The organism is Granulicella aggregans (assembly GCF_014203275.1).
Classification (GTDB): domain Bacteria; phylum Acidobacteriota; class Terriglobia; order Terriglobales; family Acidobacteriaceae; genus Edaphobacter.
In genome coordinates this window covers 1-57,523 of the sequence record NZ_JACHIP010000015.1, presented here as the reverse complement: position 1 = coordinate 57,523, position 57,523 = coordinate 1, and the positions used below count along the sequence as shown (strand labels likewise).

At 55.4% G+C, this 57,523-nt stretch carries 53 protein-coding genes and 2 pseudogenes; 34 read left to right on the top strand and 21 right to left on the bottom strand.

The window, feature by feature from the left end:
- Positions 1-1,642: 1,642 nt before the first annotated feature.
- A complete protein-coding gene (locus HDF16_RS25495; protein ID WP_184222949.1) occupies positions 1,643-1,903 on the bottom strand; it encodes a GlsB/YeaQ/YmgE family stress response membrane protein in 261 nt (86 codons plus the stop codon).
- A gap of 364 nt (positions 1,904-2,267) precedes the next feature.
- Between HDF16_RS25495 and HDF16_RS25490 the strand changes: the two genes are divergently transcribed.
- On the top strand, positions 2,268-2,963 hold the full coding sequence (locus tag HDF16_RS25490; protein ID WP_184222947.1) for a Crp/Fnr family transcriptional regulator: 696 nt from the start codon (positions 2,268-2,270) through the stop codon (positions 2,961-2,963).
- Positions 2,964-3,029: 66 nt separating this feature from the next.
- Here HDF16_RS25490 and HDF16_RS25485 read toward each other — a convergent pair.
- Positions 3,030-4,140, bottom strand: a pseudogene (locus tag HDF16_RS25485) (IS3 family transposase).
- Between the two features lie 569 nt (positions 4,141-4,709).
- Between HDF16_RS25485 and HDF16_RS30990 the strand changes: the two are divergent.
- The 4 genes from HDF16_RS30990 (at position 4,710) to HDF16_RS25465 (ending at position 6,883) form a co-directional block, all read left to right on the top strand.
- The gene (locus HDF16_RS30990) at positions 4,710-4,904 is read left to right on the top strand and encodes a recombinase family protein (RefSeq protein ID WP_348641432.1); all 195 of its coding nucleotides are present in this window, start codon (positions 4,710-4,712) and stop codon (positions 4,902-4,904) included.
- A 142-nt stretch (positions 4,905-5,046) separates the two neighbouring features.
- Positions 5,047-6,000 carry a proline iminopeptidase-family hydrolase gene (locus HDF16_RS25475; RefSeq protein ID WP_221313174.1) on the top strand — a complete coding sequence of 318 codons (954 nt, stop codon included), beginning with the start codon at positions 5,047-5,049 and terminating at the stop codon, positions 5,998-6,000.
- An 80-nt stretch (positions 6,001-6,080) separates the two neighbouring features.
- A complete protein-coding gene (locus HDF16_RS25470) occupies positions 6,081-6,656 on the top strand; it encodes an alpha/beta fold hydrolase (RefSeq protein ID WP_246410100.1) in 576 nt (191 codons plus the stop codon).
- Positions 6,653-6,883, top strand: coding sequence for a PDDEXK nuclease domain-containing protein (locus HDF16_RS25465; RefSeq protein WP_221313172.1), 231 nt, complete (start codon positions 6,653-6,655; stop codon positions 6,881-6,883). Before HDF16_RS25470 ends, HDF16_RS25465 begins: the two co-directional genes overlap by 4 nt.
- A 280-nt stretch (positions 6,884-7,163) precedes the next feature.
- Here the strand turns inward: HDF16_RS25465 and HDF16_RS25460 are convergent, their stop codons facing one another.
- The 3 genes from HDF16_RS25460 to HDF16_RS31405 form a co-directional block, all read right to left on the bottom strand.
- Positions 7,164-10,373, bottom strand: coding sequence for an FG-GAP-like repeat-containing protein (locus HDF16_RS25460; protein ID WP_184222943.1), 3,210 nt, complete (start codon positions 10,371-10,373; stop codon positions 7,164-7,166).
- A 218-nt stretch (positions 10,374-10,591) separates the two neighbouring features.
- A complete protein-coding gene (locus HDF16_RS30365; RefSeq protein WP_246410097.1) occupies positions 10,592-11,107 on the bottom strand; it encodes a LysR substrate-binding domain-containing protein in 516 nt (171 codons plus the stop codon).
- A gap of 47 nt (positions 11,108-11,154) precedes the next feature.
- The gene (locus tag HDF16_RS31405; protein ID WP_221313169.1) at positions 11,155-11,478 is read right to left on the bottom strand and encodes a LysR family transcriptional regulator; all 324 of its coding nucleotides are present in this window, start codon (positions 11,476-11,478) and stop codon (positions 11,155-11,157) included.
- 127 nt (positions 11,479-11,605) lie between these two features.
- Here HDF16_RS31405 and HDF16_RS25450 point away from each other — a divergent pair, with 127 nt between their 5' ends.
- Positions 11,606-12,364 (top strand): SDR family NAD(P)-dependent oxidoreductase, encoded by a 759-nt coding sequence (locus HDF16_RS25450; protein ID WP_184222941.1) that lies wholly within the window; start codon positions 11,606-11,608, stop codon positions 12,362-12,364.
- Between the two features lie 11 nt (positions 12,365-12,375).
- Positions 12,376-12,771: a (R)-mandelonitrile lyase gene (locus HDF16_RS25445; protein ID WP_184222939.1), complete on the top strand. Its 396-nt coding sequence runs from the start codon at positions 12,376-12,378 to the stop codon at positions 12,769-12,771.
- Between the two features lie 208 nt (positions 12,772-12,979).
- On the opposite strand, the gene HDF16_RS25440 is transcribed toward HDF16_RS25445, so the two are convergent.
- The 4 genes from HDF16_RS25440 to HDF16_RS25425 form a co-directional block, all read right to left on the bottom strand.
- On the bottom strand, positions 12,980-13,351 hold the full coding sequence (locus HDF16_RS25440) for a single-stranded DNA-binding protein (protein ID WP_184222937.1): 372 nt from the start codon (positions 13,349-13,351) through the stop codon (positions 12,980-12,982).
- Positions 13,352-13,797: 446 nt separating this feature from the next.
- Positions 13,798-14,904, bottom strand: a complete 1,107-nt coding sequence (locus tag HDF16_RS25435; protein WP_246410094.1) for an IS110 family transposase — start codon at positions 14,902-14,904, stop codon at positions 13,798-13,800.
- A gap of 393 nt (positions 14,905-15,297) precedes the next feature.
- Positions 15,298-16,350 carry a RepB family DNA primase gene (locus HDF16_RS25430; protein WP_246410091.1) on the bottom strand — a complete coding sequence of 351 codons (1,053 nt, stop codon included), beginning with the start codon at positions 16,348-16,350 and terminating at the stop codon, positions 15,298-15,300.
- An 894-nt stretch (positions 16,351-17,244) separates the two neighbouring features.
- Positions 17,245-17,505: a hypothetical protein gene (locus HDF16_RS25425; protein WP_184222935.1), complete on the bottom strand. Its 261-nt coding sequence runs from the start codon at positions 17,503-17,505 to the stop codon at positions 17,245-17,247.
- Between the two features lie 69 nt (positions 17,506-17,574).
- Between HDF16_RS25425 and HDF16_RS25420 the strand changes: the two genes are divergently transcribed.
- The 3 genes from HDF16_RS25420 to HDF16_RS25410 all read left to right on the top strand — a co-directional run bounded on the left by HDF16_RS25420 (position 17,575) and on the right by HDF16_RS25410 (position 19,503).
- Positions 17,575-17,844, top strand: coding sequence for a hypothetical protein (locus HDF16_RS25420; protein WP_184222933.1), 270 nt, complete (start codon positions 17,575-17,577; stop codon positions 17,842-17,844).
- A gap of 18 nt (positions 17,845-17,862) precedes the next feature.
- Positions 17,863-18,150 carry a hypothetical protein gene (locus HDF16_RS25415; RefSeq protein WP_184222931.1) on the top strand — a complete coding sequence of 96 codons (288 nt, stop codon included), beginning with the start codon at positions 17,863-17,865 and terminating at the stop codon, positions 18,148-18,150.
- 555 nt (positions 18,151-18,705) lie between these two features.
- A complete protein-coding gene (locus tag HDF16_RS25410) occupies positions 18,706-19,503 on the top strand; it encodes a DUF72 domain-containing protein (protein WP_184222930.1) in 798 nt (265 codons plus the stop codon).
- Between the two features lie 86 nt (positions 19,504-19,589).
- On the opposite strand, the gene HDF16_RS25405 is transcribed toward HDF16_RS25410, so the two are convergent.
- Positions 19,590-19,748, bottom strand: coding sequence for a catalase (locus HDF16_RS25405; protein ID WP_348641434.1), 159 nt, complete (start codon positions 19,746-19,748; stop codon positions 19,590-19,592).
- 216 nt (positions 19,749-19,964) lie between these two features.
- On the opposite strand from HDF16_RS25405, the gene HDF16_RS25400 reads away from it, so the two are divergent.
- Positions 19,965-21,320, top strand: a complete 1,356-nt coding sequence (locus tag HDF16_RS25400) for a DNA polymerase domain-containing protein (protein WP_184222928.1) — start codon at positions 19,965-19,967, stop codon at positions 21,318-21,320.
- A 27-nt stretch (positions 21,321-21,347) separates the two neighbouring features.
- Here HDF16_RS25400 and HDF16_RS25395 read toward each other — a convergent pair whose 3' ends face one another.
- Positions 21,348-22,418, bottom strand: a complete 1,071-nt coding sequence (locus HDF16_RS25395) for an ATP-dependent DNA ligase (RefSeq protein WP_246410088.1) — start codon at positions 22,416-22,418, stop codon at positions 21,348-21,350.
- A gap of 29 nt (positions 22,419-22,447) precedes the next feature.
- Between HDF16_RS25395 and HDF16_RS30355 the strand changes: the two genes are divergently transcribed.
- The 5 genes from HDF16_RS30355 (at position 22,448) to HDF16_RS32170 (ending at position 29,652) form a co-directional block, all read left to right on the top strand.
- On the top strand, positions 22,448-22,618 hold the full coding sequence (locus tag HDF16_RS30355) for a hypothetical protein (protein WP_221313167.1): 171 nt from the start codon (positions 22,448-22,450) through the stop codon (positions 22,616-22,618).
- Positions 22,619-23,859: 1,241 nt separating this feature from the next.
- Positions 23,860-25,581, top strand: a complete 1,722-nt coding sequence (locus tag HDF16_RS31685; protein ID WP_221313166.1) for a diguanylate cyclase domain-containing protein — start codon at positions 23,860-23,862, stop codon at positions 25,579-25,581.
- Positions 25,582-26,610: 1,029 nt separating this feature from the next.
- A complete protein-coding gene (locus tag HDF16_RS25380; protein WP_221313165.1) occupies positions 26,611-28,050 on the top strand; it encodes an ATP-dependent DNA helicase in 1,440 nt (479 codons plus the stop codon).
- A 92-nt stretch (positions 28,051-28,142) separates the two neighbouring features.
- Entirely contained in the window at positions 28,143-29,081 is a 939-nt protein-coding gene (locus HDF16_RS25375) for a TIGR01777 family oxidoreductase (protein ID WP_184222919.1), read from the top strand.
- 229 nt (positions 29,082-29,310) lie between these two features.
- Positions 29,311-29,652 carry a response regulator gene (locus tag HDF16_RS32170; protein ID WP_184222917.1) on the top strand — a complete coding sequence of 114 codons (342 nt, stop codon included), beginning with the start codon at positions 29,311-29,313 and terminating at the stop codon, positions 29,650-29,652.
- A gap of 124 nt (positions 29,653-29,776) precedes the next feature.
- Here the strand turns inward: HDF16_RS32170 and HDF16_RS32165 are convergent, their stop codons facing one another.
- The 5 genes from HDF16_RS32165 to HDF16_RS25345 form a co-directional block, all read right to left on the bottom strand.
- Entirely contained in the window at positions 29,777-30,037 is a 261-nt protein-coding gene (locus HDF16_RS32165) for a DUF1810 family protein (protein ID WP_432432286.1), read from the bottom strand.
- Positions 30,038-30,223: 186 nt separating this feature from the next.
- Entirely contained in the window at positions 30,224-30,430 is a 207-nt protein-coding gene (locus HDF16_RS25360) for a hypothetical protein (RefSeq protein WP_184222914.1), read from the bottom strand.
- A gap of 104 nt (positions 30,431-30,534) precedes the next feature.
- Positions 30,535-30,816 (bottom strand): hypothetical protein, encoded by a 282-nt coding sequence (locus HDF16_RS25355; RefSeq protein ID WP_184222912.1) that lies wholly within the window; start codon positions 30,814-30,816, stop codon positions 30,535-30,537.
- Positions 30,817-31,338: 522 nt separating this feature from the next.
- Positions 31,339-33,075 (bottom strand): ubiquinone-dependent pyruvate dehydrogenase, encoded by a 1,737-nt coding sequence (gene poxB, locus HDF16_RS25350; protein WP_184222910.1) that lies wholly within the window; start codon positions 33,073-33,075, stop codon positions 31,339-31,341.
- A gap of 330 nt (positions 33,076-33,405) precedes the next feature.
- On the bottom strand, positions 33,406-34,038 hold the full coding sequence (locus HDF16_RS25345; protein ID WP_184222908.1) for an HAD family hydrolase: 633 nt from the start codon (positions 34,036-34,038) through the stop codon (positions 33,406-33,408).
- Between the two features lie 163 nt (positions 34,039-34,201).
- On the opposite strand from HDF16_RS25345, the gene HDF16_RS25340 reads away from it, so the two are divergent.
- From HDF16_RS25340 to HDF16_RS25310, 6 genes are all read left to right on the top strand, one after another.
- A complete protein-coding gene (locus HDF16_RS25340) occupies positions 34,202-35,155 on the top strand; it encodes an SDR family NAD(P)-dependent oxidoreductase (RefSeq protein WP_184222906.1) in 954 nt (317 codons plus the stop codon).
- A gap of 424 nt (positions 35,156-35,579) precedes the next feature.
- Complete coding sequence (locus HDF16_RS25335; RefSeq protein ID WP_184222904.1) at positions 35,580-35,954, top strand: Gfo/Idh/MocA family protein; 375 nt, start codon at positions 35,580-35,582, stop codon at positions 35,952-35,954.
- 33 nt (positions 35,955-35,987) lie between these two features.
- Positions 35,988-36,341 carry a Gfo/Idh/MocA family protein gene (locus tag HDF16_RS25330; RefSeq protein ID WP_432432285.1) on the top strand — a complete coding sequence of 118 codons (354 nt, stop codon included), beginning with the start codon at positions 35,988-35,990 and terminating at the stop codon, positions 36,339-36,341.
- 757 nt (positions 36,342-37,098) lie between these two features.
- A complete protein-coding gene (locus HDF16_RS25325) occupies positions 37,099-37,260 on the top strand; it encodes a hypothetical protein (RefSeq protein WP_184222900.1) in 162 nt (53 codons plus the stop codon).
- A gap of 1,114 nt (positions 37,261-38,374) precedes the next feature.
- Positions 38,375-38,698 carry a hypothetical protein gene (locus tag HDF16_RS25320; protein ID WP_184222898.1) on the top strand — a complete coding sequence of 108 codons (324 nt, stop codon included), beginning with the start codon at positions 38,375-38,377 and terminating at the stop codon, positions 38,696-38,698.
- A gap of 881 nt (positions 38,699-39,579) precedes the next feature.
- Positions 39,580-40,479 (top strand): NmrA family NAD(P)-binding protein, encoded by a 900-nt coding sequence (locus tag HDF16_RS25310; RefSeq protein WP_184222896.1) that lies wholly within the window; start codon positions 39,580-39,582, stop codon positions 40,477-40,479.
- Between the two features lie 31 nt (positions 40,480-40,510).
- Here HDF16_RS25310 and HDF16_RS32160 read toward each other — a convergent pair.
- Positions 40,511-40,768: pseudogene (locus HDF16_RS32160) on the bottom strand (Mu transposase domain-containing protein); the annotation flags it as partial.
- A 543-nt stretch (positions 40,769-41,311) separates the two neighbouring features.
- Between HDF16_RS32160 and HDF16_RS25300 the strand changes: the two are divergent.
- From HDF16_RS25300 to HDF16_RS25290, 3 genes are all read left to right on the top strand, one after another.
- Positions 41,312-42,487 (top strand): Gfo/Idh/MocA family protein, encoded by a 1,176-nt coding sequence (locus HDF16_RS25300; RefSeq protein WP_348641431.1) that lies wholly within the window; start codon positions 41,312-41,314, stop codon positions 42,485-42,487.
- A gap of 121 nt (positions 42,488-42,608) precedes the next feature.
- Positions 42,609-44,402 carry a glycoside hydrolase family 15 protein gene (locus HDF16_RS25295; RefSeq protein WP_184222894.1) on the top strand — a complete coding sequence of 598 codons (1,794 nt, stop codon included), beginning with the start codon at positions 42,609-42,611 and terminating at the stop codon, positions 44,400-44,402.
- Between the two features lie 113 nt (positions 44,403-44,515).
- On the top strand, positions 44,516-45,502 hold the full coding sequence (locus tag HDF16_RS25290; protein WP_432432284.1) for an acyl-CoA desaturase: 987 nt from the start codon (positions 44,516-44,518) through the stop codon (positions 45,500-45,502).
- A gap of 515 nt (positions 45,503-46,017) precedes the next feature.
- On the opposite strand, the gene xth is transcribed toward HDF16_RS25290, so the two are convergent.
- The 3 genes from xth to HDF16_RS25270 form a co-directional block, all read right to left on the bottom strand.
- Positions 46,018-46,773 carry an exodeoxyribonuclease III gene (gene xth, locus HDF16_RS25285; RefSeq protein WP_348641433.1) on the bottom strand — a complete coding sequence of 252 codons (756 nt, stop codon included), beginning with the start codon at positions 46,771-46,773 and terminating at the stop codon, positions 46,018-46,020.
- Between the two features lie 241 nt (positions 46,774-47,014).
- Positions 47,015-47,770, bottom strand: coding sequence for a hypothetical protein (locus HDF16_RS25275; RefSeq protein WP_221313163.1), 756 nt, complete (start codon positions 47,768-47,770; stop codon positions 47,015-47,017).
- Positions 47,771-47,946: 176 nt separating this feature from the next.
- Positions 47,947-50,040, bottom strand: coding sequence for a catalase (locus HDF16_RS25270; protein ID WP_184222890.1), 2,094 nt, complete (start codon positions 50,038-50,040; stop codon positions 47,947-47,949).
- Between the two features lie 267 nt (positions 50,041-50,307).
- On the opposite strand from HDF16_RS25270, the gene HDF16_RS25265 reads away from it, so the two are divergent.
- From HDF16_RS25265 to HDF16_RS25245, 5 genes are all read left to right on the top strand, one after another.
- Positions 50,308-51,000, top strand: a complete 693-nt coding sequence (locus tag HDF16_RS25265; RefSeq protein ID WP_184222888.1) for a PIG-L deacetylase family protein — start codon at positions 50,308-50,310, stop codon at positions 50,998-51,000.
- Positions 51,001-51,178: 178 nt separating this feature from the next.
- Positions 51,179-51,580 carry a class I SAM-dependent methyltransferase gene (locus tag HDF16_RS32155; protein ID WP_184222886.1) on the top strand — a complete coding sequence of 134 codons (402 nt, stop codon included), beginning with the start codon at positions 51,179-51,181 and terminating at the stop codon, positions 51,578-51,580.
- Positions 51,577-52,287, top strand: coding sequence for a glycosyltransferase (locus HDF16_RS25255; RefSeq protein WP_184222884.1), 711 nt, complete (start codon positions 51,577-51,579; stop codon positions 52,285-52,287). The genes HDF16_RS32155 and HDF16_RS25255 overlap by 4 nt, the downstream gene beginning before the upstream one ends.
- Positions 52,288-53,315: 1,028 nt before the next feature.
- Positions 53,316-53,786 carry a ferritin-like domain-containing protein gene (locus HDF16_RS25250; RefSeq protein WP_184222882.1) on the top strand — a complete coding sequence of 157 codons (471 nt, stop codon included), beginning with the start codon at positions 53,316-53,318 and terminating at the stop codon, positions 53,784-53,786.
- A 247-nt stretch (positions 53,787-54,033) separates the two neighbouring features.
- The gene (locus HDF16_RS25245; RefSeq protein WP_184222983.1) at positions 54,034-54,258 is read left to right on the top strand and encodes a hypothetical protein; all 225 of its coding nucleotides are present in this window, start codon (positions 54,034-54,036) and stop codon (positions 54,256-54,258) included.
- Between the two features lie 26 nt (positions 54,259-54,284).
- Here HDF16_RS25245 and HDF16_RS25240 read toward each other — a convergent pair whose 3' ends face one another.
- Positions 54,285-55,016 (bottom strand): sensor histidine kinase, encoded by a 732-nt coding sequence (locus HDF16_RS25240; RefSeq protein WP_184222880.1) that lies wholly within the window; start codon positions 55,014-55,016, stop codon positions 54,285-54,287.
- Positions 55,017-55,187: 171 nt separating this feature from the next.
- Between HDF16_RS25240 and HDF16_RS25235 the strand changes: the two genes are divergently transcribed.
- The 4 genes from HDF16_RS25235 to HDF16_RS25220 all read left to right on the top strand — a co-directional run bounded on the left by HDF16_RS25235 (position 55,188) and on the right by HDF16_RS25220 (position 57,469).
- Positions 55,188-55,616 carry a low affinity iron permease family protein gene (locus HDF16_RS25235; RefSeq protein WP_184222878.1) on the top strand — a complete coding sequence of 143 codons (429 nt, stop codon included), beginning with the start codon at positions 55,188-55,190 and terminating at the stop codon, positions 55,614-55,616.
- A 38-nt stretch (positions 55,617-55,654) separates the two neighbouring features.
- Positions 55,655-56,032 (top strand): response regulator, encoded by a 378-nt coding sequence (locus HDF16_RS25230; protein WP_184222877.1) that lies wholly within the window; start codon positions 55,655-55,657, stop codon positions 56,030-56,032.
- A gap of 106 nt (positions 56,033-56,138) precedes the next feature.
- Complete coding sequence (locus HDF16_RS25225; protein WP_184222875.1) at positions 56,139-56,936, top strand: GAF domain-containing protein; 798 nt, start codon at positions 56,139-56,141, stop codon at positions 56,934-56,936.
- A 95-nt stretch (positions 56,937-57,031) separates the two neighbouring features.
- A complete protein-coding gene (locus tag HDF16_RS25220; protein WP_246410040.1) occupies positions 57,032-57,469 on the top strand; it encodes a ferritin-like domain-containing protein in 438 nt (145 codons plus the stop codon).
- Positions 57,470-57,523 lie beyond the last annotated feature (54 nt).

Genomic DNA, 57,523 nt, shown 5'->3' with positions numbered 1-57,523 from the left:
CACGATTTGGAAGGAATCGTCAGTAGGCAACATTTCAAAACGTCATGACGTCATTATTGGTATCTGCGAATCGGCTGGGAGCGAACATGGTCGCTATTTACGGGGTTTCCTGCAAAGTCTGCGACGAGTTCATTAGTCTCGGCCAGTCGGAGAAACGACTTCATCTCTCGACCTTTCAACTGGCTCCAACTGAACCCATACTCTGTCTCCACTGCGGCTCTTTCTACGTCTATAAGGAGTGGGAGCTGATCGACGCCCGCAGGTCACCTCTCTCGGACCGCTCAAATGCGGATTTTTATCCTGCTTCGTCCCAATTACTACGCTGAACTTCGTTCCGAGCTTTTGGTCAACCACGACGCCGTCCTAACTAAGCGTGCAGTAATGGCGCCTAACATCTTTAACGTCGATCTCGATCAAGCGCCAGTTTCCGAAAATCCCGTGTTTGTACAGCTCATCATCTTGGCACTAAGGTTGCGAGTCACTCCATCCTTGCGGAATGCGTAATTTTGATTGCCCTCCGGAGCAGCCAACCACCAACGACCGCGAAGATCGGTCCGCCTATGAGACCACTAGGTCCATCCCCGAGGGGTTTAGCTAGCGCTGCGAGCATGAGGCAGTCATGACTGAAGGAGACAAGGCCAACGAGAGTCAGTGAAGACGCAGCGACTATGCAAATCCATCTGAGCAGCTCACCCATGTGCACATCGTAAATTCGAGATCATGCCAACAGGTAACCAAAGTCGTTATTTTTTGGAAGTCTCGCCTCGGGGGCCGACGAGGAGGCGAAGTTGCCGACAACCCTGTTTTCCGCGCACTGGTGGATTACCAGTCTAAGTTTGCCTGACCACATTCACTACGAGAAGCTGATGTTATGTAATTCACCGAGAATTGAGAGCCTTATGCGGACTCGAGGACTTTCTTCAATATCAGCCGTTTTCTTAACTCTGGCTTTGGGCATGCGCGGAAATGGCCAGGAGATTTACCGTCTGCGAGACGCGCCGTTCACAGCCACACAGGTGTGGGCCTCTAAGGATCGTCAAAACATAAATAAGGTCGCGAGAGCCAGCGACGGCAGTATCTACATCGCTTCGTTTGACGCGCAAGGGTCGCCGCAGTGGGTCACAATCGAAGACGCCCCTCACCGGCGCGTAATTGTATTGCAAGCGAAGGCTAGAGTTTATACGGTCACGGTCCGAAGCCCAGCCGATCCCGAAACCTATTCCTTGGAGCAGTGGACGGAGGTAGGAACGCGTCTCGCAATCAGGGTACCGGTCACACTGACCTAGGAACGAGAACAGAATTAGGCATGACCTATTACGGTAATAGACTAGAGTTCGCGGGCGACGTAATCGAGCGTTGGGAATCCTTGGAGCTTGGGGCTACTTGTAGGAGCAGGACGACGGATTCTCAAGGCGTAAAGGTCGAGTTCACCCTGTCCAACATTCAGCGATTGGAGCCTGACCCGGCACTCTTTGAAATTCCGCCCGGCTATACGCCAGCGAAAGTGGTCAACCGCAGAAAAAATGCTCCGCGTCAGTGGCAGTTTAATCAGGGACAACTAAACCGGGTCCAATAAGATGGGTGGAGAGCGAACTCTCCACCCATTCGAAGCGTATCAATGCACGGGAAATCCAGGGTCATGCTACAGGTTACGCGCCCGGTTGCCGGTCACGAGCCGCAGAAGAAGGGTAAGCAGTACAGCGCCGATGACGGCAACGAAGACCGTGTAGACCAGGCCGCCTGAGCCGGCGTAGCCCAGATGCTGCATGATAAAGCCTCCGACCACGGCGCCAATGATGCCGACGACGATATCCCCAACGGCTCCAAAGCCAGAACCTTTCATGAGCTTGCCGGTAAGAAACCCTGCAATCAGACCTACGACTATCCACCAGATAATAAACATGTGAGCACCTCCAGTGCTTTAATGCGGTTAGAAAAACAAAGGTAACCAATGGCTGAGTGAGCATGGTTCAGCTACAGATGGTCACCGTGTCGACGCTGGCGGCGGAATGATGACAGCTCAGCGTCGGGTCGATACCTGCAGCGCATGCGCACTTATTCAGTTGCCGGACCTTTCATTGCCGTTGCTTCGTTATGTCAAATATTTGACATAACGGACCTGCATCATACTTAACATAGGGAGACTGGCAGGCTCAGGCCGCTAAGCGATCCTGCTGCGACATTCGTCCGTTTGGAACATCTAAAGCATCAGCGGGTGTATACGTGTCCCGCCCTTACAGCAATCAACCTGGCTTAAACAAGGATCTATGGCTAAGTCCCATCCAAATCGCTTTCTTGCCGCCATCTCCCACAAGAGCAGGAAACATCTGCTGTCGACTTCGTCCGAGGTCGAGTTGGGAACCAAAACTGTGCTTCACGAGTCGCAAACTCGGCCGTCGCACGCTTTCTTTCTTACCTCGGGCCTGGCTTCCGTTCTCGCAGTGACCACCGTCGGGTTTGCGGCTGAAGTTGGCGTTGTCGGTCGCGAGGGTTTTACGGGAAGTCTGCACCTCATAGGGCCGGTGGATACTCCGACGCACTGCCGCATGCAGCTGGCCGGCGCAGCCATCCAGATCCCCTTCGAGCATCTCCAGAAGGCGTTTTATCAGGACGACGATCTCCATCGCCACATCCTCGAATTTGTCCAGGTGCATACGCACATCCTGAGCCAGGTAGCCGGATGCCACTCCATCCATGGAGCTTCACAGCGCCTTACGCGCTGGCTCCTCACCGCGCAGGATCTAACGGAGTCGTCGACCATTGATATTACCCAGGAGGTACTGAGCGAGATCCTCGGCACCAACCGTGTGACGGTCGCAGCGGCGGCGGGCAGCCTGCAACGAGACAGATTGATTGAGTACCGGCGCGGACACATCCACATCCTGAACCGCAAAGGACTGGAAGCGGCGGCTTGCGACTGCTACTCCACCGTCAAGGAGCTCCATGAGGGCTTATACCTGTGACTAAAGGCCAGTGAAGTGAAGGGCCCAGCATTTCTATACCAAGGTCAGAGTTAGTCTTCGACCGGTTTAGGTTCCAGCCAGTACGCGGCTAGCCGCGTACTGGCTGGCGAACTCGCTTGCCGTCCTGTCCGCGAGAGATGCGTGAGGACGACTGTCATTATATTCGCGCCTCCAGGCTTCGATTAGATGCTTTGCCTCCTTCAGGCTCATGAACCAGTGGGTGTTCAGGCACTCGGCCCGGAAGGTCACATTGAAGCTTTCTACGAAGGCGTTGTCAGTCGGCTTGCCATGCCTTGAGAAGTCGATCTTTGCCCCGTTCTGATAAGCCCACAGGTCAATCGCATGACTGGTGAACTAGCTCCCGTTGTCAGAGAACAAGACCTTAGGCACACCACGTTCGAGCTTCAGCTTATTCAGTGTGCGCACCACATCGTCTCCCTTTAAGCTCTGGCCAACTTCGATCGCCACCGCTTCTCGTGTGTAGACATCGACGATAGTTAAGGACCGGAAGCGTGTGCCATCCTGTAACTGATCGACACGAAGTCGATGCTCCAAGCCTCATCTGGTGCGGTTGGCTTGACCTTCTCTTCGCGCAGACGAGCAGCCTTGCGCTTGCCCGCCGGCCTCATCCTCTTCAGCATGAGCCCTTCTTCCTTGCACAACCCGTACACCAGATACTTGCCTACATCCCAGCCTTCGCGATTCAACAGCACGCTGATCTTGCGGTACCCGCGGCGCACTCGTGCTTGAGCGATCTCACGGATACGCATCCGCAGTTCAGTTCGTGGATCGAGGCAGCTCCGGTAGCGATACGTTCCGCGCGTCACACAAAGGACCCTACACGCATGCCGCTCACTCGCCCCATAGCTGCTCATCAGCCGATCGACCATCGGTCCACGCCGCGAAGGCTTCACCATTTTTTTGAGAGCACATCCTGCAACATCGTCTTATCCAGCACCAACTCGGCCACAAGCTTCTTCAGACGAGGGTTCTCTTCCTGCAGTTGCGCCATCTGCCGGACCTGATCCACTTCCAGGCCCGCATACTTCGCCTTCCAGCGGTAAAACGTCTGTTCGCTGATCCCCGCCTTGCGGATCACCTCCGCCACAGGAACTCCCACCTCAGCCTGCTTCAACACGCCGACCATCTGCTCAATAGAAAAACGCTTCTTCTTCATCCAAAGCCTCCACCCTTTCAGGTCAGGTTTTGGTCGAAGACTAACATTTCACCTGGTACAAAAATGCCGAGGCCGATCACGGATCGTGACCAATGCGGCACTGTATTTCCTCATCATGAAGCTTGTTCAAACTCTCAAGAAACCGACTTAAGGCTGTCAACCACCCAATTTCCCAAAGCATCGACTTTGCGAGGATGTCATTCGAAGCTCTCGCCTTCTCAATTAGCGCATTGGCGATTTGGTACTCATTTACAGGTCGGGAGAGGCAGACCTGCCTATCTAAGACAAGCGAATACATCAAAAAGCGTGCCAGCCAAAACCCGCTATGTAACGCTCACGTATGAAACTGACCATCGTTCGGCGGGTCATGAAACTGCTTTTACAATTCGCTCTTTCTGCAATACTCTTCATTGCCCTCCAGAGCCGGGCTCAAAGCGCCGCCCCAAAAGCGTTTGCCGTCCCCTCTATACCCGCTGTCAGCGGGTCACGGTAGGGAGCTAGCGGTCTAGGACTCGAAGCCCATCGCGCCGCCGTCGCCGGATTCCAGAAAGGGGGAAGACTGAACCCTGGTGCAGGAGGGCCTGGAGGTGGAGAGCGGCAAGCGCCATGACCGCCCTGCCCTCGCTATAGCCCCTAAGCTCTGCCGTAAGCATCGCGCTATTCTGGTGATTGCCAGGTCGAACCGTTTGGCCCGCAACGTCGCCTTCATCTCGAACCTCACGGAGTCTGGGGTTGAGTTCCTGGCTGTCGATACGCCCAGGTGAATCGGGTCGTGGTCCACATCCTGGCCGCAGTTGCTCGATTCACAATCCATTGCATTCAGAATGACATCTCCGTGACATAAATCGCCCGTCCGCAACATATCCTGCATAGATGAAACGGCGTAATTTTCTCTCACTGAGTACGATGGCTGTTGCCACCGTTGTCACAAGCCCAATGATCGCAGCACCCACAGACCCCAAACTCAAAATGCCTTCTCCAGGCACCGTCCATATAGGCGGTTCCAAGCGAATACAGATTGGGCAAGGCCACTGGGTATGGACAAAAAAGGTAGGTAGCGGCGAGATCAAGGTTCTGCTGGTCCATGGCGGGCCCGGCGCCGACCATCGTTACTTCGAATGCTTCGAGGATTTTCTTCCCCTCAACGGCATTGAATTTTACTATTACGACCAGCTCGATTCCACAAACTCAGACAAGCCCAACGATCCCAAACTCTGGACGATCGAACGCTACACCGAAGAGGTCGAGGCAGTCCGTCAAGGTCTTGGGCTGGAACAGTTCTATATGCTAGGACATTCGTGGGGAGGTGTGCTTGCTATCGAGTACGCTCTCAAGTACCAGCAACATCTCAAAGGTCTCGTCATCTCAAACATGGCCGCCAGCAGCGACTCTTTCCTCTACCATGTTTCGAAAATCAGAGCTCAGTTTCCCGAGTCCGATAGGGCCGAGCTTGAACGGTATGAAAACGCCAACGAGACGGAGGATCCTGCATATCAGAAATTGCTGCTCAATAAGCTCTACAAGGTCTTTATCTGCAGGCTTGATCCTTGGCCAGATCCCGTCTCGCGCAGCCTGGACGGGTGGAATCAACACGTCTACAACGCCATCCAGGGGAGAAATGAGTTTGAAGTCACCGGCACGATGAAAGGCTGGGATCGCTTGGCTGACCTACACAAAATCAAGGTCCATAGCCTGACCATCGGCGCCCGTTATGACGAAATGGACCCCGAAGATATGCGTAAGATGGCAACCCTAATGCCAAGAGGTCAATCGTGGATTTCAGAAACAGGCAGCCATTTCGCGATGTATGACGATCAGCAGAACTACTTCAACGCCGTGCTTAAGTTCCTGAAAGCATAGTCAGGAGGAGATTCTGGGCACAGTCATACAATCTCGCCGATCCCTTTCCTGCATCTGAGCAAGGAAGGGTGTTACGGGTCATGTATTTTGAACAGACGGAACTGTTGAAGATCGCATTTGAGGCGGATGGGATATCGTCTAGAGCGCCGGTGTTCCTGCTTCACGGGTGGCCAGACGCGCCTACAAGCTGGATGCCCGTCGCGTCTACACTGCAAGATCGTGGATTTAGAACGATCGCGCCCTATTTGCGAGGATCATATCCAACAGAGTTTCTGTCGCCAGCCACGCCCAGATTTGCCGGAGCTGTAGCCATGGCGCAGGATGTGGTCGATCTGGCAGACAAGTTGGGAATTGGGGAGTTCGCTGTTGTCGGGCATGACTGGGGCGCCCGGATCGCCTATACGCTGGCGGCGCTCTTTCCCGAACGCGTTCGCGCGATCGCCACACTTGCATTGGCCTACCAACCACGCGGCGAGTTCCATTTAGGGAGCTTCCAACAGTCCAGACAGTTTTGGTACCAGTTCTTTCAATGCACCGATGCGGGAGCAGAGGCCGTTCGCCAAGATTCCATTGGGTTTGCCCGAATGCAATGGAATACCTGGAGCCCCCAAGGTTGGTTTACGGAGGAAGACTTTGAGCTTGCGATGTCCGCATGATGGATGATCTGAAGCTCTGTCCGGACGACAATCCAACGGTCGGCATCATCTTGTGCGCACAGAAAGACGCCTCCGTGGTGCGGTACTCGGTGCTCTATGAGAACGAACATATCTTTGCGAGCCGCTACAAACTGGTTCTGCCTTCAGAAGAGGAATTGAGGATCGAGTTGAATAGGGAGAGAGCTCAGCTTGCAAGCGGGAGCGAGTCGAGGAAGAGCTCTGGTTGAAGAGCCCGGTGGTTCGGGAAACTCGCAGACTTCCATCACTCGGCAAATTCCCCGAGATGCCCAGCATCTTACGTACCAGGTGTTCGATGAGTGCCTTGGGCTGATATCGCCAATGCACTCACTAAACGCTCGACGACGGCTTGCCGGGGTTCCCGCAAAGCCGTCTATAGGGACACTCTAAGGCCCAGTGTTCGGGCGATCGACAGTCGCCCATAACCCCCTTTGCGGGTCCCCGACTATCTGGGTTCTCCGGCCCATCTGAGGGTCGGACCGGACACACTCAGTAGTATCCAAAGGTCCAGTTGAGGATCTTGATGGTGTTGGCAGTCGCACCCGTACCCGCGGTAAAGCCGGGATAGGCATGGAAGATACTGTTGTCGTCATTGCGTGAATAGAGTGAGTTGTCGAAGACAGCGTAGTCGTCAAGGTCGGTGATGGACATTTTGATCGTTGCGTCTTTCGCAGAGAGGATGCGGGCATGAAAGCGATGTCCGCTGCGAAGGTTGATGCGGCTGGACGTGAGGTCGATCGCCGGAACCGACGGATAGGCTCCATCGAAGTAGAGGCCGGTTGAGTTGATTCCTTCGCCGCCGTTATTGTGGACGTCGAACTTGATGGCAAGGCTATCGCCGATTCCATAGCCGGACTCCCCCGGAAAGTAGGGGCCATACCCGAGAGCTCCACCGGAGGTGCCAACGGCCCCTGGACCGTTGCCTTGAACCAGAAAGGTGAAGCCATCACCGCCGGTCCCCTGAATTGTGAAGTCGAAGTCACTGATCCAGAAGAATTGGTCATTGGGCGTTTTGAAGAAGGCGCTCGTAGCTTCGAATGGGGTGTCATTGGTCAGCTGGAGTTCGGACCCTACGATCGCGGCACCCTTGTTGAGTTGAATGGTGGAGGCAGCGTTAGTGAACCCGTCGGGAAAGGACGGAAGGACTGCCGTGGCAGGAGTGACGCAGCAGATCTGACCGGCGTAGTTCCAGTTCAGGATGTTGATAATGGACGCAGTTGCGCCGGTTGCCGAGGTAAAGCCGACGTAGCCGATGGTGTCACCAATAGCAGATACGATGTCCAGGGTGATGAGGTTCTGGCTGAAAACCTTACGGGTGTCTAGATCAGTGAGGGAGAGATTCAACTCCACCCCGTTGTAGCCGGCGATGACGACCCGGAAGTGGTGGCCGCTACGGAGGTCGATACCGCTTGAGGTGAGGTCGATGAGATCGCCCAGGTTAGTCACCCCTCCGGTTTCGACGCGGATGGAATTGTTGCCTTCGCCCTGGTTGTTGTGGGTGTCAAAAATGATGGCGACACTGTTGCGGATGGAGGGGCCGCTGGTTGCGCCGGGCGTTTGACCGTAGCCAAGGCCACCACCGTTGGAGCCAATGGCATTGGGCCCATTGGATTGGATGACGAAGGCGAGGCCATCGGAGTTCGGGCTGGCTATCTGGAAGTCGAAGGTGGTGCTGAAGCTATAGACCGGCACGCGCTTTTGATAGAAAGCGCTTCTTGCTTCGAAGGTCTTGCCGTCGGTGAGTTGGAGGATCCCGCCCTGGAGGGTTGCTCCGCCGTTGAGCGCCAGCCCGGCAGAGCTGGTGAAGCCTGAGCCGTCGTTGATCTGCGCCGGAGCAGACAGAGTAACCGGAGCTGAGACGCTGGCCGCATGGGAGTTATCTCCCGGGTAGCTGGCCACGACGTTATGCACGCCTGGAGTGGTGAGAGTGACGGTGTTCGACTGAGTTGTGTGTGCAACCGAGTTGAAGTCAGCGATGAAGTTGACGGGCGTCGTGGCTACGGTGCTGGGAACAAAATACACGACACTGGGAAGCCCGTTGTTGCCGAAGGCACCCACAACAAGATTCGTGAGATTGGGTGGGGTCGGCACGTCGAAAGGAACGTTCATCGAGATGGGTGGCGTCGACACCTGCTGTGGGAAATCCGCAGAGGAAGTTGTGCTGAAGTGCAGAAACGCAGTGAAGTAACTGGGCGTTGTCCCCTCCCCACGATCCATTTGGACGCCGCCTACATCAAGAACACCGTCGCCGTCGAAGTCGCCGACGATGAGCGAATTGAGGGACGAGGAAAAGAAATCGACGGGAGATACATTGCTAAGTTGGACAAACGTGCCATCGCCTATGCCCTGCCAGTACGCGAGCAAGCTGAACGAACCGTCGTAGGTGACCAGGTCAAGGATTCCATCGGCGTTGAAGTCGCCCGCTACCATGTAAAGAGTGCTGAAGCTAGGCGACAATTTAACAGCTCCGAAGGTTCCGTCGCCATTTCCATGAAGAACGGCAAACTGGGCGGGGTAGACGCTGCCCGCAGCCCCCGTGGTCGTGACGACAAGGTCCTGCATTCCGTCACTGTCGAAGTCCGCGACGATGGCCGGGCCGGTCGCGCCGGTGGAATAGGCAGCTGAAGTGGCGGTGAATGTGCCGTCACCTTTGCCTAGCAGCGGCTGAAACTCATAGGCTTGTGAACCCGCAACCTGCACGTCCGCTATAAGGTCGGGGATGCCGTCGTTGTTGAAATCGCCGAGGTACAGCTGGCCGGGAGTGTTGGCCAGCAGAGAGGACTTGGCATCGGCGAAGGTACCGTCGCCGTTGCCAAAGCTGACACGTATGCTCTTCCCGTTGGGATCGCTAAACGCAATATCGAGCTTGCCATCGCTGTTGAAGTCCGCAACCAGCATGCTGCAGACAACGGCTGGGAGGTTGTTCGCTCCCTTGGGAGCCGCAGTGAACCGTCCAGTGCCGCTGCCAAGAAGGACCTGAAGACCCGCCTGGTCCAGCACAAGGATGTCTTGAAAACCATCGTTGTTGAAGTCTCCGGAGACCGGCTTCGAGGCGCTGGCAAGGATGGTGCCTGGAATCTGAGAGAAGTCGAGTCCGCCTGTGTTGTAGATGAATTGAGGCGCGGTACCGGCCCCGAGCGGCGCGGTCGCCAGCACTGCGTTACCGTAACTCGTGTCCCGGTATGAGATCGAGCCGGTCGGCGCGGATGGGCCAAGGCTGTTAGCGACACCCGAGAGGCTGTACTCGCCGGGGGGAAGCGCAGTGTTGCTGCTCCCTATGTACGTCTGGGTCGCGATACTGGTCGACGCGGCAACCGTCAAGTCGTGGGTAGCGGAAGAGCTCGCGTTGTAGGTGGATGTGCCGTGGAAGACGGCATGAAGATGATGGATCCCGGACGGGAGCACAGACTTGATCGTGGCAGTGCCATTAACGAGCAGTTGAGCCCGGCCAACGGGGATACCGTTCTCGCAAGAGGCTGCGGTACCATCACAAAAGTAGACCAGCCCGGGATGCACCGCGGACGGGTCGGCGACGACCGTCGCGGTGAGCGTCGTCACGCATCCCTGGCTAAGACAGACCGGAGTGACCTGCAGGGTGGTGGCTGTGGCTGTTCCCGCATACGCAAGAGAGGGGATGCAAAGTGCCGTGAGGACAAGGACGCATAGAACAAGAAGCGGTAAACGGCGGGGAGCGGGCATTGAGTCTCCTCGGGGTTGGAAGGGCTTGCCGCGTGCGTGCCAAGTCTATACGCAGTCTGTGAATTGTGACAACGGAATTGAATGATGTTAGTGGACCGAAGCAGGAGATAGATATGCCGTCGATACGTCTGCTCGACGAGCGCAGAATCGCCAGTGCACTCACCCAGTGAGGCGATCACTTCCGACAGGCCGTCGTATTAAGACCTGTGACGAGTCAATCACTCTGCGAATCGGAGCGTCTCGATGAGGGCGGATAGGGCGGCCGGCTGATTGCGGCGACTCGGATAGTAGAGAAAATATCCCGGAAACATTGGACACCAATCTTTCAACACCTGTACGAGGCGCCCGCTTAAAATCTGGCGGACGAGAGGTTCCTCGATAGATGAACCGATCCCCAAGCCCGCTTCAACCGCTTGAATCACCAACTCGGGATCGTCGAACGATGCGTGACCTTGCGGGCTGACCGTGACCGCCTTGCTGCCCTTCTCGAACTCCCATCGGTATAGCCCGTTGCTGAATCGAAAACCGATGCAGGAGTGGTCTTTCAGATCCCGCGGGTGCCGCGGGATGGCATTTGATTCGAAATACGCGGCAGACCCAACGATGGCGAGGCGCATCTCTTTCGTTACACGCACAGCGATCATGTCCTTCTGAATGAACTCACCAAGCTGGATGCCGGCGTCGTATTCATCGGCTACCAGGTCTACGGCGTCGTTCGAGGTCGTGATCTCCAATATGATTTCCGGATAGGTACGCGCGAAAGCGGCCAGCTTAGGCACAATCACCATTGCGCCACGAGACGCGGAACGATGAGGCGGATTCTTCCGGCGGGTCTTTCTCGCTGGTTGCGAGTCTCGGCCACCGAGTGCGCGATCCGCTCCAGTGCGGGCGCGAGCTCCTGCAGAAGCGTTGCGCCAGCGGCGGTGGGCGAGACGCTGCGTGTCGTTCGAGCCAGAAGCTGTACGCCAAGCCGCTTCTCAAGACCACGCATCGAATGGCTCAGGGCAGATTGTGACATTCCCAGTCGAGCCGCCGCGCGTGTGAAACTGCGCTCCTGGGCAACAGTGGCAAAGGCGGAAAGCTCAGACAACTCATTCCGAATCATTTATGCATGATACGCATAAAGCCTTGCTTTTGAATAAGCGTCCCTGCATGAACGGGAGCATCTATTCTCTGTATGACCGGTGCGTATGTTCGAGGCACCGCAGGATCGAAGATTCTCCGGAGACGCAATGAATCCCAAATATGACTTTTCAGGACAGGTAGCACTTATCACCGGTGCAGCTTCTGGCCTTGGCCGCGCGACAGCGCAAGCTTTCGCTGAATCCGGCGCGGCATTGCTGTTGGTCGATCGTGACGAGGAAAAGCTCAACAGCGTTCTCAGTGAAATTGCAGGGGAAGGTGGCAGAGCCATCGCGCTGGCCGGCGATGTATCGGACGAGCAACTCGCTCAAACCGCGGTTGAACGCGCTGTCGGTGAATTTGGCAGCCTGGACATGGCCTACAACAATGCCGGTATTCTTGGCCCGATGTGTCCCATGATGGAAGAGACCGGGAAAGGCTATGACGAGGTGAACGCTGTCAATCTCCGGGGTATCTGGACATTCATGAAGCATGAACTCCACCAGATGAACAAACAGGGCTCCGGCTCCATCGTCAACTGTTCCTCCCTCGGCGGGCTGGTTGGTTTGCCCGGCCGCGCTGCGTATCACGCGACCAAACACGGTGTCATCGGCCTAACCAAGAGCGCAGCCCTCGACGTAGCTGCGCAGGGCATCCGCGTCAACGCCATCTGCCCTGGCTGCAACGAGACGCCTATGGGCGATGGCATCGATCCGGCGGCTATGAAGGAATTTCTAAAACAGCAGCCGATAGGGCGGATGGGCAGGCCGGAAGAAATTGCGGCTGCCGTTCTATGGTTGTGCAGCCCGGCATCCTCTTTCGTTCTGGGCGTAGCGCTGCCCGTCGATGGCGGTTTTGTCGCTCACTAAGGAGAAGAACAATGGAAATCAAGATCAATGGTTCGCAATCATCGGTAAAGGGCCCAGAAGACTGGTTCACCGGAACCGTTCGAATTGATCCGCTTTTCGATCGGTCCGACCCGGCCCGCGTAAGTGGTGCCAGCGTCACATTCGAGCCGGGTGCACGTACCGCCTGGCACACGCACCCGCTGGGGCAAACTCTCATTGTCACTTCTGGTCTCGGCTGGGCGCAGAAAGATGGAGAACCTGTGCAGGAAATCCGGCCTGGTGATGTGGTCTGGTTCGCCCCCGGGGAAAAGCACTGGCACGGTGCCAGCCCGAGGACCGCATTGAGCCACATCGCCATTCAGGAAAAGCTCGATGGAAAGGTAGTCGATTGGATGGAGAAGGTCACCGCCCAGCAATACGGTGAATGAACCTCGCTTCGACAAACACTCGCGATAGATACCGAGCCTCAGCCACCTATCTGATCGATAAGTCCAGCAGAGTAGCCGTAGCCTATGTGGGCGTTGTCGTCGATAAGGCTAAAGTTGAAACCAACATCAAAGGACTTCTATCGGAACGACGATCTGTCCCGACAAGAATGGTGGATGAGCCGCAGGGCTCATCCACCCAGGCAGACGACTACTCGTCGTCGGCCCCATCCGAAGGATCATCAGCGGCTTCAACTTTTGAAAGCCGCTTCACGCTGATGGCGTGGATCTCGGCGATCCGGTGCTTGAACTTCGCTCCCTCGACATCTTCTACAACCTCGCGGTACCGGAGGATGCCTTCGGGAGTAATGAGCTGCCCCTTCTGGAGAGTCTTGGCAAACTTCGAGAGATTTCTCCAGGCATAGACGCGATGCCATTCGGTGCGGTTCTCGTAGTCGCCCTTGTCGTTCTTCCAGCTTTCCTGGGTTGCGATGTTGAGGATGACGTACTCGTTCTTGTTCTGAGCGGTTTTGGCTTCAGCGTTCTGTCCGAGGCGGCCGATGAGGATGACTTTGTTGAACATGGTGTTTGGCTCCGTTTCTTTTGGTTTGTCCGCTTCCATGAGAAGGCCCCGCCACGTCAACCTCTTTCTTGCCCCACCGGGGTTAGTTTTTCGTTCTTAGAGCGCACGAAGGGACCGAGAGGCCGATTGACTCTCCTGAGTGTCTGTGCTGAGCTTTGTCGCAACACTTCCGGCAGCCTTATCTCCAGTCGCAGGGTGTTCACATTCTGATTTCGCCACGCTTCCATCCGCACTCGTTGGGCTCCGTCTTTGGATCCCGGTGCACATTGGGGTTCTCATAATCAGATCGGCGCTGCAATCTGTCTGTCGGCGTCGAACGCCCGCGGACAAAACGCAGTCACCAGGAACACGATTGCGATCAGTAGGGTAGACCGCTTCCTAAAACCTCGTTGATCCTTCCATTCGTCTGAGCTAGCCTGCAGTTGCTAAGGATGAGGAGCAGGGAATCAAGCGCAAGAGCTCATCGTCGCGTTGTGCAAGGGTTCATACACATCGCCCGTTACCCAGAGATGGTGTAGGAGTACCGCCAATTTCCTAGCAACAGCTGTAATAGCGCGTTTCTTGCCGTTCTTTCCGCCTCTGGAAGCAAGCTTCAGACCCCATCGTTTTAGATTGCTGTGTGGAGAGAATCTTCCCAGAAGATATTGCGCACACTGGACCAGCAGACTTCGAAGATGCTTGTTGCCCGCCTTACTGATCTTTAGCTGCTGGTCGGTGTTGCCCGACTGATCACGTCGAGGAGTGAGTCCAAGGTATGGTCCAACATCGCGAGAACTCACAAAGCGCTTGGGATTGCCGATCGTGAGCACGAACTCCAGAGCGGTCACTGGACCTACTCCGCTGATCTGGCGGAGTTGAGCCGTCTCGGGGTACTGCTGCCGGCCGAGTCGCGAGATCTCCTTGTCGAAAGAGCAGATCTGTTGACTAAGGTGCTCGATGGTGCCGAGCAGCGGAGCGAGGCTTGGCTTCAGTTCCTCTGAAATGAACGGGGCGGCTTTCTCGGAAAATGATGGACTGCTACAAGCAGGTATTCGCAAGCCAGTGGCTTTTGAAATGCCTCGAACCGCATTGATAAGCCGTGTTCGCGCTCTCACCAAGAGGTCTCGAGCGCGAAGCTGAGCGACGGCCGGATAGTGCTCCCTGTCGCGGTGACTGACTGGTGAAAGAAGCTGTGGATCTACTCGAGCGAGACGTGCCAGGAGTTGCGCGTCGACCCTGTCCGATTTACGGATGTTGCTCGTGATCATAGGCAGGTTTCGAGGATTCGCTACGATGACTTCGTGACCCCAGGTCTGAAGCATCTGACTAACCCAGCGAGAGTGCCCTCCAACCTCGATGGCAAATCGAGACGGAGGTAAGTTCCTGAAGTGTGACGCCAGAGCCTCGGGAGTGGAGCGAACACGTCCTTCGGCAAATATGACACCGTCAGCTCCGAGCAAGCAACAGTCGCTGTACTTGTCTCCCAGATCTATGCCAATCGTCACTTGGTCTGCAGCTGCGTGGAAACTTGGTTGAAGCTCATCACATTTCGCCAACGTACCCTTCTTTGCCATGGAATTCCTCCTTGTGTGCTTTGTATCAAACCAGCCAGGCCTTCTCATCCCATCTGTCTGCGGTACATGCTTGCCCAACGGGTGTGCCGTCGCGACCCACTCCCTCGGCGACTGGAAGGGTTCTGCGGAAGGGGACCACAGCTTGCCTGGGGGATAGGAGTCCGCAGCTCGAAGAGGCGCGCAGCGGAATCTTGGAAGGAGAGCGTGCGTCCGAAGGGCGTGGGTGTCTTGAGCGCGGCACGCTGAACGCAGACAGAAAGGCAAACCGGAAGGGAGCTATCCTGTTCAACTATCCTGCTTCATGGCGCGAGTAGCAGTAGCCTGCTCAGAACTACAACAGTCAACTCAAATGCTCTCGGGAACGGAAGGCAAAGGGATACGAAGAAGCGATGGCTAACGTAAAGCCCAGTCTCTCGCTTTCGTCATGGTTCTTCGGATGTAGGACGCTCGTTTGGAAGGGCTGGGATCGCGTGAGAGGTAGTCGTCCTCAAGGGCACGCTCAATCCGGGCCTGATCCATACCATTTACGTAAGCGGCGACACAGAACGCGATGTCTGCGGCAGCGGGGCGGTCGTGGTATTTGCTGGAGGTTCGGAACCGTTCGAGAGACAGAGTCGACAACCTCGGTCCCCTTCGGGGAGAAAGAGAGGCCTGTAGGCGTCTTGCCTCACGTTGCTGCTCGCGCTCTTCGTTGAGTTCTGCAATTTCCTGCGCGAAAGCGTCGGCCATCGGATACTGCTCGCCACTGCAACTCTTGAGACGAACGAAGGGAAAGAGGCCATCGGGTCTGCGGTACTTGGGCTTGCAGTTCGTAAAACCGGGTAGTCTTCCGAATCGTCTCCAGCCAGCCGCGCTCGGATCGGCGTCGTAGCGTGCTGCTAAGGTCTGCGCTGCGAGGGAACCGAGAAGCTTCGGAAGGACTGCCGGGTGTTTGAGCCATGCCTGGAAGTTGCCGGCACTTGTCTCGACAACGGCGCACGGAGTGAAGCCGTCAGCCATGAGCTTCGCGAGCGAGATCTCGGAGAGATCGTCGAGAACAGTGTAGCGATGCTCGCCGGATGGGCGGATGTAGATGTGAGAGCCGCGGGCATTGCGGTACTTGAGTAGAGAGAGCCGTCCAATTACAGCATCTCGCGGAATCCCGTCGAGGCATGGGAGCATTCCTCGATCACTCAGATCGCCTACGTCGTAGAGCGGTGCCTTGCGGCCAAGCTGATTCCACGCATAAAGTCCAGCAACGCGGGTTGCGTCTGGCTTCTGACGTGCGATCTCCAGAATGTTGCTGAAAGAATAGTTATGAAAGCGGCCCATTGCTGTGAGATAAGCGGTCAACCCTTCGCTGTGTCCTGCTTCCAACTGCTCGATGAGTAGCTGAACGTTCGCGGCAATCACCTCTTTAGAGGTCTGGGGCTTGGTCGTGGGTGTCATCGTGGCGATGTTGCTCATGGTCTTTGTTTCCTCGCTTGGATTGTGTTGTCGTGGCTGTTCTCACAGTCACGCCTTGGCCCAGGCCCACGCCTGCAGGGGCGGCAAGTGCAGGCTGTGGGAAACATGGCCTGAAAGGCCAGCCGAAGGCCGGAGGAAGCGAATACCTGGAGCTGCACGGAGTGTTTTCCATCGGCTTGCACGCGCCAGGGACGGAGTCCATCAGCAGGTCTGGTTACCTCGCTTGCGCGCCAGCGCGGGGATTGTTTCTGCTTTTGCTGTTGCTTGTTCTCGGGGCGTTGCGGGGTGTCCCCGCAGAGGAGGGTGATGGAAGACGGCAACGCCGGCTGAAATCAGGGAGGAGGCTTGCGCCCTCGCTTCGCTTCTCTCAGTTCCCTGAAGTGTGAGAATCAGTTACTGAAGTGATCGTTCTCTAAGATAAGAGCAATGAAGCGTGCTGCCCTAGTTGTGATCCTAATGGTGTTTGTTGTCCTTGGAATCGGTTTTCTGTCGTTGATTCGGAAGGATATGCGGAACGCCGATATCCACCAATCGACACAGCCGCATGTCGAGCAGCATCGGCGGCGCGATGAGAGAGGGACATCGGGAACCGGCCAGACTTCCAAGAATGGAAGAGAGAGGAGTGAGGCTTGCTCGAGTCTCGGTGTGACCTGTGCTTCGCAATACCTTGCTGCGTGGACATGGCCTGCGGACGGCAGCTGCCAAGCGAGACTTCGGGGCGGATACCTGGAACCGGATCCACGATGCACGCCGGGCGGTGTTGTTCCCGGCATCACCGCTGATACTTTAAGCGATCCATCCTGGCGGACGCGGTGTATCCGCAACTGCCAAAGCAGCGAAGTTCAAAAACGTGAGACCTATGCCTGGTACGCTCTACCTCGCCCTGACGACAACTCAGGGAAGAATCAGACCTGTGAGCTGGATCACCTCGTGCCGTTGGAACTCGGCGGCGCGGATGGCATGGGCAACATCTGGCCGGAGTGTGGTCCAGCCGATGTCGCGCTCCGCGAGCGCTACTTCAAACAGAAGGATCTCGTTGAGAATTACCTCGCCGCGAAAGTCCGATCGGGAGAGATGCCGATCGGGGAAGCGCAGCGTGGAATTGCTTCCGATTGGGTTCAGTATTTGACGGTCGCTCGAGCCCACTGCGGGCAAGCGCGGTGTGATGCCACAGATTGAGGCAAGGCAAACTCCTGGCTGGCAGCTATGATGTGAATCGGAAAGATGAAGCGGCGAATTTGCTCGTACGACATGGTCGAAGTCCCGGACGAATCGTATGTCGTCACCGACGACATCGGCGAGATCTATCTGTGCGACTCGCGCTGCCTTTGCATCTGGGCTGTATTGCTGGCAACCAAGCCGAACCTGAATGAGAAAATTAAGACTCAAGCGGTCACACTGAGACTTCCAGACCGGGAAGAGATGACTTTTGACACGATCTCCGGTCTGGCTTTATGGGCTACATCGAACGCATTACACCGCGCTGAAAGTTGAGGCGGGAAAGAGACAAACATGCTATTCAAGCTGGCTTTCAACAAGACGATGCAAGGCACCCTGCGCGTTTCCGCCACGACGGTTCGCGGATCGGACCATGTCCTAGCGATCTATGACAATGACGAGGCGTTCACACGCCTGCTTGAACATTCGGAGCTCGATGCGGAAACAATAGGTTCTCTGAAGGGGTCGGCGGAACTCGCGTATGGGTCGCAGAACACTCCAACCTGCTGCGAAGAGGTTGAGTTGACGGAAGCGCAGCTCAACTTGCTCAGACTCGGCGAAGCCAAACGGCTCTACGCCTAAGTTGTACTTCCTCGGTACGTGAGAACTGCCACTTCATTCGTTCAAGAGATGCCAAGGGTGAAGAGGTAGCTGCTGTTTCGGCATCCAATGGATTGACTATGGCCGCGAAGAAGACTCTACCCGCAAAGCATGAGACCGACTCCCTCGTCCCCGACCAACTCACCGCTTACGGTCGGCTCCACGCCCTACTTCATACGGTGCGCTGTATCGCGCAGTATGAAGACGTTCTCTGTGAAATCACTCATGAGATGAAGCAGTCTAGTAAACTTTCGCCTCGCCTGAGTCGAGAACTGGATGAGATCTTGGACAAGATACCCTCACACGCATATGTGTCGGATCTCAACGCGGTCCGAGAAATACTTTCGGATACGCCGATTTCAGCAAAATCTGGTCCCAAGGACTCGGTCAAGGCGAGAAGATCCGGCAAGAACGCCGAAACTAAAAGGTCCGGCAGGCCACCGTCTAAATAGAAGCTTGGCGCTGATGACATCATTTTTTGCTGAACCTGTGATCTTCGCCACTGGCACAGCAGTTTCAGTAGCGTAGGTGAACTACATGACTATCTCGGTGGGTACCGCGGGTTGGGGCGTGCCGAAGCAACACGGAGGGCTCTTCGCGACGACAGCCGAGGATGTGAGGCTCACCCACCTTGAACGGTATGCAACTCGACTGCGTTGTGTGGAGATCAATTCAAGCTTCCATCGGCCCCATCGCTACTCGACCTGGGAACGATGGGCAGCGACAACGCCCCCTGACTTCCGTTTCGCGGTGAAAGCACCTAAAGCGGTAACTCATACGGCAAAACTGCATAAAACGGGCGGGGCTCTTTTGGAGTTCTTCGAAGCGATACGAGGTCTCGGCGACAAGCTCGGCCCGATCCTCATTCAACTTCCTCCTAAGCTAGCCTTTGACGCAGGCCTTGCGGACGAATTTTTCACGACCGTCCGGGAGTTGCATGCCGGCGCGGTCGCATTGGAACCTCGCCATCCTAGTTGGTTCGAAGGCCATGTTGATCGGCTCCTCCGCAGCTTCGAAATTGCTCGTGTTGCGGCCGATCCACCAAAGGGGTCGGAACAAGCGGACCGCCCTGGAGGTTGGTCAGGTCTGAACTATTGGCGTCTTCACGGGACTCCGCGCACCTACTACTCAGACTACGCAGAGCACTGGTTAGAGACACTGGCTGATAAGCTTCACCTGATTGAGGCACAAGCGGTATCGGGAGAGACCTGGGTGATCTTTGACAATACTGCGCTGGGTCATGCGACAGCGAACGCGCTTTGGCTCGATAACGCGTTGAAGTATAGAACGCGTATCGAAGCACTAACTAGACCTCGGACGATTCTTGCCAGATGAAGCAGTACAGTTAGAGGTGGCGAGGAGACCTCTAGTCAGAGAATTCCGCTATCGCAGCGTTGCGAAGGGACGGGACGCGTTCCGGTTTAAGTGACCGTCGCCGGCTTCAAATTTTGCGTGGAGAAACGGGTGAAGACCCCGGTTGTCCCCCCCACTTGATTGAAGATCTTCGCGCGGGTGACGCCCACGAGGGAGTCAGTCAGCTCGAAGTAACCTTGAGCTCCAAAACCGCGGGCACAAACGATTCGCTCCGGAATGCGTTCGTGGTCAAGTGCTGCATTTTCTCAACGAATTGCAGGTCTTCGATAAGCGAGGGACCGCGTGGTCGCGCGTGGAGTGAATTTCATCGTCGGCAAGGTGTAAAGCGGTGATCCTTCTCCGTCAGCTGCGCTGTTGGCTTATCTTCGCTGTCATAGCGTCTTATGACGCATCTAAATTCTCGTGGCAGGCAGGGGATTGCGATGGCAAAAGCAGACGACGCGGAGTTGCTCGAGATTGATGGACGTATGGTGCGAATTAGCAGTCCGATGAAGCCGTACTTTGCACGGGATGTGCAGCTCACAAAACTGGATATCGTCCGCTATTTTCTGGCTGTAGCACCGGGAGCCTTGCGTGGCATCGTGGACCGTCCCGTCGTTCTTAAGCGCTTCGTAAATGGCTCGGAAGCAGAGCCGTTCTACCAGAAGCGCGCACCCAGCGATCTGCCGGAGTGGATGCGGACGGTCACCTTGTCCTTTCCTTCGGGGCGTACAGCTGAGGAGGTTGTTGTCGATCATGCCGCTGGTCTCGCGTGGATAGTGAACCTGGGTTGCATGGAGCTGCACCCGCACCCGGTCCGCAGCGGAGATCTCGATCATCCGGATGAGTTGAGAGTCGACCTCGATCCGCAACCCGGTGTCGAGTGGGCCGACGTGCGCGCTGTCACCATGGAGGTGAAGTCCCTGCTGGATGATCTGGGCATAATCGCGTGGCCCAAGACAAGCGGGTCGCGTGGAATACATATCAATGTGAGGATCGAGCCGCGTTGGACCTTCACCGAAGTGCGCAGGGCGGCGCTGGCGCTGGCGCGTGCGGTCGAGAAACGCTGCTCGCTGGCAAGCAGTAAGTGGTGGAAAGAAGAGAGGCATGGCGTGTTTCTGGACTACAACCAGAATGCGAAAGACCGGACGACATGCTCAGCTTATTCTGTAAGGCCCCTGCCTGATGCACGTGTGAGTACACCGTTGCGCTGGGATGAGGTGATGACATGCGATCCCGCCGACTTCACTGTGCTCACCGTGCCTGAGCGCTTCGCGAAGATTGGTGATCCTCACGCCGAGATGGATCGACACGCGGGCGTGCTGGATGCATTGCTGGAGATGGCGGCGCGCGATGAAGCAGAAGGTCTCGGCGACGCACCTTGGCCTCCCCACTTCCGCAAGATGGAGGGCGAACCGGCGCGCGTGCAGCCTTCGAAGTCGCGTGGCTCTGCGACGAAGAAGACGGTAAAGACTGAGGGCCAAGAAGATGATCCAAATTCGGCTCCGATTACGAAGAAGGGGCGCAGACAACCGACCATGCCGCTGATCGTGATCGCGCAGTCATCGGATAAGGCTGCGGCGGAGGCGGGGCTGGAGCGTTGGAGAGTGCAACATCCCGAGGTCGCAGCCTTGCTGGCGCCGGATGACGTTCTGGTGGACCGTATGCGCGGCTCGTCTTACGTTTGGTACCGCATTCGCGTCAATCTGCGACACGTGCCGGAGGCTGCTCGACCTGCACAAGGCGTACCTGATCCTAATGATGACCCAACACGGGCACGTGATGAATCGAAAGCCTGATGTCTCGTAAGCGTAACTACAGGCGTGTCATGTTCGTTCAGGGAAGATGCTCATCAACTCCTGCGGTGGTACGACTTCCAACTGCGCGTAAGTACAGTCCTTGACTGGCTTGTCAGGACGCCAGCGTCGAAAGTGTGCGAGATGACGGAAACGATCTCCCTGCATGTGTTCGTAGGCCACCTCAACAACGAGTTCAGTACGCAGCGGCTGCCAGCTTAAGTCTTTTCCTGCGTTCCATCGCGACTTGCCGCCCGGCATGCGGCCACCGGCCTGTGCGGTTTCGTCAGCCCAATCAGCCCAGGGATGTTTATCCAAGGCCTGTTCGCGATAGGGAGCGAGAAAGTCTGCTAACTCGCCACGTTTGGCCGCCGTAAAGCTGGCACAGACTCCAGCGTGCTGCAGCTTGCCCGCATCGTTGTAGAGGCCGAGGAGTAACGATCCTACTGCTGTGCCTTCACTTTCCTTATGCCACCGGAAGCCCGCCACGACACAGTCGCAGTCGCGTTCATGCTTTATCTTCAGCATGGTGCGTTTCTCTGGTGTGTAGAGTCCAGCGAGTGGCTTGGCGATGACACCATCTAGACCCGCTCCTTCGAAGCGCGTGAACCAGTCCTTCGCAATCTCTCGGTCTCGAGTAGCAGGCGTGAGATGCAAGGGTGCTTGAACATTAGAGAGGATTCGTTCGAGTCCAGCACGCCTGACGGAGAAGGGTTCGTTGCACAGATCATGGCCCTCCACCTGAAGGAGATCGAAGAAGATTACCGAGGCCGGTGATTGCGCGGCAAGGGTCTTCACACGCGATGCAGCAGGATGGATGCGCAGGGTCAGCGCATCAAAGTCGAGGCCACTCTTCGTTGCGATGATGATTTCGCCATCCAGAATGCACTGTTGGGGCAACTGTTCCAGCAGGGGTTCGCGGAGCTCAGGGAAGTAACGGTCGAGTGGTTTGCCGTCACGACTCTGAATGAGAAGTTCATTTTCGTTGCGGAAGATCACTGCGCGAAATCCATCCCACTTCGGTTCAAAGCTCCAGGGATTCGCATCCAGAGGAATTTCCTCTACCCGTTTCGCGAGCATGGGGAGGATCGGCGATCGCAAAGGCGCGGACATCCTGGATTAGATGCAGCATGGCTCGGACGTGTGCAGGCCGCGATCCTGTATCTACGAGTAACCCGAAGCAGGATGGAGCAAAGACAGAGAAGGCCGGAGTGCCGCAACACATCGACATAGCCGTCGACCTGAATCTGCCCGTCTGGGGGCCAATCCGTGATGGAAGAAGCGCGGAGCGGAGGCCTTGATGCGATACTGCCATCTAACTAGCGCGCAATGAAGGGATCCCTTGCCCGCATCAGGAGTAGCTACGGCGTCTGTGATAGCACTTGCCTCCAGCGTCATCTGGAGACCCTGCGTAACGGTGCGTTGAACGACTCGACTCTCAGCGACCAGCTGCCAGCTTCCTCTCGGATCAATGCCAAAGCATTACCTCTCCAGAGCCGTCTGCCCAAAATATGCTCAATGACATGAAAGCGTGACCTTATCACCGGTGTGATGGGCACCTCTTCCCTTGACCGCAACCCCGTACTCGTTAGAGCCGATCGCTTCAGTGAGTGCAAGCCTTGCCCCGGTCTCTGTAAGGCTGCTTAGGGCGCCATCTTCCGACAGCAAGAGCGCTTCGACCGTTTGCAATGAATCTCTTCCGCTACGGTTCGACATGACGCAATGTGAATTGTGATACATGTCACGTGTCCGAACGGAAGTTGCAAGTGCTAAGTGGCATTCGGTACAGAGTTTCATGGCCTCTTGCCTGTACCGTTGCTGCTGAAGGAATTGCGGTACGGCTCCGTCTTTCGCTCATCACTGACTGCAAACTACGACTGTTTCCCCTGATTAGCTTTGTTCGAAAGGCTGACGTAGACCTTCGCAGACACGAGGTCAAGGACTGGATATCCATTCATACGCGGTCCTCAGCGATCTGAGTGTGGATTTGACTTCGGGACCCGAAATGGTTGGATCGGCGGCCACGCGTACGGAGTTTCCAGGGAGGTCACGGAACAGAATGCGCTTTGCGTGTCGTCGAAGATGTAGACCTGGGGAGTCGATCCCGGGATGGGATCTTGTAGCTGCCCCAGACCAAACTCGGAGCTTGCAGCTGCAAGACAACGCCACTGGGCATGAAGCTTCAGCATTCTTGCGTGTTGTCGTAGTGGCGAGCCTATTCCTCTGGTTTGGATGTTTGCCCTGCATGATCGGCGTTGCGGAGTCTTATCCCATGCCTCGCGGAATTCTGAGTTCCAGCGCCGTCGCGCGTGCTAGCAAGGAGACGCATGCTTCTCTCTTGGAGTCAGGCGCAAAGATGAGGAGCACCAAGCCTCGCCTCGATAAAGTTAAGCAGCTCCGGCACCTCAGCTCTGCTGAAGCCGAGCGACTCATTCCTGTCAAACTGACCGGCATCGTGACGGATCTCTCTGGTTACAAGAACTCGTTCTTCTTTCAAGACCCTACAGGCGGCATCTCTGTTGATCGCACCGACTCCGCTGATGTGCATGCGGGCGATATGGTCGAGATAGTTGGAACCAGTGGACCAGGTTTATTTGCGCCAGTCGTTCTCGCTTCGAAAGTGACAGTCACGGGCCACAGTCCTCCGCCACCTACACACAGATTCACGTACGGGGACCTGTTCGGCGGCGCCCAAGACAGCCAGTGGGTCGAAATCGAAGGAATCGTTCACACCGCCAAAGTTGAGGAGGTGGACGAGCACACACTTCTCGACCTGCGTCTGGATATCGGTGGCGGGTCTGTCAATGTGCTGCTGCAAGACTTTGCCGGTGTGGACATTGCACATCTAGTTGACGCAAGGATACGTCTTCGCGGTGTTTGTGCCACGGATTTCAATCAAAAAAAGCAGTTTGTCGGTCTTGACCTCTATGTCCCATCGCCAAAGTTTATGAAAGTGCTAGAGGCTGCACGAACAGACACATTCGCAGGGCCGGCGATGCCAATCGGCAACGCGCTTCAGTTTGGACAGGCCCAGCATCGCGTCAAGGTTAGTGGAGTCTCTACCTATCAGAGCTCTGATCGCGGGATCTACCTGCAGAACGGGAACGACGGGATTAGAATTCATGCCATCGCTGCGCAGTTCATCGGAGCAGACCGTCAAGTGGATGCGGTCGGTTTTCCAGTCGTAGGTGAGTACGGTCCGTTTCTTGAAGATGCACTTATACGGGAACGCGGACCGGCGATCCCCGTCGTTCCATTGCGGATTGAAGCCAGAAACGTGATTACGCAAAACGGAGACTTCTATCAAGTTCCCTACGATCAGCAGCTTGTGCAGATACAAGGCTTGGTCGAGGAGAGCCACATTGCAGGAAGCAAGCGAGTTCTGATCCTTCGCGACGGCAACGAAGTCTTCGAGGCATCACTACCACTGTCGGGCAGGGACTCGGCATCTGTTACAGCTATCGGGAGCTTGCTTCTGCTCACAGGTATCTGCGTCGTACATGCAGATCTGGACCGTAGTCCGGTCTCCTTCGAAATCTTGATGAAATCCGCGCGGGACATCGTCATTCTGAGCAGAGCATCGTGGTGGACAGCAGCGCATACTTTGGCGATGCTCGCTGCGCTCATGGGACTAACCATCGCAATCATCCTTTGGGTCGTGATTCTGAGGAATCGGGTCAAGCACCAGACCAATGTCATTCGTCAAAGTGAAGATCGCTTTCGTCATCTAGCACAGCACGACTATCTGACAGGTTTGCCGAATCGGCTAATGTTGGAAGAGCACATCACGCATTGTTTGCAAGTCTGTGCCGCAGAGCACACACTTGCCGCGGTCTTTACGATTGATATCGACTACTTCAAGAAGATCAACGATACGCACGGCCACATTGTTGGCGACGAGTGCCTCAAGATTGTTGCGAGCCGTCTTCGCGGGACTGTCCGAAAGTTGGATGTGATCGCCCGCATCGGCGGCGAAGAGTTCATTCTCATCGTCGGCAGTCTTCGCGCTCCCCAGACTGCGTCCGAAATTGCCTGTGAACTCTTGCTTCTATTCCAGGAGACTGTTTCCATCCAAGGAACTCAGATTCCTTTGACGATCAGTATCGGAGGTGCCCTTTACCCTGCTGATGGAACCGACTCAGCCTCTTTGCGCAGAATGTCAGATCAAGCTCTGTACCAAGCTAAGCAATCGGGCAGGAACCGGGCGGTCTTCATTAACCCAAGCATCTTTCACATCAATTCCGAGTTGCTCTGCCAGACGTGACTGGCGATCAACTTATCGCCAACGTGATCTCTTTCAAGAGGCCCGGCAACCGAGGCAGACCTCATGGTGATGGTGCCTAGGGCTGATACGTGCCGAGGAGCAGTTAAGGCCGAGCAGTTGGCAGTGAAACATCCTGGCGACTTGCCTTTGATCATGCCCTAGATTCAGCCAGTCCGCTAAGGATTCGACATTGATAATGCAGTGATCGATCACTGAAGCTTTGCGCTTGTGCGGGGCCTTTCATACGCTCTCATACTTCCTCCAATTGCAGGCACCTGATCATCGCGGTCCTAAACAGGACACACGATGCAGATCTCGCGGACATGCCGTGTTCCACAGGCCGATGTTGCAGTTTCGCTTTTTATTCTCCTATACTTTGATCATGGGGACAATGCCAAGGAGAGAGGCGCGGGAAGAGCAGGCGCGAATCAATGCGAAGTTTGTCTCCACTGTCGTCATCGCCGCGGCCATCATTGTCGCGGTTCGGCTAGCGAGGGAAGACATCGCCCAACCGACGCCACGGCTTCTCTCTTCCGTCGGTCAGAGTGTAAGCCTGGCAAGAACCATTCTCAATGAAGTGTTGCGCAGATTTCCCGGTGCTTAGGAGACGTATGACTCTCGATTTGAACTTTCAAGATCTCAAGAAGATAGCCTTGCACGGTCGCGTGGTGAAGAATGGCATAACCTTGATCGTTGGCCGGCCCTTGATTCCGGATGTGAAGACGGATGAGACCGGAAATGTGGGAGAGGTTCGGTTTACGGTTGACGAAACAGAGTGCCGTCCGCGAGGTCCTTGGCTGATGAAGCCTTCTCAGGTTCAAGATGCACGGAAGCCGTCGCTAGGGACACAGTCGTGAATGTGACTGCCAGGACAACAAGAGCCTTCACACTCGAGTGTTCAGGCGCTTTGGCAGATCAATACCGCTTTGCAGCTGCCTTAGCACGCATTCGGCCGAAGGCATTTACAGTCAACAGAGGGTGATCGATCCGGACTCAAAGGGAAAGAGTGCAGCGCGGCGCTGGCGCAGGATGTCGGCTGCTGCGAAGCAGGAGCTGGAGTCACAGGGAACGTTCTTCAGTCCACCTCAAGCGAGGAAGGAATCCGAATGTCCTGCACCCGCAGGAGAGGACGCGTCTTCTTTTTGTCCGGTCATTGAGAGCCCGATAGATCCCAACCTTACGGTGGATCAGGCCGAGGCACTGAGAAACATAGAAGCGGCATGCAAGCCTGGCGAGTCCTACCTGCTGACCGGCCACGCCGGCTCCGGCAAGACATACCTCATGCAGCGGCTGACGATAAACATGAAGGCGAAGAGCCGCCGTGTGATTCTTACCGCGCCTACGCATAAAGCAGTAGCCGTCCTCGCGCGTAAGCTGGCGGAAGCTGAGATTACTGGTGTGCCTTGCCGCACCATTCACAGCGTCCTCAGTTTGACCCCAAAGCCGAACACGGAGCGCATGGAGTTCGCAAGAGACCGCGATGCGGAGCCGGTCCTTGCCGACGTGGTGGTTATCGATGAGTGCAGCATGGTCTCTGCGGATCTCTACCGCCATATCAAGCGGCACCTGCCCAATGCCTTCGTGCTATTCGTAGGTGATCCCGCTCAGCTGCCGCCGGTCGGCGAAGTCGCAAGCGAGACATTTGCGATCGAGAGCCGCTCACACCTAACCACGATCGTGCGGCAAGCAGCAGGGAATCCAATTCTGGCTGCGGCCGGTATCATCCGTGCCAGCCAGGGCGGCCAAGCGGATCTGTCATGGTGCGTGTCGTCCTCCAATGAGGACAAGCAAGGTATCTTTCTGCCGGCTGAAGCCGCACAGCGTTGGATGAAGAAGGCGTTCACCTCGGAAGAGTTCGAAGCGGACCCCGACAGCTTCCGCTACCTCGCATGGACGAATGCACGCGTGCGTGAAGTGAACGAGAGGATCCGTCGTTGGCGTTATGGCGACGACATCCCCACTCCGTTCATGCCTGGTGAGAGTGCGTTGTTCCGTGCCCCCGTCATCGTCGACGAAGCTCTCGTCTTCGCTAACAATCAGGAAGCGAAGGTGTTGGAAATTGAGAGGAGCACTGTTAGCCACGAATTTGAGGAGGCGAAGGACGTGGCGAAGTGGACCGCCACGATACCCACATGGCTGATTCGGCTCCGGGATACGGACGGAGAGGAGAAAACCGTTCACATAGCTGCGGATGACGGTGAATTCCAGAAGGTTATTTCTCGAATCAGGGACGAGGCCGCCGAGTCACGAGTCCGCTGGATGCATCTTCAAGAGTTTCAGCAAAGCGTGGCGAAGCTGCAGTCAATCTACTCGCTCACGGTACACACAGCTCAAGGTGGGACGTTCGGTTCAGTCTTCCTCGACCTGCAAGACATCCGCAGGCGCGAACGGACTAATCTTCTCGAAGCCCAGCAGATGATGTATGTCGCTGTGACTCGGCCTTCGCAACGTCTGATTGTGGTGGAGTAGCTATTATTCTGGGAATTGCAGGTCGATGACCGTCGCCAAGAACGGCATAAGCGATTATCCAAGTGGGCGGCATCTGAGCCAGAGTAAGCAACATGACACTGAACTCTCCGCTGAGCAAGCACAAGCAGCAAAGTGCGCGTCGCATCCTCATCAGTGGAACCTCTGGGTTGATCGGGCGTGCAGTGGTCGCAAGCCGGCAACGCGCGGGAGACGTGGTCGTATCGCTTGTCCGTGGAAAAGGGACAGCGGATGCTTTGCTCTGGAGCCCTGGGTCAGGAAAGCTCGATCCAGCTCTCGTTAGCGGATTCGATACCGTGATCCATCTGGCCGGAGAACCAGTCGTGGGGCTTTGGAGCTCTGCAAAGAAGCGTCGCATCATGGAGAGCCGCGTCCTTGGGACTGCCGAACTGGCGGCTGCGCTCGCATCAGCAGCTCTGCCGCCTCGGCTGTTCCTATCCGCGTCGGGGATCAACTTCTACGGGAACAGAGGGGATACCGTACTCGATGAAACATCATTTTCGGGGCAGGGGTTCCTTGCCGAGGTATGCAGGGCGTGGGAGGCTGCTTCGCAACCTCTGATAAAAAGATCACGCATCGTGCACCTCCGGATCGGCGTCGTCCTCGCGTCGGAAGGCGGAATGCTTCCCCGGCTGTTGCCAGCCTTCCGCATGGGCTTAGGAGCGATTGTTGGCGATGGCGAAGGTTATGTGAGCTGGATTGCCTTGGAAGACCTGGTCCGCGTGATCGATTACCTGGTTGACGCCAGTGATATCGACGGCCCAGTAAATGTCGTTGCTCCTCAACCAGTAACTAGCGAGGCTCTCAACCGAGCGATCGGAAGGGCCGTTGATTCGAAAGTGCGCCTCCGCCTACCAGCGTGGCCATTTCGGTTGCTGCTGGGACAATTAGCGGAGGAGACGATCTTTGGAAGCGTGAGGGCAATCCCCGCCAGGCTGATCAGGGATGGTTTTCTCTTTCATCGCGAATCGCTTGACGAAGCTTTGACCGGGATGCACTTGCGCGAGCCTTGAACCCGAAAGCTTGGGCAATACTGGCATGGGATTCCGTTGATGGCCTCATGCTTCGCTCCAACAAGAAACGGGGAGGCTCCGAGTAGCATCGAAGCGAAAGAAGCCAGAGCTATGCGGCTTTCAGGTGGGGTTGACCCGCGTACTAGAAACACTTATGCGATTTTCACCGAAGACAGCAGAGACCGAATGAACCAGATGTCCGATCCCTTTCTTATCTTCATCGTGGACGATGAATCTTCAATTGCAGAAACAACCGCACATATCCTTCACCGGGAAGGGTTTCACTGCGTTCCTTTTAGCGATCCATTGTGCCGCTACACCACCCAATCTTGTCATCTCGGACATCATCATGCCCCATATGAGCGGTTTCGACCTAGCAAACCGACTACGCAACACTCATCCGCAATGCAAGATCCTTCTGTCTACCGGCCAGGCAGGAGTGGATGATCTCCGGGAATATGCCCTGGAACTCGGTCACGATATCGAAGTGCTTTCGAAGCCTCTACATCCGCTCAAACTAATCGAAAGAGTAAAAATCATCTCCGGAGACCAAATCTCAAGCGGGCAGTAGATGCTATCCGGAACGGAGTCGGCTGAGCGTGTTCTCGTCCAATCGGCCCATGAGTATTTCGCAAAAGCCTGCGCGAATACCGGGATCTCAAAGTGACCATAATCGGAAACCCCGACGAACAGAGTCATCGAGAATGGAACTTCAGGTCGTCTCGATAGCCGAAGATGTCCTGAACTGATCGATTCTGGAGAGAATTTACAAGCGCAGTGCATTGCTCAAGAGGCTGTCCAAGAGCGGGACGCTCAAGGTAGGCGGCTGCCTCTCCAGGATTGAAGATCGCAAATCGTTGAGCAGTTGGACTTGAACCAAGGCCCTTGATTTGAGGGAAGACGAACCAAATCCAGTGATTACACTTCCGCCCGGCGGTCAGCTCCGACTGAACCACGTCAAAGGTGGAGTTCTGTGCCTTGAGGAACCGCAGCAAATTGTAAATGTCAGTGCTGCGTTCAAGAGCAATCCCCTAAACTGCACGCAACATAGACCCATTCCGCTCGCGCTGCCTCTTTAAATACTCGACTCTGGAGACACAGCGTGACCAAGTTATCCGGCTCCATCCCCAGCCACAAGGTCTCTACTTCTTATGGAGAACCTTGTCCGCCTTGCTATCGACCTTTTTCTTGTCTGCCGCGCTCAACTTGCCTGCTTGTTCCGCCTGTGACGCCCGGGCTTTGGCGTTTCGGGCGTGAGCCACATCTGGCATAGGATACTTGCGTTCCTCTGGCAGACCGAAATCGCTCTTCGGCTCAGAGTTTTTCTTAGACGTCGTCAGTGTCGCCATGATCTTGCCTCCTACGCATATGAGATGCCATTTCGACAACGCAAGACTGGAAATCTATGTAGAGTCTACGAAGCCTTCAATGCTGTCGTCGGAGACTCCACTTGTTAGCCGTAAGACTTTTGCTTTTCCGTCTGCAGAAACTTTTTCGTAGCTTCGGCCGGAGTGTAAATCTCTCCGTCTATCAGCATGCGTCCCGTGTAACGGCGATTCGCCCCAAACTCCCACGCCACTTCATGACCTTGGCTTGCGAACTTCGCCCATTTCGAAGTTTTGGAAGCATTCTGTTCGAGCCAGAACGTACCGGTCGCGTCGTCGGTGAAGGACCGCAAACCATCCCGACCGGTCCGGTCTGTCCATGAAGTCAAGTCTTTCAGTTTCGCAGCCATCTATCAATGCTACGCCGGGGACTGGGCGTATCTCCACCCGGTGTCCCGAGCCTCCGGCACGAACGCATTGAAAGTCTCTGGTGCGCAGCACGGAACGGTGAGCGGCTGTATGCCATCGCGGTCGGGCGCACTTTCGCTGGCATCCTCCACTGGTCAACCGCGCATCGGAAGCGAGATGGAGACCGTGATGGAAACCTCACCCAGAAAAGTTGAAGGGTTGTCCGAAAACGAAGTCCTGGACCTATGCCGCTCTGAGGTCGAAACCATGCACAACGTTCATTACCTTATGAGCTGCCCTGACGTTCCGAGGGACACCATGCAGCGTTATTTGGCCGACATGAGCCGGTCGCTCGAACACCTGACAGATATATTGTGTCGGCCGAAAAACAGATCTTGAATGATCGGTCTTGCATAAGGTCTGTGAAAGGTATGCGCGGACACTTCCCGCCGAACGCAGGCACCCTGATGTCATCGCAATTTCTAGTAAATCGAGCCTTCACCCTCTCCCGCAAAATTGGACGCTTATCTCCAAAGGTTTGTCTTGGCCATATCGAGAACTTCGTGGCCGTCTCCATGAAGCATCGCCTTAAGCATGTAAAGGTTGAAGCCCGCAGCTTGGGCCAGGGTGATTGTGGGCGGAAGGGAAAGTTCCTGGCGTGCAACGACGACGTCGATCACAGCGGGTCCAGAATAAGCGAACGCTTCCTGTAGGGCGGGAATTACCTGCTCTGGAGTCTCAGCGCGCCATGCGCGGATGCCCGCACCAGCTGCGATGGCAGCGAAGTTTTGCGGCTTGAACTCGGTGGCATAGGTCTCGACGCCTGCAGCCTTCATCTCTTGCTCGACAAAGCCGAGTGCGCCGTTGTTGAAGACGATGACCTTCACATGCAGATTGAGCTGCCGTAGAGTGAGCAGGTCCCCAAGCAGCATGGAGATGCCGCCATCTCCGGAGAGAGTAATCACCTGACGGGATGGCTCCGCAGACTGGACGCCAATGGATTGCGGCATGGCGTTGGCCATGGTGCCGTGGTTGAAGCTGCCGAGGAGGCGGCGCTTGCCATTCATTTTGAGGTAGCGGGCAGACCACGTGGTTGGCGTGCCGACATCACAGAGAAAGACGGCATCGTCTGTGGCAAGGTCGCTAATACACTTGGTCAAGTATTGCGGGTGGATTGGAGATTTGCCTGGCTCCCCGACCGCTCTGTCATCAAGTTCCTTGCGCACCTTTTGGAAGTGTTCTATTGAATCTGTGAGGTGACTGCTCTTGTGTTTTGTGAGAAGCGGCGTAAGGGCTTGCAGGGTATGCTTCACATCGCCGATGAGACCGACATCGACCGTTGTGCGACGACCTATCTGTTCGCCGCGGATGTCGATCTGAATAACGTGGGTAGCTGCGGGATAGAACTGCGAGTAGGGGAAATCCGTGCCGAGCATCAGTAGCGTATCGCAATCTTGCATCGCGCGATAAGCAGATGGCATGCCAATGAGACCGTTGAGTCCGACGAAGTAAGGATTGTCGTATTCGAGGTACTCTTTACCGCGTAGCGCCGTGATGATTGGAGCTTGGAGCACTTCGGCGATGGCGAACACTTCGGCACGCGCTTCGGCGCAGCCCGCACCGGCCAGGATGGTGATCTTCTTTGTAGAGTTGAGCAACTTGGCCGCACTTGCGAGAGCAGAAGCTGGTGGAAGGATGGAGGCTGCGGGACCCGAGATGCCGAGGTCGACCGCAGGAGATGTGGCGGACTTCGTAAGGATGTCTCCTGGGATCACGACAACGGCAACACAGCGCTTTGCGATCGCTGTGCGCATTGCGATCGCAAGTACGCGCGGGATCTGCTCGGGTGAGGAGATAACCTCACAGAAATCCGAGCAGGTAAGAAAGATCTGTTCGGGGCGAGTTTCCTGGAAGTAGTTCGTTCCGATTTCAGCGCTAGGAATTTGGGCGGCGATCGCTAGAACAGGGACACGGCTGCGGTGACAATCATGAAGACCGTTGATGAGATGAAGATTGCCGGGCCCGCAGCTTCCGGCACACACGGTAAGCTTGCCGGTGATATGGGACTCACCCCCTGCGGCGAAGGCCGCCACCTCTTCATGACGAACCATCTGCCAATCGATGCCATCATGGGAGCGGATAGCGTCAGTGAACCCGTTGAGGGAATCGCCAGCCACGCCGTAGACTCGTTTGACGCCTGCTTTCATGAGAGTTTCAACGAAGACGTCGGCGACTTTAGCAAGGGGATCTTTCTTCCACATGGAGGGTGCTTCCTTTTTTGGTCCTGGTCGTCTGCAGGTTTGGATGCAGATTCCAGACGTGAGCATGAGGCAACATAATGTAAAGTTTCGCAATGATGTGTCGGGCGGGGCGGCTTATTTCCGACGAAATCTGAACCAGTCGGACAGACCCTTCGCTGCTGAGGAAGGATTCGAGACGACATCAATACTGGAGTCCCCAAGAAATCTTGGGGAAAGGGAAATTTAGCGATCAAGGTTCACGCCCGGTTGAAGATCTCCCTCAGAGTGTCGAAGAGCGCCGTCAACACGTCAACCGTATAGCTTTCGTGCAAATGCACTGTTGCCGAAATTCTACAAGATCTCCTCAACGTCTCTGTAAACTTCTATGCACCCGGCCGCGAGGAACTCCGTCTCTGACCATCCACCGGTTGTCACACCCACCGTCCAAACGTTGGCCTTACCTGCCGCCTCCGCGTCATAAGGAGTGTCTCCCAAAGCTAAGGCGTTTTTCGCATCTATGCCCAATTTCTTTAGCGTGGCTTCGAAAATGTCTGGGTGGGGCTTTGAATGGCTCGTATCATCTGACGAGCTGCTCTCTTCGATTGGGTCGTCAATGTCAGCTATCCGTTCGTAGTCCTCGAGGTCTCTCTCGTCTGCGGAGGAAGCGAGTGCAACCCTGATCCCAGCTTGCTTCATATGAAGGAGCAGTTCGCGAACCTTTGGGAAAGGTTTCACCTGGCAAATGTAATGCTCTCTGAAGATGAACTCTCGATATCTTTTCAACGGTTCCTCCACCGCCCTGCGCTTCCACCAAGGAACAAAGACTGGTATGAGTTCATCGCCTCCTTTGCCTATTTGCCGGCGCACATCCTCGAGCGGAACGTCAATATCAATTTGAGCGAACGCCTCTTTCCAGGCGGCCGCATGGAGCCAGTTGCTTTGAACCAGAGTTCCATCGATATCACAGAGCACAGCTTCGATCATTGATCTCCTTTGTTCGAACCAAACAAGTCATTGTTCGTACACCGTTCGATGCAATTGGTGACTGATGAACGCTCCATAAGTTTGGTGGCAGCACACACCGAACCTGTTTGCTCGCAGAATGGACCTAGTGATGCGCCGCTTCGCTTTGAGCATCTCAGTAGGGATGAATAACCGATATTCGATCCTAAACATTGCTGTCTCCGTCATCGCCACCACATTCGTCGTGAAGCGTCTGTTGCAAAAGCCTAAGGTCGTGGCTGGGCAAGTTGTCATTATTACCGGAGCTTCCAGTGGCCTTGGCCTCGCGCTCGCCCATCGCTTCGGTAAGGCCGGGCTTAAGCTCGTATTGGCCGCACGAAATAGTGATGATCTCGATCTAGCGCGAAAGGAGTTGCTGGATGCGGGTTCGGTCGGCAATGAAGACGATATTCTTCTGGTCGCCTGTGATGTCAGCGATAAGCACCAAGTCTCTGATCTCGTCGCCGCCACCCTCGACTCCTTCGGCGCACTGGACGTTCTCATTAATAACGCTGGAGTGATCGAAGTCGGCCCCGCGGAAGATCAAACGGTAGAAATCTATGAAAGGGCCATGGCAATAGACTTTTTTGGCGCTCTATACGCCACATACGCAGCTCTCCCATGCATGCTCGGAAGGCGTACAGGAGCCATCGTGAACATTTCCTCCATCGGTGGAAAGATCGCTGTGCCGCATCTATTGCCGTACGTTTCGGCAAAATTCGCGCTCACCGGCTTTTCCCAAGGCCTTCACGCCGAGCTCCGTCACAAGGGAATCCGCGTGACCACCGTCTGCCCCGGCCTTATGCGGACCGGGGGTGAAGCGCACACCCATTTCGTCGGCCAAGTCTCAAAAGAAAAACTGTGGTTTCAGACCGCGGCTCGCACTCCACTCATCTCCGCAAACGTTCACTACGCCGCAAGTCGCGTCTTCAATGCTGTCAATGCTGGTCGCGCCGAGATCACCATAACGCCCCAGGCTTGGCTCGCAGCCCGTTTCGCCGGTTGTGCTCCCGAGGCGACCCAAGCGATCTCTGCTTTGATCAGCACTTACGCTCTCCCCGGCTCTGCTCCGCGCGAAGAGATGTCGAACTTCTCGTAGAGAAACCCCTTTACCTCAACAAATTTATTGCGTCGCGCAGGCGGTACATCTTGGCCAGAGCGCGGCTGCATCCCAACCGGCAACGGTGGGCGACAATATGAGTGAAATCAATGAGCAAAGTCGAATCGGAGAGAGTTTCTGCGTGCCGCTTCGGGGATCGTGCTGACGGCGGCGGCGGCCACGGCTACTGCGCAGGAAGTTGGCTCAGTAGGCCCAATCAGGCGGTGGAGGTGTAGTTGTCTCAGATCCATGCTGCGACGGAGGAGCCGGAGAAGGTTCCGGGCCCAATTGAGCCTGAAGATCAGCGCACGGGCTATGCAATCGTAGGTTTGGGACGGCTTGCGTTGGGTCAGAGTCTGTCTGCGATGGGCAGGAGTAAGTATTCATAACCGGTGGCGCTGGTGAGTGGTGATCGGGATAGGCGATGAAGATCGCAACTCAGTACGGTATCAGACAGGGTGCGATTTACGACTACGGGACCTATGACCGGATTGCTGAAAACCATGAGGTTGAGGCGATCTATATCTTACTGCCCAACAGTATGCATGCGGAGTTCGTGGTGCGTGGTGCGAAGGCCGGCAAACACATTCTCTGCGAGAAGCCCATGGCGACATCGGTGAAGGACTGCGAACGCATGATCGATGCATGTAAGGCGGCAAATGTGATGATGATCGCCCACCGCAGCCAGTACGAAAGCTATGACCGGCTCATGATGAAGATGATTCACGAAGGCAAGTTTGGGACGCTGACGCAATTCATCGCGACAAACTCGCAGAATCAGGGCGACCCGGCGCAATGACGATTGAAGAGGTCCATGTCGGGTGGTGGCTGAATGCCGGACGTAGGCATCTACTGCTTGAGTGCCGCAAGATTCCTGTCTGGGAAGGAGCCCTACGAGGTGCAAGCGAGCATAGCGCGACCGAAGGACGATCCTCGCTTCGCGGAGGTAGAAGCGAGTTGTCAGGTGATTGCAAAGCTCCCATCGGGGTTCACGGCAAGCTTCAACTCCGCGTACAACGCCCACAAGTCACAATTCCTTCGTATCGAGCGAACCGACGCCTTTGCCGAATTGAATCCGGCTTTCGCTTACAACGGGATCAAGATGAAGTTCGAGAAGGCTGTGGATGGCGGGGTGGAAATGGCACACGAGCCGTCGCTAAAACCAAAAGACCAATTTTGCAGCTGAGATGGATCACTTTTCGCTGTGTTTGCAGAAAGGCCTTTCTCCACATACGCCCGGCGAAGAAGGATTGCGGGACCAAAGAATTACCGATGCCATTTACGAGTCGGCCCATACCGGATTGGCGGCAAAACTGGCGACAGTGAAAGGGAGCACGCGAGGTCCAGAGCCGGAGGACGGCTGAGGGAACAATTGCCTACAGATCAGGGCACCCTGAAGAGAAAGCGCGCCGCTTCCTGAGGCTGGGAGTTCAAGCATTTCGATGAAATTTTTCCGTACTGGAGCGGCCTTGGATAGCACTGATGAAGCCCGTGCATTCTCAAGACCTCGCCGGACGTTGGCCGGCCCCCGTTCGAACGGTGTACCCGGAATTTTCAAAGTTACAAACGATCTGCAAGCCGCTAATCAGCAATCCGAACGGAATTAAAATCTTTTGTATGCTCATTGAGCCCTCCATTCCACGACGGGGTGGAGGGCTATTTATTTGGGAGACAATTCTCTGTTCCTGGACGATCAGACCTTGGGAGAACGGTTCGATGTGGAGTCAGCCTTTGCGGACAGTTTTTCGTCGAACTGCCAAATCATATTCTGAGTAGTTGGGAGGGAAGAGACTACGGAGCTTAACCAACCAACAATGTACTCCAAGAGGTGAAGGGCAGGTTGTGGGCCGACAAGCCTGCGAGTGACCCAACCACCACTCAAACGACAAGCATCCATGCAGGAGGACGACTCGTGAGCCAAACGGGGTCCGAAAGGAGCGACTATGGTCGACCACAGCATTGATGAGCGTGTCCACTTGCCGCTTGAAATTTTGACAAACCTGTTTTATCTTACGAGACGGGAATCTGAGGATGTGCAGAAGGTCGTCGGTTACATGACGATTGCTGAAGAGCAAGTATTGAAGCTGGCGGCTATTTTGGGCTAATGTCTTGAGATATGCGGTACGTTTTGATGGCTAGGCTTAGGTTTTTATTCAGATCAACAATTGACTGTCTTATGTCGTACGGCGCACTGACCAACCGAACACAAACCAGTAGGATCCAGCGAGATTAGCGGCCGCTTGAGGAAATCATGTCTAAACGAATTCTGATTCATGGTGCCGACCCGATCCTCTTGGAGACCCGGAGTCGGATACTTTCATTGAATGGTTTCGCCGTAGAGACAGTGCTCAACGTGTCTATCCTGGCGGATCTGATTCAGTCTAGAAGACCCGACTTGCTCGTCGTCTGCTTTAGCCTCCCATCTGACTCACAGCAAAGAGATGTGCGGGCTGCCAACGCGCTCCGCCCTAAGGTCAAATGCTTGGTAGTCGACCCCCGTATTCATAACGGAACCGAGATCATCGAGGCGGACGCGGTTTTTCATGCTTTTGACGGTCCTGCGATGTTCATTACTGAAGTTGAGAAGTTAGTTTCCCCGAGCAGTGACCAATTCAGTTCTGCCACTACGTTGTGAAGCCTCCAAAGCTAGACCTACTGTGAGGAGAGATAACTTTTATGCGCCCGGCAAAACCATGTTCAGGTTCATTTGGTACCCGTACACAGGAAGCTCTTACGCGTAACTTAGATCGCGCGCAGTGGAAGCAACACCCCTGCGAGGTATGCGGGCAATGGGTCGAAGGTCAGCCGTCCTCGATCGGGTGGGCCCCCTCAAGTCATTGGCCATCTATTAAGTTCGGAGAAACGCACCGAAGAGATGCAAACGTAACAAGTACAAAAAGAACGGCCAGTCACGCGTAGAGATCATTCCGCGAGACTACGGTTTCCCCTTTCCGCCCCCACTGACGGCGTAGCGGTCCGATGAAAATCCACATCGCGAAGGCACGGTCAATTTTATGGCGGAACGTGCTCGATTTATGATCGGCGGCTATTGATGAGATCTAAAATACGTTTCGGATCATAGGGAAGCTAGCGACCTCGCCTGCCGAGCATTCTTTGGCGCAAGCAATACACGGAAAGACATGAACGAACCAAGCTCGTCTTCAAAGTTCAGAGTCCCGCAGCCGCACCTATCCGTATGCCCATGCACAGGTTCGACAAATGAAGTCGCTTTATCCGGTCACTCCCGACGGACGATATTTCGTGGTCAAGGGGCGTCTCTGGCGATGCGCGAACCCTTCACTTCCTGCCGAAACAAGGCAGCGCCTTGTTAGGGAGCTGATGCAGGCGCGGAGGGAGAAGGGTGAGGCTATGCGTAATGAGGACGAGCTCGGTCGCGAAGCAGCGCGGCAGAAGGTCGACAAAACCAAGCATGAGTTGGGTGAACGGGGATCGGTTTGGTGGACGGACGGCACCCCCGACTGGAATCGGCACATGGCAATTAATACACCCTATGCTGACTGGTTTATCCGTTTAGCAATATAGACGCTTCAACCTCACGCTCTTGTTGAGACGTGCCCAATCGGCATCGAACCGTTAGCTATGGATCCAACCTCAGACACACCGATACGTCTCCGACAGGCGCTACGCAAAATCGTGAGCGAGCCGATACGAACTCTGGTTCCCCCGTGGAGTTGGAAGGCCGCGGCTTTCGCGGCTGCAGTACGCGGGACGGCGTTTTTCGCGACAAATCTGCAGGCAGGTCGCGGAGAGGCGACGAAGGCACTCGTTGTGGAAGCGATATTTGCTTTCGTCACGGGAGGTTTGATCGGAGCCATATCACAGCAACTAAGGAACGCTGAACCTGTATGGGAGACTGCTGCGGTGGTCTGGATTGGTTTGCCGGGCGTCATGTTGCTCGCGCAGTCGGGGGTTGACCGGCTTGCACATACTCCTCACCTCAGCGGGGGTCTTGTTCTTTCATTTTGTCTTTCCGCACTCTCTGCAGCTTTCAGTTGGTACGCCATGCGTCATGGCGCGATGTTGGGAGGGTCCGACGAAACGACAATCCTTCACGATATCGAAGTGTTACCGAAGATCTTTCTTAGCTTCCTTCTCGCCGCTCCTAGAGTCATAGGTTCTAGCTTCAACCCAAAGCGCGGTGGCTAGACTACTTCTTCTCTCCGAGCGCTACAGATGGCTCAGACCGGGCTTTGGGGCACCGGGAAAGGGCATTAGAGTTTAGATCGTCATCAGTGCGGCTGGAGATATCTCAGCCGATCCCTTACCCCAGTTCTAGAGGATGGCCAGTCATTTCTGACTTCGGTGCGAGTCGTATCCGGAAGGACATCGTCACATTGCCTTTAGTGGCATCTCAATTCGGATGGCCATCACGAAGTGTGAGAGAAGCCACTGAGGTGCCATCGATGAACCAGAAACAGATCGTGTTAGCGGGTGCGACAGGAAACCTGGGCCAACGGGTCGCGCGGGAGCTACGCATTAGGGGTGCGTCTGTCCGCGCAATCGTTCGTCCCGGCACAGAATTCACAAGACTCAGCGCCTTACGCAGACAGGCAGTCGAAATTGTCGAAGCGGACTTGAATGTGCGAGCAGAAATTGTGAGTGCTTGCCAGGGTGCCTCTTGTGTCATTTCGACTTTGCTAGGCTTGGACAAAGTGCTGATCGACGCTCAGGGAGCCCTCTTGGACGCGGCCATTGAAGCGCAGGTCCCCCGCTTTATCCCGTCCGACTATGCGATGGATTTCACCAAGATTAAACCGGGTACAAATCGCAACTTCGACCTCCATAGGCAGTTCAAGGCGCACCTGGATCTTGCGGCAATTCGATCGACGACAATTCTTAGCGGCGCGTTCATGCACCTCCTAGCAGGCGATGCTCCTCTGGTGCTGCCCAAGATTAAGCGCGTACTGTATTGGGGTAACGATCCCAATCAACCGCTTGACTTCACGACTATGGACGATACGGCAGCTTATACCGCGGAAGCCGCGCTGGATCCCGATACGCCGCCCATCTTGCGCATAGCCGGCGAGCAGATCAGCGCAGCCGGACTGGCGAAAGTGGCCTCTGAACTGAGTGGTACGCCGTATCATCTGTTTCGCGGCGGCGGAGTGGAGAGATTGAGGCGGCTGAGCAGGATCATTCGCGTCTTCACGCCTGACTCGGAATCGCCTTTTCCGATATGGCAGGGCATGCAGTATCTCTACTGCATGTTCGAAGGAAGCGGAAGGCTGACGCCACTCGATAACAAACGCTATCCAAATCTTCAGTGGACCGGCGTACAGACAGTTCTGAAGCAAGTTCTCTAAGAGCAAGTCCTCAACCAGGAGAGCGAAAATTCTAAAGAGCGGCCGAAAGCCATCGGAGCAACGTGCGCGCCGCGCATTTCCAGACCACGCTAAGTTCCTCTCTTAACTTGGAGTGGCCGAGCGACTCGCCCGTCGTGGACCGGAGACATGCTCGGAAGTACAATCCGGATCGCGCATCGAAGATGCTTCGGTGCCGTGCGATGACCTCGCTGCCACAGGCGATCACTACCTCATGGACGTAACCCTTTACCAGAACCTGACAGTGCCCGTACTCGGTTGGCACAGAGTTTCTGTTTCCTCCTCTGCGGGTATGTCAGGTAAAACCGCCGCATGTACTCGAGGTTGCTTCGCGAAAAGCCGTTGCCGAAGACGGTGAGGCGCTCTGTCAACTCTTTCAGCAACTATTTGCCATACTCTGCGCGGTCCGCTCCGTGTGGTTCCTGCTCCACAATCCGGCGACCAATCTCATAATGGGTATACACCTTCAGGAGATTGCCCCCCCCGCAAGGCTGACGGGTGCGCTGACAGGATCAGAGTTCGGATACGTCCAACAGATCGACAGACTTGAGTGCTGCAGGCATAACGGAAGTGTAGAAGTTTCAGCCGTGAACAGCTTGGAGTCTGGACTGAAGATCAGGGGCAACGAGGAGGTCCGGCACTTCATCGGCTTTTCTCCACAACGCCTCAAAGCGATGGACTTTTTCGATGGAACAAATCGAAATTTAGGGACTTCCCTGATCTCCCTGATTGTCTTGCATCACACAAGGAGTGCTTGCGGAAGCTTCCGGAAACATTGGAATCCCTTCCCATCAAGCGCTCAAAGGAGCCACACGTGGGAACAGTCATTATGGGGATCAAAGAAGCGCTCGGTTTTGAATCGGAGAAGAAAGTCCGGTACGCCATTGTCGGCGCAGGGGATATTGCTCAGGAAGACATGATGCCCGGGGTGGGGCACACCGGAAACTCAGAGATCACAGCGTTGGTGACCTCTGATCCGAAGAAGGCGGAAGACCTAGCCGCAAAGTACGAAGCCAAGGCCACGTTCAGTTATGAGGAGTTCGAGAAAGCTCTGAAGTCCGGGACTTTCGATGCAATCTATCTTGCCACGCCAAACTGGCGTCATGCTGAGTTCATCGTTCCCGCGTTGGCCGCTGGGATTCATGTACTGACTGAGAAGCCGATGGAGGTCTCGACAGAGAAGTGCGCAGAGATCCTTGCGGCGGAAAAGGCCTCAAGTGCTAAGCTCATGGTGGCTTATCGACTGCACTTTGAGCCGGCCACGCTGGACACAATTGACAAGGTGCGCTCGGGGGAACTCGGCGATGTCCACCTGTTTGCCTCAACCTTCGCTCAGCCGGTGGACCCCGCGAATCACCGCGCTCACTCGGGTAAGCTTGCCGGCCCAGTACTCGATATGGGACCGTATCCGGTCAATGCGGCACGTTACATCTTCGGCGACGAACCGACTGAGGTCGTGTCCGCAGTAGGAACAAAGCACCCAGAGTCCGGTTTGGATCAAGACTTTGCCGATACGGTCGCGGTCACCCTACGCTTTCCGGGCGAACGGCTCGCGCAATTTAACCTCTCGTACTTTGGCAACCCGACTAACAGCTTTATCGCTGTTGGGGAAAAGGGAAGTGTCATCCTCGATCCGGCCTACATGTTCGGCAAAGGACTTGAGCAGACGGTTTCGATTGGTGAGAAGAAGAGCAAGGAGTCCTTCAAGAACACGGATCACTTCGGTGGCGAGATGAAGTATTTCTCTGACTGCATTCTGACTGGAGTGGATCCTGAGCCAGACGGTGAAGAAGGATTCGCCGACGTGCGTGTTCTTGAGGCCATCATCGAAGCACTGGAGACTGGCCAGTCGGTCAAGCTGGAACCGTTTACCCGTACTAAACGCATCGACACTACAGCGCAAAAGATGATGCTCGGAGCTGTCTCAACGCCGGATTTGGTGGACGCCAGCAACCCCGGCAAAGGCGTAGAGAAACAACCAAAGAACTGAGAGATCGTGCCTGGACTCGCTTGGAATGGGGTCCAGGCATTTCCATGTTAAACACATCGAACATCCCGTTCGTCCTAGAGTTGAGACCGCAGGACAAAGCCAGAGGCTTGAAATCTACATCATGGCAATTGAATATCCGTTTGGCGGCAATGTATCCCGGCGCGTTCTGCCTTTGCAAGACTATGCAGCAATTGGAGACGGACGCTCCGTTGCACTGATCGGCCGCGACGGTTCGATTGGCTGGTGGTGCGTACCAAATCTAGACTCGGAGCCTCTATTCGATTCTTTGCTCGACGAAAAAGCGGGCGGAGTCTTTACTCTGCAGCCGAAGGGTCCATTTGCGTCAAAGCATGTCTACCGGAAGGACAGCAATGTCCTCGAGACAACCTTCACGACCGAAACCGGTGTGGTCCGCGTTACTGACTCCTTGAACAGCAGCCTGGCTGGCCGTCTACCTTGGTGCGAACTGGCCCGCAGGATCGAGGTGCTGAGCGGTGCAGTTACTCTTAGCCTTTCGCTCGTTTGCGGGACAAGAGATCAAACCGCATCTCCATGGCTACAGCCCAACTGTAACGGAACCATCTTTCATGTGGGACCAGTCCTCGGGATGCTTAGGACGAGCGACAACGTCCACATCACGGAACAGGGGGATCGTGGCATCTTGGGTGAGGCCGCACTTGCTCGGGGCGAGCGTGCCTTGATCGCTGTCGTTGCGGGAGAAGATCAACCAATCGGCATTCCTTCGACCAAAGACATCGATCGCCGGATTGACGTGAGTGACACGGCATGGAGGGCATGGGCGCAAGGATTGCATTATGACGGTCCGTATGCCGACTGGGTGCGCAGAAGTGCACTTATTCTGAAACTGCTTCTCTTCTCGCCTTCAGGAGCAATTGCGGCAGCAGCGACAACGTCGCTCCCCGAGAAGATCGGTGGCAAGAAAAACTACGACTACAGATACGCTTGGGTACGGGATGCTAGCTATACCTTGCACGCTTTCCTCTGGCTCGGGCAGATACCGGAAAGTCAGGCGGCAGTCGCATGGTTACTGGCACGCCTTGGGGAAGCAGGAGCGAAGGTCTGTTTTCGCATGGATGGCACACCAGTGCCCCCGGTTCAGGAGAAGGGCTTGCCTGGCTATCAGAAATCCTACCCCGTGGTCACTGGAAATGCGGCTGGCACTCAGAACCAACATGGCGTTTACGGTGACATCTTCGAGGCAGTCTCGCTGTTTGTCGCTTCAGGCAACATCCTGGACCAAAAGAGTGCAGTGATCCTCGCTTCACTTGCCGATGAGTGCGCCGATCGGTGGCGACAACCCGACTCCGGCATGTGGGAACTCGAGGAAACCCGCCATTACACGATGTCAAAGGTAAGCGCCTGGCAAGCGCTCAACCGAGCAGTGGAACTGGCGGAGAAGGGACATATTTCCGCTTCCTGTGCGCCCCGCTGGATCCGCGAGCGAGACCGGATTGCAACGTGGGTTAATGAGAATTGCTGGTCGGAAAGCCTCTCGGCCTACACGTTCTATCCGGGAACCGTGCGTCTCGACGCATCGCTTGCTTTAGCAGTTCGCTTCGGTTTCCCAGACCGAGAACGGCTTGCAGCCACATGTGAAGCCATCCACAAGAAGCTTGGACAAGGACCTTTACTGTATCGCTACACAGGAGCAGAGAAAGAAGAAGGAGCGTTCCTCGCATGTTCTTTCTGGCTGGCCGAGGCATACGCCACACTTGGGCGCAGGCAACAAGCCGACGCCCTCATTCGTGAAACATTGAAGGTTCTCCCCCAGGACATTGGGATACTGGGTGAACAAATCGACGTGAAAACGAATGATTTCTTGGGAAACATGCCCCAGGGCCTGAGCCACTTGGCGCTTATCCATGCGGTCATGTCGCTAGATTCAAGACGGTAGGCGCCCCAGGCAGTTTCGCGAATCGGCCAAAAATGACCGAGTTCTCGATGTGAACCAATGCTTACTTCAGAGTCCGTAAGCCATAGACATTACAAAAGTCTGACGATCCACACATGTTCCCCGGCCGTCTATCCAGCATGCCGAGTCCGACGAATGTGATCCTTTCATCATCAGCGTCTGTTGTTACCCTTCAAAATGAGGAGGAACGTGTATCCTGCGAAGACCCGCAAACGTCGAGCGTTTATGCTTTACCCCTGCAGATGGCATTGGCGAGACAGAAACAGTCCGCCTCTATCAATTGGCTCATTCTGGGATTCATGGTTCTTTTCCATGCAGGGGCACTCGCGGCACTCTTCCTTTTCAGCTGGTCCGCCCTGATCGTTTCAGTGATTCTCTACGTCTTGGCAATCAACGTCGGTATCGGAATGGGGTATCACCGGCTATTGACACATCGGGGCTACGAGGTACCTCGCTGGCTCAAACGGTTGATGGCTGTCTGTGCCACGTTGAGCCTGGAGGGAGGACCGCTTGTTTGGGTTGCGACGCACCGCATCCATCATCAACATACAGACAAACCAGGCGATCCACACTCTCCACACGAGGGTGGCTGGTGGTCGCACGCAGGATGGGTGATCCATGGTTCGGGAGCCCACGCCGAGCCCGTCTTGTTGAAGAAATATGTGCCTGATCTCATGAAAGACCCCTTTCTTCTTTGGCTTGATCGTTATCATTGGCTTCCACTCGTAGTCTTGGCCTGCGCTCTCCTGGCTGTTGGGGGATGGCCGTGGGTCATGTGGGGCATTTTCCTTCGAGTGACCATCGGGCTGCATGCTACATGGTTGGTTAACTCAGCGACGCACATGTGGGGCTCCCGAAGGTTTGCGACAAAGGACGAGTCCCGAAACAACTGGTGGGTAGCGATACTGACGGGGGGAGAAGGGTGGCACAACAACCATCACGCTCACCCAGCCTCGGCCCGTCATGGCATGACTTGGTACGAGCTGGATGTCAATTACTTCGGGATTTGGCTCCTTGGGAAGATGGGTTTAGCAAAGCACATCAATGCCGTAAGCGCTGCCAAGCTCTCTGGCGGCGCATAAACTATTCAATCCCGATCGACTGGAGCGATCTCATCCTGATCAGCCGCTGTTGCAAAGACGGTAAGAGGAGATCTGAGTCGTCAACGCTGGAACGGACACGCGGAGAGACTGCCCTGTTCCTCCATCGGTATTGTTCGCTGCGGGAATCCCGTCGATCGGCGGGAAGTCTGGGGCCGCGCTGATTCATAATGAGGTGTTCGAGCTTGCAATTTAGGATAAGAGGATGCGTTTCAAGTTTGCGTTCAACAAAACGATTCGAGGAACCCTACGCGTTTCCGCTACGGCTGTGGGCGGGTCCGATCATGTCCTATCGATCTATGACAATGATGAAGCTTTCGTTCGCCTACTTGAGCTAGCGGAACTTGACCCGGGCACGATGAGTTCTCTGAAGGGTTCCGCTGAACTTGCCTTCGGGTCGCCTAGGACTCCAGCTTGCTGCGAAGAAGTCGAGCTTACCGAGGAGCAGTTGACCGTCCTCAGGCTGAGTGACGCGCGAAGGCTCTACGCGTGAGCTCTCACCGTAAGGTGAGCAGAATTGGCGTGTGATCGGATGGCTTGAGTTGAGCGCGCGGTCCTTTGTCGATCTCGCAGGCTTCAATCTTCGATCGAAGCGACGGGGACACAAGGAAGTGGTCGATCCTGATCCCGCGATTGTTCTCGAACGCCTGGCGGAAGTAATCCCAGAAGGTGAACTGGCCGCCTTCCGCATGTAGCAATCGGAACGCATCGGTGTACCCAAGGGTGAGCATGGCCTGGTAGAGTGCTCGCGGTTCGGGCTGGAAGAGAGCATCGTGAATCCAGGACGCGGGTTTGTGGCAGTCAATGTTTTCAGGAATGACATTGAAATCGCCACCGACCACGGTAGGCACGCCACCGGCCTTCCATGCGCTCATCTTCACGAGTAACCGTTCCATCCAAGCAAGCTTGTAATCGAACTTTTCCGTTCCGATCGGGTTCCCGTTTGGCAAGTAGATGTCGACGATGCGGATGCCAGAGACCATGACCTCGAGATACCGGGCGTGCGTATCCGTTTCATCGCCCGAGAGTGCATTGCTGACGGATTCGATGGGCGACTTCGAGAGGATCGCGACACCGTTGTAAGCCTTCTGGGTCACTGCGACACTCTCGAAGCCAAGATTCTGGAAGACTTCAGAAGGGAACTCGGTTCCTTTGAGTTCTTGTAACAGAAGCACATCTGGATTCCGCGACTTGAGCCATGTCGTTACGTGGTCCAATCTTGCTTTGATCGAGTTGACGTTCCAGCTTGCGATTACGATGATCGTCTCTCATATTCTCTTTGAGATTGAAGTCAGTTCGATTGTCGAAGCCGCTTCAGGACAATTGTCTCCGATTCAGGGGTCGAGCTCCGGATCGCACGATCTTCTAAAGTCTTTGCTGTCTACTAGTGGCTAAACAGAGCGATCAAGATCACGATGGGAATTGGAACCCCGAGAAGCAAGAGCAGAATTGAGCGCATGGTTGACTCCTATAAAGCTGGATGGTCTCGGTTCACTAAAGGATAACGACCTTATCGCGCTGCTTGCCGCCAATGGTCCCGGCGAAACTGGCACAGAATGCGCCAATAAGCAGAGCAATGAAGATCCATAGAAGAGTGTGTGCGGTGGATTTTCGAGCTGCCTCGGTGGCTTGCTTCAAGGCTGCGTAAGTGTCTGATACGCGTTGGTCGGCGTCACTCTGACTCAGGCCAGTTCGTACGCTGACGAGGTGGCCTAAATAACTCTTGTCTGGGCCGGTGAGATCTCCATGCTTTAGAGAAGAGGCGAAGATAGTGGCAACCTCGTCGTATACCGCCGCTGAGTCAGCTTCAGGCTTGGACGTGTCGTTTCGGAGGATTGAATCGACAAAATAAGAGTTTGGTCGCTGCGTTGCCTTTCCCTCAAGCCCGCCCTCCGACGATGAAGCACCGATCATCACGGTTGCAGCCGACCCCAAGACTGCAGCTGTAACGACCAGAGCTGCTGACCAGGAAAGAAAGCCGTGGGCGGTGTCTCTGAAGTAGACCTCGTCCCCGTGGATCACAGTCCATCTTGTTCGCAGGCGCCCAGCGAGATAACCGCCCATGGCAGAGCTTACGATCTCCACGAAGATGATCCACAAAATCGACGCCGTTCCAAACGTTGATGCTGAGACGCCTTGATTCGACCAGACGGATACGGAGGAGAGTCCGAGCCCTGCTCCCAACGAAAGAAGAAGAAGGTAGAGGGCTGCAGTGACAAACGCTCCTGCGATCACTGCTGACCAGGACACTCCCGAAGCATTTGCTTCTGGATTTTCCGAGATGCTGTGATCTAGAGTTGAGGCTGATATTTGCGGCATGATCTCACCATTTCTTTCGAAGAAATACGAAACTGGTTCACCTGCATTTTTGTCGCGGGAATACTATACAGTTCGAACGCGGCACGGTCTGGGCAACCGGCTTCCGTTTAATAGACAGTGCGAACGCTCGGCTCACGATCCCATATTCGACCTTGGGCGGCCCTCGAAAGATAGGACTTCGTGTTGTTTCCGATTACGACTCCTTCATCTTCAACCACGCCCGCCGCTGCAAGAAGAGATCTAGAAGCCGTATTCGCTCCGATTACCTTGAGGTGAGCGAATGCATCGTGAACCCACGCTACTGCTGCCGCTTCAGTAGAAAGAAGGGTGGCCCCGGCCTCGGAAAGAGATACACAGACGGAGTCAAAGAGAACGGATGGTCCTCCTGCGAGCTGGAAGTCCGCTTCAATTAGAGTCTTGTCTGATGCGATTGCGCCACCGATCTTCGGAGCAATGATCTTCAGACTCGCCCCTGCCGCAATCACTGCTTTCTGAAGCGCCAATACGGCTTTGGCATCCGATCCATCTGCGACCAGACAGCCGATCACTTTGGTCGAGAGGCCAGGAATCATCTTCTTGGCGATACTCAAAGCATCCGAGGGCGGCAGGTCAGTTCTCGCCGCAACTGTGGTCGCAGTCGGCTTGATGGGCCCAAGCATCCCTAGTCCCTCCGCCACTCTTTGAGCGATTGTTGAACTCACATTCGCAAGCTGTCCCACCATCCGCTCTCGAATGGCTTTTGTATCCACCTTGCTGAGCTCGAAGATGAAGGCAGAGACGATGTGATTCTGCTCAGTTTCAGTCTGTGAGTTGAAGAACATCAGCGCTTGCGAAAAGTGGTCAGCAAAGGATTCTGGTCTGATGCGCAGCTTGTCGCCCTGCTCCGCCGCATGGAAAGAGCTGAAACCATTTGCCGGATCTTGACGTGGCGTGTCCGATTCAAGGGAGCTGGGAGAGTAGGAAACCCTGCCAAGCTGCGGGATCATGGTCATGTGGCCGTCGCGCTGCATATTTCTCATAGGGCAACGAGGGGCGTTCACTGGAATCTGCTCGTAGTTTGGTCCACCCAAGCGACTCAGTTGGGTATCGATATACGAGAGGTTGCGCCCTTGAAGCAGTGGATCGTTGGAGAAATCGATGCCGGGAACGACGTCCGTTGTCGCGAATGCGACCTGCTCAGTTTCAGCAAAATAGTTGTCGACGTTCTGATCAAGAACCATCTTTCCAATGATTCTGAGAGGTAAAGTTTCTTCTGGGATGAGCTTGGTTGCATCGAGAACGTCGAACTCGAACTTGTTCGCGAAGTCCTCATCGAACAGTTGCACTCCAAGTTCCCACTCAGGGAAGTTGCCTTCAGCTATCGCGTTCCAGAGGTCTCGGCGGTGGAAGTCCGGATCCGCCCCGGAAATCTTGAGCGCTTCATCCCAGATGACCGATGCCATTCCAAGCTTAGGACGCCAATGGAATTTCACGTAAGTAGAATCCCCCGCTTCGTTGATCAGACGGAAGGTGTGTACACCAAAACCTTCCATCATTCGGAACGAGCGGGGAATCGCTCGGTCGGACATGATCCACATAAGCATGTGTGTCGACTCCGGTACCAGGGAGACAAAGTCCCAGAACGTGTCGTGAGCGGTCTGCGCTTGCGGAAATCCTCGGTCCGGCTCTTGCTTTGCGGCATGGATCAGATCCGTGAACTTGATGGCGTCCTGGATGAAAAAGACTGGGATGTTGTTCCCGACGATGTCCCAGTTGCCTTCGTCCGTGTACATCTTTACCGCGAAGCCTCGCACGTCGCGTGCGGTGTCAGCAGATCCCATATTGCCGGCAACTGTGGAGAAGCGGGTGAAGAGAGGTATCTTTACGCCCAACTGCGTGAGAACGCGGGCCTTCGTAATACCCTTTAGCGAGTCGGTCAGCTGGAAGTATCCCTTCGCGCCAAATCCTCTCGCGTGTACGACTCGCTCTGGAATGCGTTCATGGTCGAAGTGTTGCGTCTTCTCGACGAGGAAATGATCCTCGATCAGGACAGGGCCACGGGGATTGGCCTTGAGAGAGTTCTCGTCGTCGCCGACGACGAGTCCCCGCTGGTTCGTCATTTGGGGGTGAGCCCCGCCCGAAACCTGATGGAGCTCGCCACCGACTCCTACTTGCTGATCTGGAACTGCTGCTGACGCCTTCTTAGGTTTTGCCTTGGACATCGTCGCCCCTCTCTGGGATGTTGCGCTTGGTACAGGGCCGGATCGTCCCGCGGCGGTGGAAGGTTCGCGTTGATGGAGTCGCTGGCAGTGGGATGCCAAAGTGGACGTAAGCGGAATGCAATTTGTCGTTTTTAGTTTTTCGACGACGGAATGCATACTCCGCGTTGCTTTAAGCGTCATATCGCGCTGTTAGCTTTGAGTTTTCCGAGAACTTGCCCCACCTCTTAGAGTTTTTTCGCAAGCGAACCTGGAGCTCTCTCCGCGTATATGCCTACGATCGTCCCTATCACTACAGAATCCGAATGGCTTCCGCTTCTGCAGAAGATTCCTATCTGGGATCCACCACTCGTTCCCACAATCGTTCTAGCCCCTCATCCTGACGACGAGACTCTGGGCGCCGGCGGGTTGATCGCGCGACTGCGAAAGCGGAATGTTCCGGTGAGCGTGGTTGCTGTGACCGATGGTGAGAATGCTTACTCGGATACAGAAGGCCTGGGCGAGATTCGAGTACCTGAACAGATCGAGGCTCTTCGCCGTCTGGGCGTTCCGGGATCTTCGATCTACAGACTCGGTCTCCCCGACCGGGACGTGAGCCTCCACGAAGGCAGGCTTTTAGCGCTCCTGGAACCCCTCGTTTCGGCGAACACCCACATCATCGCGCCTTGGCCACTCGACTTCCATCCGGATCACGAGGCGACCGGCCGCGCTGGGCAACGGATCGCATCGGAGTACGGCATCGACATTTCCTTTTATCTCTTTTGGGCCTGGCATCGCGGAGTTCCTGGGCTCCTCAGCGATCGAGCGTTCGTAGCATTGCCGCTTACAGATTCGGAGATCGAAATGAAGGCGAGTGCGCTAAGCGCTCATCAATCGCAGTTTGTGCACGCAGATGGTCAACCGATCTTATCTGCTGGGCTCCTCGAACCGGCGCGTCGAGCGTTCGAGGTCTATCTCCAGTGATCAACTCAACTGTGACCAATTTTTCGTCGCCGGAGTTTTTCGACGCAAAGTATCTCAATAAGGCTGATCCGTGGAACTTTTCAAGCGATGCTTATGAGCTGGCTCGCTATGAGCAGATTATTTCTCCATCTCGGACCGCCGCTACCGCCATGCGTTTGAGCCTGGCTGCTCCATCGGAGTGCTTACCGAAAAGCTTGCAAGGCACTGTGATTTGGTGACGGCTTTCGATTTCTCTGCTCCTGCAGCGCTTCAGGCCAAGACGCGGTGTGCATCCCTGGCCCAAGTGGATGTTCGTTGCGCGTCGATCACCGATGCATTCAATGGAGAGTTCGATCTCTTAGTCCTTAGTGAGATCGGCTATTACTTTTCTAGGCGAGTTTGGCAGGCGATCTCTTGGCGCCTATTGGATAGGCTTGCACCTGGCGCAGTGGTTGTCGCGGCACATTGGTTGGGCACGTCGGAACATCACAGCATATCTGGCGATGAGGTTCACGAGGTGCTACGTGCCCATCCTGGAATCTCATCGACACTCTCAACACGGAGTCAAGCTCTGCGCCTGGATCGGTTTGTCCGCCTATGATGACCCCATGGCACATCGCCATCGTTATACCTGCCAGGGACGAAGAAGAACTTCTTCCTCGCTGCCTTCGTTCCATTCTTACGGCGATAGCATTTCTTCCAGCGAACGTGACCAGTGATGTCGTAGTCGTCGCTGATCAATCGGCGGATAGCACCTTCGCTCTTGCGAGCGAAACGCTCCGGCATGCCGGTGTGGTTGTTGAGACAGACGCCGGTTGCGTTGGGTCAGCCCGCTCTTTAGGAGCTCGGTTGTCGCTTGATCGATCCAATGTTCCAACTGCCAGGTGCTGGTTGGCAAACACCGACGCAGATTGTGAGGTACCTGAGACGTGGTTGGTCGATCAGTTGGTTTGGGCGGAAGCGGGATACGCAGCGGTAGCTGGAATCATTGATGTGGATTCGTTCGAGGAGCATAACAAAGCTGTTCCGGAACGCTTTCGACTCTCGTACCTCCTACACCCTGATGGCACCCATCCACACGTTCATGGGGCGAATCTCGGAGTACGAGCTGATGCCTACCTGCTCGCGGGTGGTTGGCAAGATTTGGCGACTGCTGAGGATCATGACTTGTGGTGCCGGCTTCGCTTAGCAGGTCAGAATCACATCGCCGACGCAAGATTACGCGTACTCACGAGCGGCAGGCGAATCGGCCGTGCCCCACTCGGGTTCGCGGGAGCGCTCTCTGCCCACAACGAGCTAGTTATATGAGTTGCAAAACCCTAGAATTGCGCCTTCGAGAGCTTGTCTCACAGGTAAAAATCCCACTCCCCGGATCAGGCCGTACAGCGCAACGGCATCGCCTACTGGCTGAGACGGCACGCGAAGACATAAGTTTGGCAAAGATTGCGGAGGCACACTGGGATGCCCTGGCAATCCTTGCCGAGGCGGGTAGATCCGCTAAAGAAGGCGAAGTCTATGCCGTATGGGCTTCAGAGGTTCCAGCAAGTCCTCTTCGTCTAACTCGGGCAGATGACGGTCACGTTCTAAACGGGAGAAAGCCTTTTTGCAGTGGTATAGGTTTGGCCGATCGAGCACTTATCACTGTCGGCGACCCGGAGCAGCTTCTGGTCGAGGTGGACCTACGGGTCAATCAGCCCTACCTTGAAGGCGATCTGACAATTTGGCAGACAGATGCATTCCGGAACACACAGACCGGCAGCGTGACATTCTCTGGAGTGCGTGTTGATGCTGATGCGAAGGTGGGCGGACCGGCTTGGTATTTGGAGAGACCAGGGTTTTGGCATGGTGCGTGTGGCCCCGCGGCCTGTTGGGCCGGAGGGGTTGCCGGGCTGGTTGACTTCGCCCTCGCCAGCAAGCGAGACGATGCTCACACTTTGGCTCATCTAGGCGCAATGGAAGCCAACGTCTGGGCTTTGCTTTCTCTTCTGAATACGGCCGGTGATGAGATCGATGCTTCACCCACAGATAGGATCAGCGCCGAGCGTCGAGCGCTCCAGCTCCGTCACATGGTGGAACAGTCGGGTTCCGATATCCTTCGTCGATTTTCTCGCGCGTACGGACCACAACCCCTCTCGATGAATGAGTCCGTCTCAAGACGCTTTCAGGAGGCGGATCTATTTATGCGTCAATCGCATGGCGAGCGCGACCTCGAATCGCTTGGCCGTCTCGTGCGAAAGGGAGCCAATAACAGATGACGATTCCGCGGCCTCTGCGCGAGTGTTCACTGGCGTTTGCATCAAACCTCGAAGATCAGGTTCAAGGAAGGCACGCAAATCATGGTAAAGAATCCACAATTTCCTATAACCAAAGAAAAGCTCATCGAACTCCTCAATCAGGATCTGGAGCGCGAATTTCAAGCTGTCATAGCTTACGTCAATTACTCTCAGGTGCTGAAAGGTGCCGAGTACATGAACATCGCAGACGAACTCGAGGTGCACGCCAAAGAAGAACTCACTCATTCATTAAAGCTGAGCTACTGGATCGACCTCCTCGGCGGAATGCCAGCTGTCACCGCCAAAGCCGTCAAGACGAGTGACGAAGCAAAAGCGATGCTACGTTTCGATCTCGACAACGAGAAGGAGACGATCAGAAACTATCGCCGCCGTGTGCGGCAGGCGGAGGAACTGAATCAGTTTGCGCTCGGAGAAGATCTTCGTGAAATCCTCCGTGACGAGTCCGACCACTTGAATGCGCTTGCGACGGCCCTTGGTGAAGACACGCCAGACCCCGGCATAGCTGACGAATAACCTCAGTTGTTGGCTGACAATCCGTCAGAGTCATCGGCTCATGTCAGTGTTCGGCGTGAGTCGATGGGTTCCTGCGTTCTAGGCTGAATGCCTTGCCTGCTTAGTGCTTTTCTTCAACATCCTGCTTGTGGCGGGTGAAATGACGAGTAACAACGCCGATTGTAATGCTTCGATCTCATCTACTTAGGCTCTCGGGAACAGACGCTAGTGTCTTCTTTCTAGCCGCGGGTTGTCCTAAGATCAGCTAATGAGGTTCCTCGATAAGAACAATCTCTCGCTTCGGGAAGACTGGTACGGCAACAACGCCGCGATCTGCTGCTATGCCTGCGGCAAGGTCTTCCTCGTTTCTCAGATTCTGCATCGCAAAGGGCGCTCCTGCCCACAATGCGGACTGACGCATGCTTTAGTTAAGGGGGCCGAAGTTGCGATTGAGGAAAATCCGGCCCCTGAGACTTCGGCCAACAAAGCGTGATTGGCTCAGCTCTCGAGGCAATTTGACTACCCCGATTGCGGAAGATTGATTCGAAATGTTGTGCCGGTCCTGCCTCCGGTTCTTGAGGTTCTAAAACGGAGTGTTCCGCCATGTTTGGCGATGATGCGGCTCGAAAGCCAAAGGCCCAACCCCGTGCCGGACGCTTTGCTGGTGACATAAGGCTCGAAGAGCCGTGACGCAAAGCCTTCCGGTATGCCGGGGCCGTTGTCGGTGACGGTGATGTGGATACAATCTGGGCATCGTTTCACGCTGACACAGATATGGCCTTTTCCATCCTCCAACACATCGACGGCGTTGAGAATAAGGTTAGAAACGACTTGCAGGATTTCGCTCCCGAACACGGTAGCTCTTGCTGGACCACGATACCGTCGCGAGACCACGACCCCATGACGAAGCAGCTTGTCACTGTGCAATTTCAACGCGGATTCCGCAATCTCCACGAGATCGATCTCCTTTGCTGTCTGCTGCTCGCGATGAAATGTCAGCGCTTGGCTAGTTACTCTCCCCAAGGTCTTGAGCTGATCTTCAATTACATTCATGTTTTCGAAGACTAGGTCAGGCTGCTCCTTCTGAAGCTTAGTAAGGTAGACCAGATTTGTGATCGCCTCGAGAGGATTGTTGACCTCGTGCATAATCGCGCTCGCATAGCGGCTCGCAACGGCAAGTCGCTCGCTCCGTTCGAGCGCGCTCTCGGCCCGTGCTAACCGGTCTTCTAGTTCCTTGATTCTGTCTTCCATCCGCTCCAACTAGGCCCTCTATCAGATGCCTGAGGGGAAAGGTCTCTCAGTTCTCGGGTTGGATGTACAAATAGGCTTTGATGTTTATTAGGCGTCGTTATGATTTCGTTGGGGTTTGTACAATCATCAACCGCGATTCCAATCGCAGAAGAGCAGAATGAGGATTAGGGGATGGGCAATGAGCCAATAGAAGTTCAGGTTCGAACGACAAACGACTGGTTTGGGCGCTTCGCGGCGTCGGCCTCCGGCTGGCTGGGGTCGAAGTGGGCTTTCGCTGCAGCTGGGCTCATCATCGTGATTTGGGGTTTGACGGGGCCGTTGTTTCACTTTTCCGACACTTGGCAGCTCGTCATTAACACGGGCACAACGATCGTTACGTTTTTGATGGTCTTTCTTATTCAGAACACGCAGAATCGCGACGCCAGGGCGATCAATCTAAAGCTCAACGAACTCATTCGAGCGATCGACAAAGCAAGAGATCAGATGATCGACATTGAGAACCTGAGCGATCTCGAACTCGACGAACTGCAGGCGAAGTACGAAAAGATCAAAGCCGAATGCATGACTCGGGGCCCCAAAACAGCACGCAAAGAGACGTAGGACGCGCACGTAGGACTAGGATTGATCGAGAGGGAACGATGAACGACCGGCCAGAAATCAGGGTTTTTGTAGTGGATGATGAGAAAGTGATCGCGTCGACGCTGACCACGATTTTGAAACACAGCGGCTTTGCCGCAGTCGCCTTTACGAATCCCCTCGATGCGCTGAGCGCCGCCGACGAAAAAACTCCGGACCTTTTGATCTCAGATGTGGTGATGCCCGAACTGAGCGGCATCGAACTTGCCATTCAACTCAAGAAGAAAGCCCCATCCTGTAAGGTTTTGCTCTTTTCTGGACAAGCAGCCACCGCCGATTTGCTCGCTTCGGCCCGTAAAGGCGGCCATGACTTCTCCCTCCTAGCAAAGCCCATCCACCCTACCGACCTCCTGAACGCTATTCGAGAGCTGAAAAACTAGCGTCATTCGCTTTCGAGCACTTTGTACGCCGCCTTTGCTTGTTTTTCTTGTGCGCCGCCGTTGCCGAGCCGCATACTGATGTGGTCAGCCCCCTTCTTGGAGAGTCATGCAGATTGCATTGGACGAGACCGGCCTCGAAGTCCTCGATTTGAGAATCGATACGGCCTTTTCCGCTCGGAAACTGCATACACGAGACATTGGGGTCCAGATGTTAGGGCTTCAGCGGCTCTCCAAAGCCCTGCTAGAGCGACCGGAGACGATCCTCCAAGAGCTGGTGAACGCTGCCGTCGATCTCTGCGGCGCTGAGAGTGCGGGAATCAGTATCGAGCGGGAAAATGGGAGCGACGAGGAGTTCTATCACTGGATCGCAACTGCTGGGGTCTATTCAGGCTTCATGGACGCGATCCTGCCTCGTTACCCGAGCGCCTACGGCGTATGTCTGGAGCGAGGCCATCCCCAGCACTTCACGGTCAAGAAGAAGTTTTTCGACATCCTTGGGGTCGAGGCTCCTCCCGTGCTCGATGGTATCCTTCTTCCCTGGAAGACAGAGGAAACTCGCGGAACCATCTTCGTGATGGCTCACGATCGCGCTGAAGCCTTCGATGAAAACGATGCTCGGCTCATGACCATGCTCGCCGACTTCGCGGCAATGGGCTACAAGCAACAAAAGATGCACGCCCGGATCATCGCCCAGGAACGCAACGCGGCGGCGGCTCAGATGGCTCATAAGCTGGCGCACGAGATCAACAACCCGCTCCAGGGCATGACAAACGCAGCCTTCCTGGTATCGCAGGGAACTCCTGAAGACGATTCGAAGACGCTCGGGCTGCAGCTCGCCCACGATATCGACCGGCTGTCCGGCATTGTGAAAGAGATCCTCGCCATACCGTTCGATAAGGCCTGAGAACAGGGAATTGGACAGTGCTTGAGATTCGGCATCTCATAAAATGGTTTCTTAATACCTCATGGAGATGACGACACAATGGCATTGAAGACAGTTTGATCGACGAATTGCGCGATATGTACAGCGCTGAAAACCAACTGGTAAAAGCACTCCCTAAGCTCGCGAAGGGTTCGAAGAACCCGAAACTCAAATCCATCTTCACCGCGCATCTGACCGAGACCAAAGGCCAGGTCGAGCGTTTGAAAAAAGTCTTTGCTGAGCTGGGCGAGAAGCCGACCGGCCAACACTGCAACGGCATGGAAGGCGTGATCGAAGAGGGCAAGGACGCTCTTGAGGAAGACGAAGAGGGCTCCTCCTTTGAAGCTGGGCTCATCGGGGCAGCACTTCGCACCGAACACTACGAGATTGCAGGCTATGAGGCGTGCATCTCGATGGCGACTGCGCTTGGATTGCCGAAGATCGTAAAACTCCTGAACTCCAATCTGAAAGAAGGTAAGCGTCCTGTGTGGGCCGGGTGTACAGGGCTTGGTTGAGCCGAGATGATGTGTGGATGGTTGAGGTTGATCTGAGTGGTGTGGGCGCAGGCC

Excerpts from the sequence above, each read along its gene's own strand:
- HDF16_RS25495 (WP_184222949.1), bottom strand. The coding sequence starts at position 1,903 with ATGTTTATTATCTGGTGGATAGTCGTAGGTCTGATTGCAGGGTTTCTT.
- HDF16_RS25490 (WP_184222947.1), top strand. The coding sequence starts at position 2,268 with ATGGCTAAGTCCCATCCAAATCGCTTTCTTGCCGCCATCTCCCACAAG.
- HDF16_RS25475 (WP_221313174.1), top strand. The coding sequence starts at position 5,047 with ATGGCTGTTGCCACCGTTGTCACAAGCCCAATGATCGCAGCACCCACA.
- HDF16_RS25470 (WP_246410100.1), top strand. The coding sequence starts at position 6,081 with ATGTATTTTGAACAGACGGAACTGTTGAAGATCGCATTTGAGGCGGAT.
- HDF16_RS25465 (WP_221313172.1), top strand. The coding sequence starts at position 6,653 with ATGATGGATGATCTGAAGCTCTGTCCGGACGACAATCCAACGGTCGGC.
- HDF16_RS25460 (WP_184222943.1), bottom strand. The coding sequence starts at position 10,373 with ATGCCCGCTCCCCGCCGTTTACCGCTTCTTGTTCTATGCGTCCTTGTC.
- HDF16_RS31405 (WP_221313169.1), bottom strand. The coding sequence starts at position 11,478 with ATGATTCGGAATGAGTTGTCTGAGCTTTCCGCCTTTGCCACTGTTGCC.
- HDF16_RS25450 (WP_184222941.1), top strand. The coding sequence starts at position 11,606 with ATGAATCCCAAATATGACTTTTCAGGACAGGTAGCACTTATCACCGGT.
- HDF16_RS25445 (WP_184222939.1), top strand. The coding sequence starts at position 12,376 with ATGGAAATCAAGATCAATGGTTCGCAATCATCGGTAAAGGGCCCAGAA.
- HDF16_RS25440 (WP_184222937.1), bottom strand. The coding sequence starts at position 13,351 with ATGTTCAACAAAGTCATCCTCATCGGCCGCCTCGGACAGAACGCTGAA.
- HDF16_RS25435 (WP_246410094.1), bottom strand. The coding sequence starts at position 14,904 with ATGGCAAAGAAGGGTACGTTGGCGAAATGTGATGAGCTTCAACCAAGT.
- HDF16_RS25430 (WP_246410091.1), bottom strand. The coding sequence starts at position 16,350 with ATGAGCAACATCGCCACGATGACACCCACGACCAAGCCCCAGACCTCT.
- HDF16_RS25420 (WP_184222933.1), top strand. The coding sequence starts at position 17,575 with ATGAAGCGGCGAATTTGCTCGTACGACATGGTCGAAGTCCCGGACGAA.
- HDF16_RS25415 (WP_184222931.1), top strand. The coding sequence starts at position 17,863 with ATGCTATTCAAGCTGGCTTTCAACAAGACGATGCAAGGCACCCTGCGC.
- HDF16_RS25410 (WP_184222930.1), top strand. The coding sequence starts at position 18,706 with ATGACTATCTCGGTGGGTACCGCGGGTTGGGGCGTGCCGAAGCAACAC.
- HDF16_RS25400 (WP_184222928.1), top strand. The coding sequence starts at position 19,965 with ATGGCAAAAGCAGACGACGCGGAGTTGCTCGAGATTGATGGACGTATG.
- HDF16_RS30355 (WP_221313167.1), top strand. The coding sequence starts at position 22,448 with ATGGCTCGGACGTGTGCAGGCCGCGATCCTGTATCTACGAGTAACCCG.
- HDF16_RS25380 (WP_221313165.1), top strand. The coding sequence starts at position 26,611 with ATGTCGGCTGCTGCGAAGCAGGAGCTGGAGTCACAGGGAACGTTCTTC.
- HDF16_RS25375 (WP_184222919.1), top strand. The coding sequence starts at position 28,143 with ATGACACTGAACTCTCCGCTGAGCAAGCACAAGCAGCAAAGTGCGCGT.
- HDF16_RS32170 (WP_184222917.1), top strand. The coding sequence starts at position 29,311 with ATGAATCTTCAATTGCAGAAACAACCGCACATATCCTTCACCGGGAAG.
- HDF16_RS25360 (WP_184222914.1), bottom strand. The coding sequence starts at position 30,430 with ATGGCGACACTGACGACGTCTAAGAAAAACTCTGAGCCGAAGAGCGAT.
- HDF16_RS25355 (WP_184222912.1), bottom strand. The coding sequence starts at position 30,816 with ATGGCTGCGAAACTGAAAGACTTGACTTCATGGACAGACCGGACCGGT.
- poxB (WP_184222910.1), bottom strand. The coding sequence starts at position 33,075 with ATGTGGAAGAAAGATCCCCTTGCTAAAGTCGCCGACGTCTTCGTTGAA.
- HDF16_RS25345 (WP_184222908.1), bottom strand. The coding sequence starts at position 34,038 with ATGATCGAAGCTGTGCTCTGTGATATCGATGGAACTCTGGTTCAAAGC.
- HDF16_RS25340 (WP_184222906.1), top strand. The coding sequence starts at position 34,202 with ATGAATAACCGATATTCGATCCTAAACATTGCTGTCTCCGTCATCGCC.
- HDF16_RS25335 (WP_184222904.1), top strand. The coding sequence starts at position 35,580 with ATGAAGATCGCAACTCAGTACGGTATCAGACAGGGTGCGATTTACGAC.
- HDF16_RS25330 (WP_432432285.1), top strand. The coding sequence starts at position 35,988 with ATGCCGGACGTAGGCATCTACTGCTTGAGTGCCGCAAGATTCCTGTCT.
- HDF16_RS25325 (WP_184222900.1), top strand. The coding sequence starts at position 37,099 with ATGGTCGACCACAGCATTGATGAGCGTGTCCACTTGCCGCTTGAAATT.
- HDF16_RS25320 (WP_184222898.1), top strand. The coding sequence starts at position 38,375 with ATGAAGTCGCTTTATCCGGTCACTCCCGACGGACGATATTTCGTGGTC.
- HDF16_RS25310 (WP_184222896.1), top strand. The coding sequence starts at position 39,580 with ATGAACCAGAAACAGATCGTGTTAGCGGGTGCGACAGGAAACCTGGGC.
- HDF16_RS25295 (WP_184222894.1), top strand. The coding sequence starts at position 42,609 with ATGGCAATTGAATATCCGTTTGGCGGCAATGTATCCCGGCGCGTTCTG.
- HDF16_RS25290 (WP_432432284.1), top strand. The coding sequence starts at position 44,516 with ATGTTCCCCGGCCGTCTATCCAGCATGCCGAGTCCGACGAATGTGATC.
- HDF16_RS25270 (WP_184222890.1), bottom strand. The coding sequence starts at position 50,040 with ATGTCCAAGGCAAAACCTAAGAAGGCGTCAGCAGCAGTTCCAGATCAG.
- HDF16_RS25265 (WP_184222888.1), top strand. The coding sequence starts at position 50,308 with ATGCCTACGATCGTCCCTATCACTACAGAATCCGAATGGCTTCCGCTT.
- HDF16_RS25255 (WP_184222884.1), top strand. The coding sequence starts at position 51,577 with ATGATGACCCCATGGCACATCGCCATCGTTATACCTGCCAGGGACGAA.
- HDF16_RS25250 (WP_184222882.1), top strand. The coding sequence starts at position 53,316 with ATGGTAAAGAATCCACAATTTCCTATAACCAAAGAAAAGCTCATCGAA.
- HDF16_RS25245 (WP_184222983.1), top strand. The coding sequence starts at position 54,034 with ATGAGGTTCCTCGATAAGAACAATCTCTCGCTTCGGGAAGACTGGTAC.
- HDF16_RS25240 (WP_184222880.1), bottom strand. The coding sequence starts at position 55,016 with ATGGAAGACAGAATCAAGGAACTAGAAGACCGGTTAGCACGGGCCGAG.
- HDF16_RS25235 (WP_184222878.1), top strand. The coding sequence starts at position 55,188 with ATGGGCAATGAGCCAATAGAAGTTCAGGTTCGAACGACAAACGACTGG.
- HDF16_RS25230 (WP_184222877.1), top strand. The coding sequence starts at position 55,655 with ATGAACGACCGGCCAGAAATCAGGGTTTTTGTAGTGGATGATGAGAAA.
- HDF16_RS25225 (WP_184222875.1), top strand. The coding sequence starts at position 56,139 with ATGCAGATTGCATTGGACGAGACCGGCCTCGAAGTCCTCGATTTGAGA.